The sequence below is a fragment of the Brevibacterium iodinum ATCC 49514 genome (genome assembly GCF_900169265.1).
Classification (GTDB): domain Bacteria; phylum Actinomycetota; class Actinomycetes; order Actinomycetales; family Brevibacteriaceae; genus Brevibacterium; species Brevibacterium iodinum.
The window spans coordinates 1-57671 of sequence record NZ_FXYX01000008.1; the positions used below are offsets into that span (position 1 = coordinate 1).

48 protein-coding genes and 1 tRNA gene (1 of these 49 running past the window's edge) are annotated in these 57671 nt (G+C 65.4%); 39 read left to right on the forward strand and 10 right to left on the reverse strand.

All coding sequences use genetic code 11. The features are described 5' to 3' along the window. The first annotated feature begins 144 nt into the window (after positions 1-144). The 6 genes from BI49514_RS07520 (at position 145) to BI49514_RS07540 (ending at position 6227) form a co-directional block, all read left to right on the forward strand. Complete coding sequence (locus BI49514_RS07520) at positions 145-1092, forward strand: metallophosphoesterase (RefSeq protein WP_101545690.1); 948 nt, start codon at positions 145-147, stop codon at positions 1090-1092. Positions 1093-1195: 103 nt separating this feature from the next. Next, on the forward strand, positions 1196-3547 hold the full coding sequence (locus BI49514_RS07525) for a transglycosylase domain-containing protein (protein ID WP_257904118.1): 2352 nt from the start codon (positions 1196-1198) through the stop codon (positions 3545-3547). A gap of 279 nt (positions 3548-3826) precedes the next feature. Next, positions 3827-3982, forward strand: coding sequence for a Sp36 family protein (locus BI49514_RS16535; protein WP_009883339.1), 156 nt, complete (start codon positions 3827-3829; stop codon positions 3980-3982). A 46-nt stretch (positions 3983-4028) separates the two neighbouring features. Further along, positions 4029-4502, forward strand: coding sequence for a RidA family protein (locus BI49514_RS07530; RefSeq protein ID WP_101545695.1), 474 nt, complete (start codon positions 4029-4031; stop codon positions 4500-4502). Continuing rightward, positions 4492-5463, forward strand: coding sequence for an NUDIX hydrolase (locus BI49514_RS07535; protein ID WP_101545699.1), 972 nt, complete (start codon positions 4492-4494; stop codon positions 5461-5463). Before BI49514_RS07530 ends, BI49514_RS07535 begins: the two co-directional genes overlap by 11 nt. After that, a complete protein-coding gene (locus BI49514_RS07540) occupies positions 5460-6227 on the forward strand; it encodes an MBL fold metallo-hydrolase (protein ID WP_101545700.1) in 768 nt (255 codons plus the stop codon). The genes BI49514_RS07535 and BI49514_RS07540 overlap by 4 nt, the downstream gene beginning before the upstream one ends. Before the next feature lie 298 nt (positions 6228-6525). Here the strand turns inward: BI49514_RS07540 and BI49514_RS07545 are convergent, their stop codons facing one another. Continuing rightward, positions 6526-7203: a Crp/Fnr family transcriptional regulator gene (locus tag BI49514_RS07545; protein WP_101545702.1), complete on the reverse strand. Its 678-nt coding sequence runs from the start codon at positions 7201-7203 to the stop codon at positions 6526-6528. A gap of 245 nt (positions 7204-7448) precedes the next feature. Between BI49514_RS07545 and nth the strand changes: the two genes are divergently transcribed. Together nth and BI49514_RS07555 are read left to right on the forward strand one after the other, a co-directional pair. Further along, positions 7449-8225, forward strand: coding sequence for an endonuclease III (gene nth / locus BI49514_RS07550; RefSeq protein WP_101545705.1), 777 nt, complete (start codon positions 7449-7451; stop codon positions 8223-8225). After that, positions 8222-8953 (forward strand): NUDIX hydrolase, encoded by a 732-nt coding sequence (locus BI49514_RS07555; RefSeq protein WP_101545707.1) that lies wholly within the window; start codon positions 8222-8224, stop codon positions 8951-8953. Before nth ends, BI49514_RS07555 begins: the two co-directional genes overlap by 4 nt. A 79-nt stretch (positions 8954-9032) precedes the next feature. On the opposite strand, the gene BI49514_RS07560 is transcribed toward BI49514_RS07555, so the two are convergent. After that, positions 9033-9440: a phage holin family protein gene (locus tag BI49514_RS07560; protein WP_101545709.1), complete on the reverse strand. Its 408-nt coding sequence runs from the start codon at positions 9438-9440 to the stop codon at positions 9033-9035. 179 nt (positions 9441-9619) lie between these two features. Beyond that, a complete protein-coding gene (gene acs, locus BI49514_RS07565) occupies positions 9620-11557 on the reverse strand; it encodes an acetate--CoA ligase (RefSeq protein ID WP_101545712.1) in 1938 nt (645 codons plus the stop codon). 337 nt (positions 11558-11894) lie between these two features. Here acs and BI49514_RS07570 point away from each other — a divergent pair, with 337 nt between their 5' ends. From BI49514_RS07570 to BI49514_RS07610, 9 genes are all read left to right on the forward strand, one after another. Further along, complete coding sequence (locus tag BI49514_RS07570; protein ID WP_101545715.1) at positions 11895-14429, forward strand: hypothetical protein; 2535 nt, start codon at positions 11895-11897, stop codon at positions 14427-14429. Between the two features lie 243 nt (positions 14430-14672). Beyond that, a complete protein-coding gene (gene ssd, locus BI49514_RS07575) occupies positions 14673-15680 on the forward strand; it encodes a septum site-determining protein Ssd (RefSeq protein ID WP_101545716.1) in 1008 nt (335 codons plus the stop codon). Further along, positions 15677-16849 (forward strand): TadA family conjugal transfer-associated ATPase, encoded by a 1173-nt coding sequence (locus tag BI49514_RS07580; RefSeq protein ID WP_101545719.1) that lies wholly within the window; start codon positions 15677-15679, stop codon positions 16847-16849. The genes ssd and BI49514_RS07580 overlap by 4 nt, the downstream gene beginning before the upstream one ends. Beyond that, positions 16846-17541 carry a type II secretion system F family protein gene (locus BI49514_RS07585; protein WP_101545722.1) on the forward strand — a complete coding sequence of 232 codons (696 nt, stop codon included), beginning with the start codon at positions 16846-16848 and terminating at the stop codon, positions 17539-17541. The genes BI49514_RS07580 and BI49514_RS07585 overlap by 4 nt, the downstream gene beginning before the upstream one ends. After that, complete coding sequence (locus BI49514_RS07590; RefSeq protein ID WP_244195025.1) at positions 17538-18134, forward strand: type II secretion system F family protein; 597 nt, start codon at positions 17538-17540, stop codon at positions 18132-18134. The genes BI49514_RS07585 and BI49514_RS07590 overlap by 4 nt, the downstream gene beginning before the upstream one ends. Before the next feature lie 42 nt (positions 18135-18176). Continuing rightward, complete coding sequence (locus BI49514_RS07595) at positions 18177-18779, forward strand: GNAT family N-acetyltransferase (protein WP_092016110.1); 603 nt, start codon at positions 18177-18179, stop codon at positions 18777-18779. Between the two features lie 187 nt (positions 18780-18966). Continuing rightward, positions 18967-19212: a DUF4244 domain-containing protein gene (locus BI49514_RS07600; RefSeq protein ID WP_101545723.1), complete on the forward strand. Its 246-nt coding sequence runs from the start codon at positions 18967-18969 to the stop codon at positions 19210-19212. Between the two features lie 6 nt (positions 19213-19218). Further along, positions 19219-19605 carry a TadE family protein gene (locus tag BI49514_RS07605; protein ID WP_101545726.1) on the forward strand — a complete coding sequence of 129 codons (387 nt, stop codon included), beginning with the start codon at positions 19219-19221 and terminating at the stop codon, positions 19603-19605. Next, entirely contained in the window at positions 19602-19919 is a 318-nt protein-coding gene (locus BI49514_RS07610) for an Rv3654c family TadE-like protein (protein ID WP_101545727.1), read from the forward strand. Before BI49514_RS07605 ends, BI49514_RS07610 begins: the two co-directional genes overlap by 4 nt. 21 nt (positions 19920-19940) lie before the next feature. Here BI49514_RS07610 and BI49514_RS07615 read toward each other — a convergent pair whose 3' ends face one another. Continuing rightward, a complete protein-coding gene (locus tag BI49514_RS07615) occupies positions 19941-22217 on the reverse strand; it encodes a DEAD/DEAH box helicase (RefSeq protein ID WP_101545729.1) in 2277 nt (758 codons plus the stop codon). Between the two features lie 34 nt (positions 22218-22251). On the opposite strand from BI49514_RS07615, the gene BI49514_RS07620 reads away from it, so the two are divergent. Together BI49514_RS07620 and topA are read left to right on the forward strand one after the other, a co-directional pair. Then, positions 22252-23913: a methyltransferase gene (locus tag BI49514_RS07620; RefSeq protein ID WP_244195026.1), complete on the forward strand. Its 1662-nt coding sequence runs from the start codon at positions 22252-22254 to the stop codon at positions 23911-23913. Positions 23914-24081: 168 nt separating this feature from the next. Then, positions 24082-26931, forward strand: a complete 2850-nt coding sequence (topA, locus tag BI49514_RS07625; RefSeq protein ID WP_101545731.1) for a type I DNA topoisomerase — start codon at positions 24082-24084, stop codon at positions 26929-26931. A gap of 251 nt (positions 26932-27182) precedes the next feature. Here topA and BI49514_RS07630 read toward each other — a convergent pair whose 3' ends face one another. Both BI49514_RS07630 and BI49514_RS07635 read right to left on the reverse strand, forming a co-directional pair. Continuing rightward, positions 27183-27677 (reverse strand): GNAT family N-acetyltransferase, encoded by a 495-nt coding sequence (locus BI49514_RS07630; RefSeq protein WP_101545733.1) that lies wholly within the window; start codon positions 27675-27677, stop codon positions 27183-27185. A gap of 93 nt (positions 27678-27770) precedes the next feature. Beyond that, positions 27771-28526, reverse strand: coding sequence for a lipoate--protein ligase family protein (locus BI49514_RS07635; RefSeq protein ID WP_244195027.1), 756 nt, complete (start codon positions 28524-28526; stop codon positions 27771-27773). A 109-nt stretch (positions 28527-28635) separates the two neighbouring features. Between BI49514_RS07635 and tmk the strand changes: the two genes are divergently transcribed. Both tmk and BI49514_RS07645 read left to right on the forward strand, forming a co-directional pair. Next, positions 28636-31554, forward strand: coding sequence for a dTMP kinase (tmk, locus tag BI49514_RS07640; protein ID WP_101545890.1), 2919 nt, complete (start codon positions 28636-28638; stop codon positions 31552-31554). Position 31555: 1 nt separating this feature from the next. Then, positions 31556-32713: a DNA polymerase III subunit delta' gene (locus BI49514_RS07645; RefSeq protein ID WP_101545736.1), complete on the forward strand. Its 1158-nt coding sequence runs from the start codon at positions 31556-31558 to the stop codon at positions 32711-32713. Between the two features lie 39 nt (positions 32714-32752). Here the strand turns inward: BI49514_RS07645 and BI49514_RS07650 are convergent, their stop codons facing one another. Further along, positions 32753-33871, reverse strand: coding sequence for a M20/M25/M40 family metallo-hydrolase (locus tag BI49514_RS07650; protein ID WP_101545737.1), 1119 nt, complete (start codon positions 33869-33871; stop codon positions 32753-32755). 208 nt (positions 33872-34079) lie between these two features. Here BI49514_RS07650 and BI49514_RS07655 point away from each other — a divergent pair. Continuing rightward, positions 34080-34152 (forward strand) — tRNA-Thr (locus BI49514_RS07655). Between the two features lie 92 nt (positions 34153-34244). On the opposite strand, the gene BI49514_RS07660 is transcribed toward BI49514_RS07655, so the two are convergent. After that, positions 34245-34649 carry a hypothetical protein gene (locus tag BI49514_RS07660; protein ID WP_101545740.1) on the reverse strand — a complete coding sequence of 135 codons (405 nt, stop codon included), beginning with the start codon at positions 34647-34649 and terminating at the stop codon, positions 34245-34247. 285 nt (positions 34650-34934) lie between these two features. Between BI49514_RS07660 and BI49514_RS07665 the strand changes: the two genes are divergently transcribed. From BI49514_RS07665 to BI49514_RS07675, 3 genes are all read left to right on the forward strand, one after another. Then, the gene (locus tag BI49514_RS07665) at positions 34935-36143 is read left to right on the forward strand and encodes an acetyl-CoA C-acetyltransferase (RefSeq protein ID WP_101545744.1); all 1209 of its coding nucleotides are present in this window, start codon (positions 34935-34937) and stop codon (positions 36141-36143) included. 1 nt (position 36144) lies between these two features. Further along, a complete protein-coding gene (locus tag BI49514_RS07670) occupies positions 36145-38322 on the forward strand; it encodes a 3-hydroxyacyl-CoA dehydrogenase NAD-binding domain-containing protein (protein WP_101545747.1) in 2178 nt (725 codons plus the stop codon). A gap of 93 nt (positions 38323-38415) precedes the next feature. Further along, positions 38416-39336, forward strand: a complete 921-nt coding sequence (locus BI49514_RS07675; protein WP_101545749.1) for an NADP-dependent oxidoreductase — start codon at positions 38416-38418, stop codon at positions 39334-39336. 64 nt (positions 39337-39400) lie between these two features. On the opposite strand, the gene BI49514_RS07680 is transcribed toward BI49514_RS07675, so the two are convergent. Next, complete coding sequence (locus BI49514_RS07680) at positions 39401-40027, reverse strand: TetR/AcrR family transcriptional regulator (RefSeq protein ID WP_101545752.1); 627 nt, start codon at positions 40025-40027, stop codon at positions 39401-39403. 134 nt (positions 40028-40161) lie between these two features. Here BI49514_RS07680 and BI49514_RS07685 point away from each other — a divergent pair, with 134 nt between their 5' ends. The 4 genes from BI49514_RS07685 (at position 40162) to cls (ending at position 46676) form a co-directional block, all read left to right on the forward strand. After that, on the forward strand, positions 40162-41775 hold the full coding sequence (locus BI49514_RS07685; protein WP_101545754.1) for a carboxyl transferase domain-containing protein: 1614 nt from the start codon (positions 40162-40164) through the stop codon (positions 41773-41775). A gap of 23 nt (positions 41776-41798) precedes the next feature. Next, positions 41799-43808, forward strand: a complete 2010-nt coding sequence (locus BI49514_RS07690; RefSeq protein WP_101545757.1) for an acetyl/propionyl/methylcrotonyl-CoA carboxylase subunit alpha — start codon at positions 41799-41801, stop codon at positions 43806-43808. A gap of 47 nt (positions 43809-43855) precedes the next feature. Next, complete coding sequence (locus BI49514_RS07695; protein ID WP_101545760.1) at positions 43856-45028, forward strand: acyl-CoA dehydrogenase family protein; 1173 nt, start codon at positions 43856-43858, stop codon at positions 45026-45028. A 175-nt stretch (positions 45029-45203) separates the two neighbouring features. Further along, a complete protein-coding gene (gene cls, locus BI49514_RS07700; RefSeq protein WP_101545763.1) occupies positions 45204-46676 on the forward strand; it encodes a cardiolipin synthase in 1473 nt (490 codons plus the stop codon). A gap of 135 nt (positions 46677-46811) precedes the next feature. Here the strand turns inward: cls and BI49514_RS07705 are convergent, their stop codons facing one another. Further along, positions 46812-47633, reverse strand: a complete 822-nt coding sequence (locus BI49514_RS07705; RefSeq protein WP_101545765.1) for an HAD-IIA family hydrolase — start codon at positions 47631-47633, stop codon at positions 46812-46814. A gap of 183 nt (positions 47634-47816) precedes the next feature. On the opposite strand from BI49514_RS07705, the gene BI49514_RS07710 reads away from it, so the two are divergent. From BI49514_RS07710 to BI49514_RS07755, 10 genes are all read left to right on the forward strand, one after another. Then, positions 47817-48179, forward strand: coding sequence for an ArsR/SmtB family transcription factor (locus tag BI49514_RS07710; RefSeq protein WP_101545768.1), 363 nt, complete (start codon positions 47817-47819; stop codon positions 48177-48179). Between the two features lie 83 nt (positions 48180-48262). Continuing rightward, positions 48263-48784: an SRPBCC family protein gene (locus BI49514_RS07715; RefSeq protein ID WP_101545770.1), complete on the forward strand. Its 522-nt coding sequence runs from the start codon at positions 48263-48265 to the stop codon at positions 48782-48784. 134 nt (positions 48785-48918) lie between these two features. Next, positions 48919-49449 carry a MaoC family dehydratase gene (locus BI49514_RS07720; RefSeq protein ID WP_101545772.1) on the forward strand — a complete coding sequence of 177 codons (531 nt, stop codon included), beginning with the start codon at positions 48919-48921 and terminating at the stop codon, positions 49447-49449. Between the two features lie 8 nt (positions 49450-49457). Further along, entirely contained in the window at positions 49458-50261 is an 804-nt protein-coding gene (locus tag BI49514_RS07725; protein ID WP_101545775.1) for an HpcH/HpaI aldolase/citrate lyase family protein, read from the forward strand. Positions 50262-50274: 13 nt separating this feature from the next. After that, entirely contained in the window at positions 50275-50940 is a 666-nt protein-coding gene (locus BI49514_RS07730; RefSeq protein WP_101545777.1) for a peptide deformylase, read from the forward strand. An 87-nt stretch (positions 50941-51027) separates the two neighbouring features. Further along, positions 51028-52242: a hypothetical protein gene (locus BI49514_RS07735; protein ID WP_101545780.1), complete on the forward strand. Its 1215-nt coding sequence runs from the start codon at positions 51028-51030 to the stop codon at positions 52240-52242. Between the two features lie 51 nt (positions 52243-52293). Beyond that, positions 52294-52824, forward strand: a complete 531-nt coding sequence (msrA, locus tag BI49514_RS07740) for a peptide-methionine (S)-S-oxide reductase MsrA (RefSeq protein WP_101545782.1) — start codon at positions 52294-52296, stop codon at positions 52822-52824. Next, complete coding sequence (locus tag BI49514_RS07745) at positions 52824-53687, forward strand: nitroreductase family protein (protein ID WP_101545784.1); 864 nt, start codon at positions 52824-52826, stop codon at positions 53685-53687. The genes msrA and BI49514_RS07745 overlap by 1 nt, the downstream gene beginning before the upstream one ends. Beyond that, complete coding sequence (locus BI49514_RS07750; RefSeq protein WP_101545785.1) at positions 53684-54937, forward strand: MFS transporter; 1254 nt, start codon at positions 53684-53686, stop codon at positions 54935-54937. The genes BI49514_RS07745 and BI49514_RS07750 overlap by 4 nt, the downstream gene beginning before the upstream one ends. Before the next feature lie 234 nt (positions 54938-55171). Then, on the forward strand, positions 55172-57671 hold the 5' portion of the coding sequence (locus tag BI49514_RS07755) for an efflux RND transporter permease subunit (protein WP_167443925.1). The gene runs 1307 nt beyond the window's last position; 2500 of the gene's 3807 nt are visible here — the first part of the coding sequence; the start codon lies at positions 55172-55174; the stop codon falls past the right edge of the window.

The following is a 57671-nucleotide window of genomic DNA, read 5'->3' on the forward strand; positions in this document are numbered from 1 at the left end:
GATCCCGACGAGGACATCGTTCGAGTCAGTAGTTCTGAGGGTCATGATGATCGATGGGACGGTCAGTTCCTACTCTGCCAGCCAGTCCCAGACCAGCCACCATCAATACTCACAGTAGTTCTGGGAGCGGATAGAGTTGGGGGAATGAAGAAGCGCGCTCTCCTCGCCGGTGCACTTGCCGCCCCCACAGCCGCCGGAATCTGGGGTGCGGTCATCGAACCGCACCTCTTCGCCATCCGCCGCCACACCCTGCCGATCCTGCCTGCCGGAGCCGAATCCATCCGGATCCTCCACGTCGCCGACCTGCACCTGGCGCCCTGGCAGAAGCACCGTGGCTCCTGGGTCAAAGCGCTCACCCGGCTCGAACCGGACGTCGTCGTCAACACCGGTGACAACCTCTCGGCCGATATCGTGCCCGACGTCATCGACGTCTTCTCCGGTCTGCTCGACACACCCGGTGTCTTCGTCCTGGGGTCAAATGACTTCTTCTCGCCGCAGGCGAAGAATCCCGCAAAATATCTGCGCTCGCCGTCCGAGGTCAAACACCGAGTGACCCCCGATCTCGACGTCAAGGCCCTCGTCCGCGGATTCGAAGAACCGACATCCCCGTCGGACTCGACGGCCGGCGGTCAGGGATGGCATTTCCTCGACAACACCGAGGCGACCCTGACGATCAAGGGCACCCGGATCCACTTCACCGGGCTCGGCGACGCCCATATCGACCGCGACCGGATCCGCTGGAGTGGGGGAGCACCCGGCAAGGGTGTGCTCGAGCATCCGCGGTTCGATCCCGAGGCTGGCCTCAAAGTGGGCGTGACACACGCCCCGTATTCGCGGACCTTGGAGGCGTTCGCCTCGGCGGGGGCGGACCTCATCATGGCCGGACACACTCACGGGGGACAGATCCGCGTGCCCTTCTGGGGCGCGCCGGTGACGAACTGCGACCTCGATCGGACACGCGCACGCGGAGTCTTTCCGTACCGGAAGAGCCTCGTCGCCATCTCCGCCGGTCTCGGATTCTCACCGTACTCACCAGTGCGTTTCGCCTGCCGACCCGAAGTCAGCGTCTTGGAACTCGTCGCAAAGGCCTAACCCGTTCAGCGGTTTCTGAAGATTTGCACAAGGCAAATTCGTTAAACTGGCTACCATGGTGTCTCCTGAGTCAAACGCCCCACCCACAAAAATGGGCGCGTTCATGCAGTTCGTGGCCGTCAGCGCAGTGGCGGGGATCGTTGCTGCCGGTCTGGCCATTCCCGGAGTCGGTGTCGCAACCGCCAGTGCGAACAGCGCTGTCGAGATCTTCGATTCACTCCCCGCGACCTTGGAGATCAAGGACCTCGGTGAGAAGTCGACGATGCTTGCCTCCGATGGGTCCGAGCTTGCGGAGTTCTACTGGCAGAACCGCCAGGAGGTCCCGCTGGATAAGATCTCGAAGGATATGCAGAATGCGACGATCGCCGTCGAGGACTACCGGTACTTCGAACACGGCGGCGTCGACATCGAGGGCATCGCCCGTGCAGCGGTGCACAATATGGTGTCCTCGACGACTCAGGGCGGATCGACGCTGACCCAGCAGTATGTGAAGAACGTGCTGGCAGAGAACGCGCATGCCGAGGAGGACTCCGAGGGTGTCGCTGCGGCGAAGGAGTCCGAAGGCACCGCCGGCTACGCGCGTAAGCTGCGCGAAGCCAAACTCGCTGTCGCGGTTGAGAAGAAGTACGATAAGAAGGAAATCCTCAACCGCTACATGAACATCAACAACTATTCGGGTTCACCGAACGTCTACGGCGTCGAAGCCGCCGCCTACAGGTACTGGGGCATCCACGCGAAGGATCTCAACATCCAGCAGTCGGCGATGCTCGCCGGAATCGTGCAGAACCCCTCGGCGTTCAACCCGCAGCGGTTCCCCGACCAGGTGCTCAAGCGTCGCAACACTGTGCTCGGGCAGATGCTCAAGTACGACCACATCACGCAGAAGGAATACGACAAGGCGGTCAAGACCGACCTCGACCTCGACCTGCATGAGACTCCGAACGGCTGTTCGGCAGCCAAGAGCAAGGCAGAATTCTTCTGCAACTATGTCCAGAACGTCATTATGAATGATGACACCTTCGGCGACACGGCTGATGAACGCCTGGCCTTCCTCCAACGTGGCGGTCTGAAGATCAAGACGAGCCTCAATCCCGATATCCAGAAGATCGCGGATAAGGAGATCAAGAAGCGCGTCCCCGTCGGCGACCCCTCCGGCGCCGGTCACGCCCTCGTGACGATCGAACCTGGAACCGGTGAAGTCATCGCCATGGCCGAGAACCGCGAATACACCGCGGGAGAGGTCAAGAAGAAGGACAAGAACAAGAAGACCTCGATCAACTACACCGTCGACAAGAAGCACAACGGAGGCGGTGGCTTCCAGGTCGGTTCGACGTGGAAGCCTTTCGTCCTGACGGCGTGGCTGAAGGAAGGAAAGAGCCTCAACACCACCGTCAATGCGACGAAGCGCAACTTCCCTGCCAGCTCCTGGAAGTACGAGGGCTGTCCGAATATGGGCGGAGACTGGGACCCGAACAACGCCGGCGACGGTGAAGGCAAGGGTTCGATGACCGCGCTGGAGGCGACGAAGAAGTCCGTCAACACGGGCTACGCGGCGATGGGCAACCAGCTGAACATGTGTGACGTCATGGACACCGCGATGGACCTGGGCATCCGCTATGGCAGCGGAGAGGCGCTCGACTTCGAGGACAAGTCCGGCTTCATCCAAGCCCTGTCACCGTCGTCGATTCTCGGTACGACGGAGACCACGCCGATCGCCATGGCTGCGGCGTTCGCGACCTTCGCGAACGAAGGCGAATTCTGCGGACCGAAGCCGATCACCGAGATCAAGGACCGCAAGGGCGAGAAGCTCGACCTGCCTGGCGAAGGCTGCAAGCGAGTGCTCGACAAGGAAGTGGCCAAGGGCGTCGCCTTCGCGCTGACTCAGACGTTCAACGGCGGTACGACGAGCTCGCTGAAGATCGGAGTGCCGGCAGGCGCCAAGACCGGTACGACGAACTTCGAGGTCGGTCACACCTGGCTGCTCGGGTTCACCAAGACGCTGTCGACTGCGGTCTGGACCGGTGATCCGGGGGGCACTCGCGACTGGCGCACCAACGGCGCCGGCGCCGTCAGAGGCCACATCTACGGTGCGACCATCTCCGGTAAGACCTGGCAGGCATACATGAGCCAAGCGGTCAGGGAAACCAAGGGCAATACCGGGTTCCCGAAGCCCAGCAGCAAGTACTTCTCCGGCGGCGGCTCCGGCGGTGGCGGCGGTTCGTCCACCGGCGGCCGCGGTGGAGGCGGCGGTGGCGGTGGCGGAAGCCACGGCAACGGCGGCGGCACCGGTGGCGGCGGCAACGGCGGCGGTGGAGGCAGCAACTCCGGAAACAACGGAGGCGGCGGCGGAAACGGCGGCGGAAACGGCGGCGGAAACGGCGGCGGTGACGGTGGTAACGGCGGCGGCGACGGTGGTGACGGCGGCGGCGAGGCTCCTGGCCTCGGCGGCAACTGAGCCGATGATATGCCGGTCGTGACCGGCCGATAGCACCTAGCCGTGACCGTTCCTGTGAGGGCGGGGAGGATCAGATCCTCCCCGCCTTCTCTGTCTGACTTTCACGGGTGTCGCGGCAGCGAAACAGCAGTGACCGCCGTCCGCGGAACACAGGTGCCCAGCGTGCCCTGTCTGGGCTAGTGTGGGGAACGGACCAGCGTCGTCGACCGCCCCAGGAAAACCTGGTCACACCGGATCACCCGGACCGCCTCGGCGACGCACCGACAACTGAGGAGAACCATGACCAAGTGGGAATACGTCACCGTGCCGCTCATCGTCCACGCGACGAAGCAGATCCTCGACCAGTGGGGCGAGGACGGATACGAACTCGTGCAGGTCGTTCCCGGCCCCGACAACAACGGACTCGTGGCCTACCTCAAACGCCCCAAAGAGTGAGCTGAGCCGCCCGGACCGCTGACACCCCGCCACCGAAAGAAGAATCATGTCGAAGACCCTTGAGCGCCTGTCCGAACTCGGCCTCGAACTGCCCGAGATCGCCACACCAGCCGGCGCCTACGTCCCCGCACTGCGCACCGGGAACTACGTCTATACCTCGGGCCAGCTGCCCGTCGTCGACGGCAAGCTGCCTGCGACCGGTCACCTCGGCACGGACGTCGACCTCGACACCGGCTACCAACTTGCACGCACCGCCGGGCTCAATGCTCTGGCCGCCATCGCCGGAGTCATCGGCGATCTCGACAAGATCGTGCGCGTCGTCAAGGTCACCGGCTTCGTCAACTCCGCCGACGACTTCACCCAACAGCCGGCCGTCATCAACGGCGTGTCCGAACTCTACGGTGAGATCTTCGGAGACCGCGGGCAGCACGCCCGCAGCGCGGTCGGCGTGAACACTCTGCCTCTGGGCACCCCCGTCGAGGTCGAAGTCATCGTCGAGGTCTCAGGCGATGCCGCTTAGCGGACGCACACTTCCCGTCTCGTCGGAGCTGCGGTGGCTGCTTGAACACTGGCAGTCCGACGGACGGTGGCCCGTGCCGGAGGCCCCGCGCCCCACCTCGGCGATCGTGCTGATCCGGGACTCCGCGGACCGGCTGGAACTCTTCATCACCCGGCAACTCGATGCCCGCGGCGTCGAGGACCGCAACCGGTGGGCATTTCCCACCAGCAGCCTGCGCCCGGGTGATGTGCGGAAGCTGCCTCTGGCCGGATGGAATTCGGCCCGGTGCGCTCGTGCGCTGAGCATCGAGAACAAATCCCGCGCCCTGCACCATTTCTCCGCTGCCGCCCGAATCACCTTCGCAGCCACCGGAATCATGCTCGCCGAGGATGTCGATCGGGAGATCGTTGCCACACCGCAGACGGACTGGCACTCCACCCGATCGAGGCTGTTCTCGAACGAAGCGTCCTGGTCGCAGGTTTTACTCGACCGTGATCTGCGGTTGCGTCCCGACCTGTGCAAACCGTGGCTGCGCTGGATCAACACCCCCACTCAGCTGCACCGGTTCGACACCACCTATTTCATCGCCACCGTGCCCTTCGGCCAGGATGTCGACTTCCTGTCGCCGAACGAGACCTCAGCAGGATGGAAACGCCCCGACCAGATACTTGACGAGGCGGGAGGAGACCCCGACCGCATCAGCGCGCCCGCCCGCATCATCGTCGAAAGCCTTGCCGAGGTCCCGACCGTGGGTGCGGCCATGGCGCAGATACGCAACGTCCACCCGCTGCGTCCCGAGATCGTCGATGACGACGGCGACTGGAAGGTCGTCATCCACACCGGCAAGGACCCTCACAGCAAGGGCAGCCTGCGCGATCGGGCCGTGGCCGTCGGCGAGACCGACACCGACCAGAGTCCCGGCTTCCTGACATTCAGCGGTGACGATGACGAAACGACAGACGAGGAGAACGACGACTCATGAGAATCCGTGCGAACAACCCCGGCCCGATGACCCTGACCGGTACGAACACCTACGTTCTCACCAGCCAGGATGACACGTCCGCGGTCGTCATCGACCCGGGCCCGGAGCTGGCCGATCACCGTGAAGCCTTCCTCGCCGAGGTGGCCGACCGTGATCTGGCAGCGATCGTTCTCACCCACCAGCACGCCGACCACTCCGAGATGCTCGGGAGCATCGAGCAGTGGGCCCCCGAGGTTGCCGTCTACGCTGGGCTCGAGCGATTCGCCCGTCACACGGAACCGGTCAGCGACGGCGACGAGATCGCCTTCGGTGACACTCCGGCCGACGTGCTGCGCGCCGTTGCCACCCCCGGACACACGAGCGACAGCATCAGCCTCATCCACTCCGGAGCCCTCTACAGCGGAGATACGATCCTGGGGGAGGGGACGACGATCGTCACTCACCCCGAAGGCTCCCTGGGCGACTATCTGAATTCCCTCGACCGGTTGAAGGAGCTGTTCGATGCCGGGGAGTTCGCCATCATCGAGCCGGCCCACGGTGAGCGCATCGACGCCCCCGCCGAGGTGATCGACTACTACCGTTCCCACCGACTCGAACGCATCGAGCAGGTCAAAGCGGCACTGGAGCAGGGGGCGAAGACGGCCTCAGAGGTATGCGACATCGTCTACCACGACGTCGACTCCAGCGTGCGTCCGGCGGCCGAACAGATCGTCAAGGCTCAGCTGGCCTACCTCGACGCCCTGCCCGCCGCCGACGACGCCTGAGTCCCACTGTTGACGCCGGAGCTGCAGGCGCATTGAGTGCCCCGACGCGGCGCCTCACGCGACGTCTTCGGTCTAGCTGGATGACACACCACTCACGACTCGGGTTCTGATTCAGTCATCGAGTTCAAACTCGATGACTGAATCAGAACCCGAGTCCGAAGGCTCCCACACCTGACGCGACAGCCCCTGAGACGGCGAGCACTGGCCACGTCTCACACCTGCCCGGCCAGGACGAACGCCCCAGCCGAATCGGCTGGGGCGTTTGTGCGCTGTGGCGGTTTGGAAGCCGTGAGGAGGATCAGCGGGCGCGGTTGCGCATACGGTCCATGTCGAGGATGACGACGGAGCGGGCCTCGAGACGGATGAAGCCGCGGGCGGCGAAGTCGGCCAGTGCCTTGTTCACGGTCTCACGAGAGGCACCGACGAGCTGAGCCAGCTCTTCTTGGGTGAGGTCGTGAGCGACGAGCACACCGTCGGGAGCCGGCTTCGAGAAGCGAGCGGCGAGGTCGAGCAGAGCCTTGGCGACACGGCCGGGCACATCGGAGAAGACGAGGTCGCCGACGGTCTCGTTGGTGCGACGCAGACGCTGGGCGAGGGCCTTGAGCAGGTTCATCGCGGCCTGCGGACGCTCGTTGAGCCAAGTGGTGAGGTCCTCGTGTTTGAGGCTGAGCAGCTCCGACTGGGAGACGGCAGTGACAGAGGTCGAACGCGGGCCCGGATCGAAGAGGCTGAGCTCGCCGATGATCTCGCCGGGGCCGACCACGGACAGCAGGTTCTCACGGCCGTCGGAGGACTCTCGGCCGATCTTGAGCTTGCCCGAGGAGACGATGTAGAGCTCGTCACCGGCATCGCCCTCGTGGAAGAGCACGGTTCCCCGACGGAGACTCCGCGGGTTCATGAACTTCATCAATGCACTGGTGGCTTCATCGTCCAGACCTGCGAAGAGCGTCGCGCCCCGCACCACTTCAATATCCACTGGTTCCTCCTTGTCGTGATAATCACACACAAATCTACCTGGTCATCTGCACCGATACCAGCAAAGACGCGGGAGTGTGGCCCATCAGTATGAAATCCTCTCCCGCACCGCCCAACACGGCTCCCGTCCACACCATTCCCGCAGACGGCCAGAACAAGGTGCGCAGATCAGGTCGCGTGAACATGTTCCGCGGGTGTGACCGGCATGACTGCGGAATGACAGGGCACGGATTAAGATGGTGAGTCGTGTTGACTGTGGCAGAGAAGAGCGCGCGGAAGTTCGCGAAGGAGACCCCGCTGGGCCGGACCCGCCGGGCGCGGAAGATCCATCGCATCCTCGCCGAGGTGTATCCGAACGCGAAATGCGAACTCGACTTCGAGACCCCGTTCCAGCTGCTCATCGCCACCGTCCTCTCCGCCCAGACCACCGATATCCGTGTCAACTCGGTCACCCCGAGCCTCTTCGCCGCCTTCCCCGATGCCCACGCCCTGGCCGTGGCCAATCTCATCGAGGTCGAGGAGCACATCCGCTCCACAGGGTTCTACCGGGCCAAGGCCCGCAACATCGTCAAGCTCGCGAACGAACTCGTCGATGAATACGATGGCGTGGTGCCGAATAGGCTGGACAAGCTCGTCAAGCTCGCCGGAGTCGGACGAAAGACCGCGAACGTCGTCCTCGGAAACGCCTTCGACACCCCCGGGCTGACCGTCGACACACACATGGGCCGGCTGGCCCGCCGCTTCGGCTGGACCGAGGAGACCGATCCGGTCAAGGCCGAGCACGAGATCGCGGCCCTGTTCCCGAAGAAGGACCTCACCATGCTCTCGCATCGGGTGATCTTCCACGGCCGCCGCATCTGCCATTCCCGAAAACCCGCCTGCGGAGCCTGCCCCGTGACCGCGCTGTGCCCATCGTTCGGGATCGGGGAACTCGACCCGGCTAAGGCACGTGCCATGCTCCGGTTCGAAATGGCGCCCTTGGCCACTCCCGCCGAGGAGGCTGTCCCCGAGGACGGACAGTGAGCGCCCGAATCCCCGACCTTCCACCCGAATCGGCGACGATCGCCGATGGGGCCCTGCGCGGGCAGCTCGAAGATCTAGCCGCCTCGCACGGGTCCCCGCTGTGGCTGCGCCGAAAGAAGGAAGCCGCAGAGCAGTCCGCCCGCGACGCCGCCGTTCTCATGCTTTTCGGGCGCGGGGGAGAGCCTCGCACCGAGGCGGGAGGAGCAGAAGCATCGCGCCTGGCCGAACTCGGCGTCGCCGATGTCGACATCGTTCTTCTCCAGCGGGCCGCGAGCCTGCGCCATCATCCCGGACAGGTCGCCTTCCCCGGAGGCGGTCGTGACCCCGAAGACGATTCCATGGCGGCCGCCGCGCTGCGTGAAGCGGAGGAAGAAGCCGGAATCCCACCGGACACCGTCGAAGTTCTCGGAGAGATGGACCCGCTCTATATCCCCGTCTCGAAGTTCGAGGTCACTCCGGTTATCGGCTATTGGCGTCAGCCGGGCCGAGTCCAGGTGATGGATCCGCGGGAGTCCTACTCCGTCTATCGGGTGGCCATCGCCGACCTCGTCGCCCCCGCCAACCGCGGAACCTTCGCCCGTCCCGATCTGAAGATCTCGACCCCGGCCTTCGACGTCGGAGTCCTCAAGGTGTGGGGCTTCACCGCCGGCATCCTCGACTTCGCTCTCGAACACCTCGGCTGGGCCGGCGAATGGGACAAGAAGGCTCCCATCGCCATCGACTTCTGAAGCAGATGCGAAGGCGGCGCCGGACTTCGTGTCCGGCGCCGCCTTCGTTCCTGCCGCGGTTCTCAGATTGGGAGAGGTGTCAGTACCTGGGTCCCGAGGGGTTCTTCACTGCGCGCTTGACCGAAGCCACCAGCGACTTGGCCGAGCTGATCGCGGTGCCGGGAACCGGGTTGCCCTTCTTGAACAGCGGGAGGGCCACAAGGACGAGGATGATCGCAATGACGGCGAGGATGCCGAACACGATGAGGAAGCTGCCCCACCATGGCCAGCCCAGACCCTCATGGAATGCGGCCGCACCGGCGAAGATCACCATGAACGAGGACAGGAAGAGCAGGAAGAGAGCGACGATGGCCAATCCGGCACCGATGCCCAGGTTCTTCGCACCGGCAGTGGCCTCGGCCTTGGCGAGGGCAATCTCTTCCTCGGCGATCGCTTTGGAATCGTCGCTGATGCCTTTGATCAGTTCGCTGATGGACCGTTCGGCCATGAGAGCTCCTAAATCGAGAACGAGGACAATCTAACTTAAGAGTAGTCTGAACGGGCTCTGCGGCCAAAGGCGAATCGGCGGGGAACCGGGAAAACCCGTCGGATTCGGACGACGGCCGTTCTGCGGCAGAGTCGTCTGTCATCGACGGGTCATCCGATTTCGGCCTCAGAGCGAGGGGTTCAGGCTCCTGTGACGGACTTTTCGATCTGATCCATCACCGAGGCATCGGCCAGGGTCGACGTATTGCCGACCTCGCGGTTCTCGGCAACGTCCTTGAGCAGGCGACGCATGATCTTGCCCGAGCGGGTCTTGGGTAGGTCCGTGACGATGTGGACTTTCTTCGGCTTCGCGATGGGGCCGATGTCCTTGCCCACATGCTGACGCAGCTCCTCAGACGTCTCGGGGGAGTCCTCGACGCCGTTGGAGACGATGACGAACGCGACGACGGCCTGACCGGAGGTGTCGTCTGCGGCGCCGACCACAGCCGCCTCGGCGACCTTGGGATGCGCGACGAGCGAGGACTCGATCTCCGCGGTGGACAGGCGGTGACCGGACACATTCATCACGTCGTCGACACGCCCGAGGAACCAGATGTCCCCGTCCTCATCGCGGCGGGCGCCGTCGCCGGCGAAGTACGTGTCTTCGAACCGCGACCAGTAGGTCTCCTTGAAGCGCTCCGGGTCTTTCCAGATTCCGCGCAGCATCGACGGCCATGGGCGGCGGATGACGAGCAGTCCGCCTTCGGGACCTGCAGGGTTCTCTCCCGAATCATCGACGACGTCGACGGAGATGCCGGGGATCGGACGCTGTGAGGAGCCGGGCTTGGTTGAGAGCACGCCGGGCAGAGGCGCGATCATATGGGCCCCGGTCTCGGTCTGCCACCATGTGTCCACGATCGGGCAGCGCTCACCGCCGATGACACGGTGGTACCAGCGCCAGGCCTCGGGGTTGATCGGTTCGCCGACGCTGCCGAGCAGGCGCAGACTGGACAGATCGTACTTCGCGGGGATCTCCTCGCCCCATTTCATGCAGGTGCGGATCGCCGTCGGAGCGGCGTAGAGGATCGTGGCTCTGTACTTCTCGATGATCTCCCACCAGCGGCCCTGATGCGGGGTGTCCGGAGTGCCTTCGTAGATGATCTGAGTGGTGCCGGCGGCCAGTGGGCCGTAGGTGACATAGGAGTGACCGGTGATCCAGCCGACGTCGGCGGTGCACCAGAAGACATCGGACTCGGGCTTGATGTCGAAGACGGCTTTCATCGAGTACAACACCTGAGTGAGGTAGCCGCCGGTGGTGTGGAGGATGCCCTTGGGCTTTCCTGTCGTACCGGAGGTGTAGAGGATGAACAGCGGGTGCTCCGAGTCGAAGAATTCGCACTCGTGTGTATCGCTGGCCTGGCCGACGGAGTCCTCCCACCACTGGTCCCGGCCTTCGACCCAGTCGACGTCCTGACCGGTGCGCTTGACGACGAGGACGTGCTCGACGGGAGTGTCGCCCTGGGCGATCGCTTCGTCGACGGCCGGCTTGAGACTCGTGGGTTTGGCGCGGCGGTAGCTGCCGTCGGCGGTGATGACGACGCGGGCTTCGGCGTCGATGATGCGCGAGTGCAGAGCATCGGCGGAGAATCCGCCGAAGACGACGGAATGCGCCGCACCGAGGCGGGCACAGGCGAGCATCGAGATCACCGCTTCGGGGATCATCGGCAGATAGATGGCCACCCGGTCGCCGGTCTTCACTCCGAGGTCGGTCAGCGTGTTCGCCGCCTTCGACACCTCGGCGAGGAGTTCGGCATAGGTGAAGGTGCGGGAGTCGCCCGGTTCGCCTTCGAAGTTGATGGCCACCCGGTCGCCGTTGCCTGCGAGGAGGTGACGGTCGAGGCAGTTATAGGCGACGTTGAGCTTTCCGCCGACGAACCACTTCGCGAACGGCGGGTTCGTCCAATCGAGGACCTCGTCGAAGTCTTCGTGCCAGTCGACGAGCTCACGGGATTGTTCGGCCCAGAAGCCCAAGTAGTCCGCCTCGGCGCGTTCGTATTCATCGGCCTTGACGTTGGCGGCGGCCGCGAACTGCTCAGGTGGGGCAAAAGTCTCGGTCTGCTCGGCAGCGGTATCGGTCATGCTTTCCCTCCGACTTCGTTGGTGGATCGAAAATGCTAGTTGCACTGTATACCTGTGGTCGGGGGCTGGGGAGAGCAGTTTCACTCGATGAACGGGGAAATCGGGGGTAGCCACCGCGTATTTGTCGTGGTATGGCTCACATGATTTCGATGGCTGCGCGGCGACGGAAGGGCCGCCTCGGCGGGGGACTGAGGAGCCTTCGACGTGCCTGAGAATGCGCATATGAGTGCACAGGTGGCCTGTGTTCTGCAAGGATGGGGTCAGAGTCTGTCGGGATCCGTCCCGCGCGGACACGGAAACACTGTTAGCTTTTCCCCGAGATCGACTGGAGTCAGCGATGAGTTCGCCGCAGCATCCAACCGGGTCCGGGCCACAGCCGTGGCAGGATCAGCCCCCGCAATACCCGGGCCAGAACGCGCAGCAGCCCGGTGGTCAGCCGCCGGCCTACGGTTCGGGACCGGGACAGTTCGGTTCGGCGCCCGGACCGGCCTATGGTTCCGCACCGGCACCCTACGGTTCGGCACCGGGACAGTCCGCCGCACAAGGTCCCTACGGTTCGGCCCGGGCCCAGTACGGTTCGGGACCTGGCCCGTACGGTTCAGCGCCCGGACAGTACGGATCGGCGCCGGGACCCTATGGTTCGGCTCCGGGACAGGGTCAGTTCGGTCAGGCGCCTGCACCGAAGCGGAAGACCGGCCCGGGAATCCTCGGCCCGCTGACTCTGCGCGACCTCTTCCTTCTGTTCGCTGGTCTGCTCGCCTTCATCGCGCTGTTCGTGCCTTACCGGGGTTACAGCTACGGCGTCGGCAGTGAGACGGTCACTCTGTGGCATTGGAACGTTGCGGATATGGGCGCGCTCGTATTCGGAGTGCTCACGATTCTGCTCATCGTGGCGGCCGTGCTCGTCAACAAGCTCGGCAACAGCCGACTGCGGGTCGGATCGCTCAGCCTCGACCAATTCATCTCCGTGCTCTCGGCAATCGCCTTCACCTATGTGTTCGTCGATCTGCTCACTTCGGCGGTCTACTGGCATGTGGGCTCGTACCTGACATTCTTCGCCGGCCTCATCGCGTTCTTCGCCGGAGTGTTCACGATGCTGCCGTTCTTCGCCAAGGAATTCGCTGGCCGCGAGGACATCGAAACCCATGCGAAGGCCCGCCCCGTCACCAAGCACACCCAACATCCGGCACCCGTGGCCAATGTGCCCGGTGCTGCCGGCCCGGGCGCCGGTGCACCCGGATTCGCACCTTACGGAGCCGATCCGGCCGGTGCGGGACAGGCGGGACCCGGTCAGCAGGACCAGTTCGGTCAGCCGCGTCCGTTCGGTGCTTCGGAACAGCAGGATCAGTTCGCCGCTCCCGCCCAGCAGGATCAGTCCGCCGACCAGCAGAACCAGCCCAGCCCCTACGCTCCGCCGCAGGAGCAGGATTCCGAGCGTTCGGCCAGCTCGTTCGCCGCACCCGCTGCTGCAGGCACCTCGGACGCGGGAGCTGCGCCCGCATCCGCAGACGTGGCATCTGATCAGGCCGACGGACCGGTGCACAGCACCGGTGACGGACAGACCTATCTGGGTCGTCACGATTCGGACGCCCTGCAGCATTCGCAGAGCGAACCGACTCAGGCATTCGGTGTCGGAGCCGGCCAGCCGCAGACCGATGCGACCGGATACCAGACCGCAGCTGCGGGAAGCCAGACTGCTGAGTCGGACAGCCAGCCTGCCGCGTCTGACGCCCGCTCCACGCAGTCAGATGACGAGTCCCACTCGGGTGCCGCGGCCGCTGCCGCAGGTGCCGGAGTGATCGGTGCCGGTGCTGCCGGTGTCGCCGCCGCGCATTCGGATTCCGAACGTCGTCGTGGCCGCCACGCCGCTCCCGAATCGGAGTCCGCAGCGGAACCGACGTCTGGTGCGGAATCGACTCCCGATGCGGAATCAACTGACACCGGGTCGGCGGCTCAGACGAATGAGGCGAAAGACGACACGTCCGCGGATGGGTCCACGGCCGCCTCGGCGACGTCGGACGAGACCCCCGCAGTGGTATCACCGGCCGAGAGCAGCGACCTGGTCTCCAAGGTCAACGCCAAATCGTCCGACACGAATGCCGCCGAAGGTGCGAACGTCACCGGCGCGAACTCGGCCGCACAGTCCTCGACCGATGCTGGTCAGGCCTCAACAGGGAACGGATCAGACGATGCGGCGTCGGCAGACGCGGCGTCGAACGCTTCGCCATCGGATTCCCCGGCATCGACCCACGGGACCACGGCGCAGGGTCAGGACGACGACGCCAACATCCGCTCCACCGAAGCCACCGTCGTCAGCACCCCGGCCGACGACAATGTCGTGCCAGACGGCGAAGCCGCGTCAGATGGCAAGACGCGCGCGGACGACGATGAACAGGCGACCGCTGTGATGGAGCCGGCAGTCAACTCGGAGCGGACCACCGCTCCCGAAAGCGAAGAACCGACTCAGTACGTCCCCGTGGCCGACTACGCCAACCGGCCGGAGACCGACGGTCGCGCTGACAGGTCGAACGACGAGACAATGGCACAGACGGCCGTCGACAACCAGCCGGTGCCCGCCGATGCGGGGCAGAACAGGTACGGTGATGCGCCGAACGACGGACGGAACGCCGATCAGGACAACGGTCAGGCTGAGAACCAGGGCGGTGGACGCCCCATCATCCAGGCCTTCTGGTTCGCCGTTCCCGAACCGCGCGAAGCCGTGGACGAGACCACCGGGATGCCGGTGTTCACGATCTACCCCGGCGACTGGTACCTCAGCCTCGAAGACAACGGATCCTGGTTCAAGGTCCGCGACTCCGACGGCAGCACCACTGGCATCCTGCGCAATATCGAAGGAATCCAGCGCGGCTGAGCCGACTGGAATCCACTCACGCGTCAACGCTGTGGACAGACCTCGGTCGAATCGGTGCCTACCGGCACCACATGATGTGATCGGCCGGTCGGACCACCGCGGCTGACGTGGACGGAGGCCGCCGACTGCTGCCAGGGGCGCCTCCTGTGACTCAACCTCACAGGAGGCGCCCCTTCGTCGTCCCATCCACAGGGTGGCACTCCGGTCTGGCAGGTGACAGCCGGGCCGATCCAGGCTCGGTGCATGCAGGTAGCCCTCATCACCGACCTCGGAGCGATCACCGAAGAATGCGCTCGAGTGGCCGAAAGCATCGGCATCTCACTGACCGTCCTGCCTCCCGACTCCGGAGGCTGGCAGTCCGCGTCGCTCATCCTCCTCGGCGAAGACGTCCGCGAAGCCCCCGCCACCGACCGGGCAGACACGATCCTCGTCGTCCTCGACGACGACGAGCCCTCCTCGACCTGGGCGAAGGCCGCCCACCTCGGCGTCGACCAGCTCGCCGTGCTGCCTGCTGCTGCGGAATGGCTGAGTGGGCGGATGATCGCTGCTGTCGAACCGCCGACGGCACCCGGGACCACGGTCGGCGTCGTCGCCGGGTGCGGGGGAGCCGGAGCCTCCGTGCTCGCCTGCGCACTCGCCCGGCGGGCCGGAGCCGATCACAGCACCGTCCTCGTCGACGCGGACCCGCTCGGCGGGGGACTCGACCTCGTCCTCGGTGCCGAGCAGGCGCCCGGTCCCCGGTGGACCGACCTCAGTGCTTCCCGCGGACAGCTGCGCCCCTCGACCCTGGCCGAAGCGCTGCCCCGCCACGACGGCCTCGCCCTTCTGTCCTGGGGGCGAGACGACACCGTCGACCTCGACCCGGACGTCTTCGACGACTTCCTCGCCGCGGCCGGTCAGGCCTTCGACCTCGTCATCGTCGATCTGCCCCGCCACGCCCCACCCCAGTGGACCCGGCGCTGCCATCATGTCCTCCTCGTCTCCCCGGCCCGGGTCAGATCCGCCGTCGCCTCCTCCCAAGTGGCCAAGCGGCTCTCCCAAGCCCACCCGGATGTGCGCCTCGTCGTCCGTGAAACCGGGGCCGGCGGGCTCGACGCCGACCTCCTCGCCGATTCCATCGGGCTGAGCCTCGCCGGAAGCATCCGCGACGATCGGGGCCTGTCCGCCGCCGTCGACCGCGGCGAGGGAATCCCGGGTGGCGCGCACCTCGGCCGCCTTGTCGAACGGTTGCTGGGGGAGTGGGTGGAATGAGCGAATGGCTCGACGCCTCGCTCGTCGCCGATGTCCGCAAAACGCTGCTCGACAATCCTGGACCGGTGACCACGGCCGCCGTCGCCGAGGCGGTCCAGCGCACCGGTCGCGTGCTCGGTTCCGCCGCCCTGCTCGAACTCGTCACCCGGCTGTCCGCGCAGCTGTCCGGGGCCGGGCCCCTGCAGTCCGTGCTCGAGGTGCCCGGCACCACGGACGTGTTCGTCAACGGGCCGCGTGGGATCTTCGCCGACACCGGAGACGGTCCCCGGCTGCTCGATCTGACCTTGGGGTCCGAAGAGGACGTGCGGTCCTTGGCGGTGCGGTTGGCCGCCCTCGGCGGGCGCCGCCTCGACGACTCTTCCCCCTATGTCGACGTGCGCCTGCCCGACGGGGTGCGGATGAACGCGATCGTCCCACCGATCTCCGGGGAGACGACGACGATCAGCTTCCGCGTACCCAAACGGGCCGGATTCCCCTATTCTCAGCTCTGCGCGGAAGGGTTCGTTCCCGATGAGATCAGCCCCCTCGTCTCCGAGGCGGTCACTTCACGAGCGAACATCCTCGTCTCCGGCGGAACGGGCACGGGAAAGACCGTCCTCCTCGGCGCTCTGCTGTCGCTGGTCGAACCGATCCACCGCATCGTCATCGTCGAGGACTCCCGTGAGCTCATCGTCACCCACCCGCACACCGTGCAGCTCGCCGCGCGTCAGGCCAACGTCGAAGGCGGCGGCGAAGTGACCCTGACCGACCTCGTGCGCAACGCCCTGCGGATGCGGCCCGATCGCCTCGTCGTCGGGGAATGCCGCGGTGCCGAGGTCCGGGACATGCTCACGGCCCTCAACACCGGGCACGAGGGTGGGTGTGCGACGATCCACGCGAACACCGCCGAGGCTGTGCCCAGCCGCGTGGCCGCGCTCGGTGCGCTGGCGCAGATGAGTCCGGACGCCGTCTATTCGCAGTTCTCCACCGCCATCGACCTCGTCATCCATCTGCGCCGCACGGGTTCCGAGCGGGGAGTCACGGAGCTGGCGATCCCGACGAGGACCGGGTCCGAGGGAGTGGTGATGGAACCGGTGTGGGGTCGCCCATCGCCGTCGACGGCCGGCACTGTCAATCGGCGTGCCCTGGCCCGGTTCGAAGCCGTGCTCGAACAGAAGTCCGCGCAATGATCGTCGTCACCGCCGTCCTCATCGCGGCCGGGATCATCCTCGCCGCGCCCCCGGATCCGGGCTCCAGGCTGCGCGAGCTCTTGCCCCGTGGCGAGGGCGGTGAATCGGTGCGGAAAGGGGTGCGTGCCTTCTTTCGCCGAGGCGGTCACATCACCGATGATCAGGCAGAACGGCTGTGGGCGATCGCCGCCGTGGAGAACTGCGCCCACCTGCTCAAGGTGGGGATGACCCCGCAGGCGGTGATGAGCACTCTGAGTCGCCGCAACGATGCCCTGACCCCGATCTCACGAGCCATCTCCCTGGGTGAGGAACCCGGACGCGCCATCGCCACCCGCAGCTCCGGACTGTCGGAGACCGCCGCTCACGTGCTGTCGGGAATGGCCGCTGTGTGGACGGTGTCCGAACGCTCCGGAGCACCTGCCGCGGAGATGATCCTCCGGTATGCGGCAGCGCAGAGAGACGCCCTCGATGCCGAACGCGAACGCCGCATCGCCATGGCCGGACCGAGGTCGACGGTGCGGGTGCTCAGCTGGCTGCCGCTCATCGGCGTCGGTCTCGGCCTGCTCATCGGCGTCCGCCCTTTGGAACTCATCACCGGACTGCCGGGACAGCTGAGCATCGGTGCCGGCCTCCTCCTGTACGGGGCCGGCCGGTGGTGGATGCGGACGATGATGCTCAGGGCACAGAGATGACCATGCTGATTGTGCTCATCGGTGTCTGCGTCGGACTCGGTGTGCTCCTGTGGTCCGGACCGACTCGCGGGAGACTGCAGAGCCTCCTCGGCGAGGGCCGAACCGTTCCCACCGACACCGAGGCGGCCGCTGGGGAAGCGGGAACGCCGGAGTCGGGGACAGCAGGAGCGGTGGCCGATGATCAGCTGGCGTTCGACCTCGACCTTGTGGCGATCTGCCTGACCTCCGGTCTGCCGATTTCCGCGGCGCTGACCCTGACCGCCGAGGCGACCGACGACCGGTCGGGCCTGCAGAGGATCGCTCGTGCGATGACGATCGGAGGGCGCAGGCTCGCCGACGACGATCGTCTGCTGCCGGTGCTCGAGGTCTTCGAGTTCTCCGAACACACCGGAGTCGGCCCGGCACCTCTCATCGAGTCAGTGGCCGAGGAGCTGCGGGCTTCGTCCCGTCGGCGTCGGCAGGAGGCGGCCGCCTCGCTGGGTGTGCAGCTGGTGCTGCCCTTGGGCGTGTGCATTCTGCCGGCGTTCCTGCTGCTGTCTGTCGTTCCGGTCGTCATCTCACTGCTGACCGACCTCACGACCGTGTTCTTCTGAAGTGGTGACCGGGTTTTCAGACTCGACCGATAGGCTCGGGACATGGCACCGGTCACACCTTTCAATCAGCTGTCCAATGTCGAACAAGCCGAGGACTACGCCGAGAATCTCTTCGTCGGTCGATCCGTGCGTCTGCGGCCGCTGAGGGAGGATGATCTGCCGTACCTCGAACAGTGGTGGTTCGATCCCTCGATCGTGGTCCTGCAGAATCACACGGTTCTGCCGCGGCCCGAAGGGGGTGTGTCCGAGCAGTTCTCGCAGTGGAGCGCGAACACCTCGAGCGAAGCAGTCGGCTTCAGCATCGAACTGACCGAAACCGAAGAGTTCGTCGGCCATGTCACCCTCTACGGACGCAATCCCATCAACCAGTCCGCCACTCTGGCGATCGTCCTCGGCCCTGAATTCCACGGCCGCGGATACGGCTCGGACGCCGTGCGACTGGCCGTGAAATACGGGTTCCTCCAATTGGGACTCAACCGCATCGAGCTGCAGACCTGGGCGTTCAACACCCGTGGAATCGCCTCCTATACGAAAGCCGGATTCGTCGAAGAAGGCCGTCGACGAGAAGCCGTATTCTTCAACGGCCGGCGCCACGACGAAGTCATCATGGCCATCCTCAGAGACGACTGGGCCGGCAACAGCTGAGGCGCCCCCGCCACTGACTCGCACGCCGTTTCCTGTGGGCGGCGCCTCCACTCACACAACTTGAGCCTGTGGATGCAGAACCCGTTTCCACAGGCGCGAATCCGGCCCTGGACACGGCAGCATGCCGACTCCCAGGCTGAAGGTCCGCTCGCAGAGTGCGAACGGGGTTTCAGCCAAGGAGGAGAGCATGGCCACCACATCACCGTCCCCGGAGATCGAGGACCCGCCCACCGGGCACGTAGAACCGCTCGAGGACCACAGCGAGATCGAACAGTTCTGGGAACCCGACGCCGGAGCGACCACAGCCGAATATGCGATCACCACTCTGGCTGCGTGCGGATTCGCCGCACTGCTCGTCGTGGTCCTCAAATCCGAACCGATCAAGGAACTCATCACGGGGGTCATCTCCTCGGCGCTCGGCCTGGGAAGCTGAACCGTCATGGCACGCGGACGCTCCCGTCAGCGGCAGCGAGGATGGGATCGGGATGCGGGAACGGCGACGGCGGAATTCGCCGTCGTCATGCCGGCGGTCGTTCTTCTCATCGTGCTGCTCGCGGGAGCCGCCGCTGTCGGGTTCTCCCAGCTGCGAGCCTTCGACGCGGCACGGTCCGCGGCCCGTGAGATCGCCCGCGGCGAACCACAGGCCGCCGTCGTGTCCGAAGCGAAGAGGCACGCCGGTGACTCATCCTCGGTCCGCGTTCGAGCCGACGGCGGATACTCGGTCGTCACGGTTACGATCGAACTGCCGGCCGCGATCTTCTTCCTCGACACCGTCGACGCGAATGCCACTGCTCGATTCGAAGGGGACAGAGGAGGACCGTCATGACGAACATCGTCGTGGGACTCTGCTCGATCGTGCTCGTCCTCGTCACCGCCATCGGCAGCCTCGGCCAGGCCTTCGTCGCCCACAGTCGGGCACAGAGCGCCGCGGATCTGGCGGCGCTCGCCGCCGCAGACGCCGTGCGCGGACTGGCCACAGGGGAACCGTGTGAGACGGCGAAGGAGGTCGCGATTCGCAACGGCGGTCACCTCAAGGACTGCCGTGCCTCATTGAGTGAGCAATCGGCCTATGTCGTCGTCGAAGTCGACATCCCGGGGCCTCTGCCGAAGGTCAGAGAGGAGGCCGTCGCCGGGAAATGAAACTCACCACCAGGGCAGCCGCTACCTGAGCACGGTGCGCAGCAGCCGCAGCGCAGCGTCCTTCTCCAACGGTTCGTTGCCGTTGCCGCACTTCGGCGACTGCACACACGACGGACAGCCGTCGACGCACTCACATGCGGCGATGGCGTCCCTGGTCGCCCCCAGCCAGTCTTCGATGACCTCGCTGCCGCGCTCGGCGAAACCGGCACCACCAGCCAGACCGTCATAGACGAACACCGTCGCCAGTCCGGTGTCGGCATGCAGCGCCGTCGACACTCCGCCGATATCCCAGCGGTCACAGCCGGCGAAGAGAGGCAGCAGACCGATCGAGGCATGCTCGGCGGCATGAACGGCTCCGGGCAGGTCTCCGGAGACGACTTCGGCCTCGTCGAGAACGCTCTGCGGAATCGTCCACCACACGGCCTTCGTTCGCAGCGTGCGCTCCGGCAGGTCGAGCTCGTGTTCGGCGATGATCGCTCCACCGCGCTTGGCCCGCATCCGATAGGCGACGACCTGATCCTTGACGTCGACGGTGCCGCTGCACACAGCCACCCCGGAGGGCAGAACCCGCTGCGCATCGGTGTCGACGATCGAGATCTCCGTCTGCGAGCGCGGTTGGGTCGTATAGTCGACCTGGGCGCGTTCGACGGCGACGATCCGGTCCTCGAGGTCGAGATCGAGGACGGTGAAGTCGATTCCCTGATGCGTGTACACAGCGCCCGGATGGGCTCCCGTATGTGCACCTGATTCGTCGACCGTGCCCAGCAGAGTGCCGGTGCTCGCTTCGACCAGGCTGAATTGACCGCCGCCGGAACCGCGGATATCGGACAGGTCGGTCGCCGGTTGGTCTTTTGCCCAGAACCATCCGGTCGGCCGTGCCCGCAGCATCTTCCGTTCCACGAGATCGTCGATGACTTCGGACGAATCGTCCGGGAAGTGCACGAGGTCGGCTGACTTCAGCGGCACCTCGGCGGCGGCCGCACACAGGTGACCGGAGAGCACGTGCGGATTGCCCGGATGGATGACGCCGGCGTCGACGGGGGAGTCGAAGATGACTTCGGGGTGATGGACGACGAAGGTATCGAGCGGATCATCGCGGGCGATGAACACCGCCATCCACCGCTGCCCGGCTCTGCCCGCGCGGCCTGCCTGCTGCCACAAGGAGGCCAGGGTTCCCGGCCAGCCGGAGATGATGACGAGGTCGAGTCCGGAGATGTCGATGCCCAACTCCAGAGCATTCGTCGACGCCACGGCCAGCAGCTGACCCGACCGCAGAGCCGTCTCGAGCATCCTGCGCTCTTCGGCCAGATACCCGCCCCGGTATGCCGCGACCTTGCCGGTCAGGGTCTCATCCACCTGACCCACCTGGTCTCGGACCGTCTGCGCCAGGGCTTCGGTGCCTCGGCGTGAGGCGATGAACGTGATCGATCGAAAACCTGCGCACATCGAATCGGTGATGACATCGGCGGCCTCGACCAGACCGCTGCGCCGGTCCCCGCCCGGTGACACAGGAGGCTCCCACAAGGCGAAGCTGCCGGCCGCGCGTGGGGACGAGTCCTCGGTCACCGCGTGTGCGGGCCGCCCGGTCAGCTTCGCAAAGGCCACGTCCGGGTCCGCCATCGTCGCCGAGGCTCCGATGACGACCGGGGCCGCTCCGTAGTGGGCGGCGATGCGCAGCAGGCGGCGCAGGATGAGTGCGACGTGGGAGCCGAACACTCCGCGGTAGCGGTGGGCCTCATCGATGACGATGAAGCGCAGGTTCTTGAACATTCGGGCGAAGCGCTCGTGCTGGGGCAGAATGCTGCGGTGGAGCATGTCCGGGTTGGTGAAGATGATGTTCGCATGCCGTCTCGCCCAGTCCTTCGAGACCTGCGAAGTGTCCCCGTCATAGCTGGCCGGGCGCATGCCCTGGATGACGAATCGTTCGAGTTTGGCCAGCTGATCGGCGGCCAGCGCCTTTGTCGGAGCGATGTAGATCGCCGAGGCGGTGCGCAGCTTTCCGCGAGTCGATTGGATCGCTTCGAGCACCGGCAGCCAGAATCCCAACGACTTGCCCGATGCGGTGGGGGTGGCGATGACGACATCGGAACCGTCCCTGGCCGTCTGCGCCGCCTCGAGCTGGTGCTGCCACAGAGCGTCGACGCCGATGGAATGACATGCGTGCTTGAGTTCCTCGTCGATCCAGTCCGGCCACTCGGCATCCCGTTCGAAACGCTGCGGGATATCGCGGACATGGACGATCCGCTCATCCCGGGCACCGAAACCGGTGACGATGTCGAGAAGAGCAGAGGAGGCCATGAGTCAATTATGGCGCAGTCGCTAGGATTCTTCTGTGACTGATCTGCCGTTGGCCCACCTGGGCGAGACCCTCTACCGTTCCGGATACACCGAACCACGGCTGCGCCAGTTCTGGGGTGGTCCGACCTCGGAGGCGCTGCTGCGCAACAACGCCGCACCCGCCATCCACCACTGCGCCCGGACGCTGGCGGACCAGTCGTCGTCGACGGCCGCCGACCGGGCCATGGCCAGCGCAGCGCTGCTCTTCCACTTCCACCGCACAGTCCCGGTCGCCCAGGCCCGAGCCCTGCTGGGGGAGTCCTTCGACACCGCCACCGATGCGGGGCTGATCACCGTGGACGACGACGAGGTGACCGCACCCTTCGCCCTGACCCCCTATGAACTTCCCGTCGGTGTTCCCCGCGGCTTCCGTCCCGGGGACGAGAACCTCTACCTCGTGGCCGACCACGGCACCCTGACCACACCGGATGTCCTCGACGGAGAGTTCGTGCTCGGACTCGGCGGAGCCGGCCGGACACTGGTGTCGATCACCCCGCGCGACCACGTCGGTGTGGCCGCCGACATCGGCACCGGCTGCGGAATCCAAGCATTGCTGCTGGCCCGTCACAGCGACCGAGTCATCGCCACCGACATCTCCCACCGAGCCCTGCGTCTGGCCGAACTCTCGGCCGGACTCAACGGCGTGACGACGATCGAATTCCGGCACGGCTCGCTTCTCGAACCATTGAACGAACCCGTGGATCTGCTCGTGTCGAATCCGCCGTTCGTCATCACCCCGCGCAGCACGGACACCACCTTCGAATACCGAGACGGCGGAATGACCGGGGACGGACTCGTTCGGGAGCTCTTCACCCGGATCCCCGAGAACCTCACCCCGGGCGGACGCAGCGTCTGCCTCGGAAACTGGGAAGCCGCCTCGGGGAAGGATGAAGGACCGGAGACCTGGGTCGACGATGACGACACGTCCGTATTCGTCATCGAACGGGAGGCTCTCGACCCCATCGCCTATGCGGAGACGTGGATCCGCGACGGCGGGATCGTTCGTGCCAGCACCGCCTGGAACGACGCAGTCGCCGCTTGGCTCGACGACTTCGCCACCAGAGCTGTGGACGAAGTCGTCTTCGGGTACGTGCTGATGGCGAAGTCCGATAACGATGTGCCAACGATTGATACCGGAGATGCCGCGGTCGGCGACGCCGCCTCGGACGTCGACCGCGGACCGTCGGGGACGGCCGAGGGAGTATTCAAGACCCGGGTCAGAGTCACCTCGGCGCCGGCGAACAATCCGCACGGACTCGCAGAGTTCCTCACCACGATCATCGCGATCCGGTCGTGGCTGGCAGCGGCGGGACCGGAGGAAATCGCCGCGACCGCTTTCACCCGCTCACCCGACCTCGTCGAACATCGCCACTACGTTCCCGGAGCGCCGGAACCCAATTCGATCACCTTGGAACAGGGGATCGGCTTCGGGCAGGTCTTCGACCTCGATACTGCACTGGCCGGATTCGTGTCCGTCGCGGATGGGTCGCTGACCCTGCGACAGACGGCCGGGGCCTTGGCCCAGCTTCTCGAGGTCGATCCCACGGCACTGGAAGACCAGCTCGTCGCGCAGGTCAGAGCCCTGTGCGCGGCGGGTGCACTGCTGCCCGACAGCGGTGATTTCGGGAGCTCGGCGACTGGGACGTCGGCGGAATAGGGATAGGATCGGAAACCGTTGACCCCGTGTCCGAGCCGAGATCGGACGAGATCCGGGCAGCATCCGGGCCGCAAGTGCCGATGAGGAACGTGTCCGTTCAACAGTGTTACATTGGGCCGGATCGTCCGTTGCAGCGGGCAGCTGATGCCGTGAGAGGAATGTGAAAGCGTGACCACAACCGAGAAGAAGCCCCGTCGCCTCGTCATCGTCGAGTCTCCGACGAAGGCGCGAACGATTGTGGGATACCTCGGCGACGGTTATGACGTCGAGGCCTCCGTCGGTCATATCCGCGACCTGCCCACCCCTTCGGAGCTGCCCGCCGACATGAAGAAGGGGCCGTACGGAAAGTTCGCTGTCGACGTCGACAACAACTTCGATCCCTACTATCGGATCGATCCGGGCAAGAAGAAGAAGGTCACCGAACTCAAGCGTCTGCTCAAGGACGCCGACGAGCTCTATCTGGCAACGGATGAGGACCGCGAGGGAGAGGCCATCGCCTGGCATCTGCTCGAAGTCCTCAAACCGAAGATTCCGGTCAAGCGCATGGTCTTCCACGAGATCACGCCTGAGGCGATCGAACGGGCCCTGGAGAACACGCGCGATATCGACGCTTCGCTCGTCGACGCGCAGGAGACCCGCCGCATCCTCGACCGTCTCTACGGCTACGAGGTCTCACCCGTGCTGTGGCGCAAGATCCGCGCCGGGCTCTCGGCCGGACGTGTCCAGTCGGTTGCCACCCGGCTCGTCGTCGAACGCGAACGCGAACGCATGGCCTTCGTGCCTGCAGACTACTGGGACCTCGACATCGATCTCGGTCTGCCGGACGGGACCAGCCCGTTCGCCGCGAACCTCACCACCCTCGACGGATCGCGGGTGGCCAGCGGCCGTGACTTCAACGACAAGGGCGAGCTGAAGAACACCTCGGCGACGATCGTCGACCAGGCACGAGCGGAGTCGTTGGCCACAGAGCTTAACGGCAGCGCCAAGGATGCGCTGACGGTGACCGCGGTGGAGTCGAAGCCCTACTCCCGCCGCCCGGCCGCACCGTTCACGACCTCGACCCTGCAACAGGAAGCCGGTCGCAAACTGCGCATGAGCGCTCGTCAGGCCATGCGCACCGCGCAGTCGCTGTACGAGCACGGCTACATCACCTATATGCGTACCGACTCCTCGGCGCTGTCGGGGCAGGCCATCGCCGCCGCCCGCAAGCAGGTGACCGAACTCTACGGTCCCGAATTCGTTCCGCAGTCGCCGCGCCAGTACGCGAGCAAGCAGAAATCGGCTCAGGAGGCCCACGAGGCGATCCGCCCCGCCGGTGACTCCTTCCGCACCCCGGCACAGGTGTCCAAGCAGCTGAACGGCGACGAGTTCCGTCTCTACGACCTCATCTGGAAGCGCACCGTCGCCAGCCAGATGGCCGACGCGAAGGGCAAGACCGCGACCATCAAGGTCAGCGCTGCCCTCGCCGACGGCCACGAGGCCGGTTTCAGCGCCAGCGGCACCGTCATCACCTTCCGCGGATTCCTCGCCGCCTATGAAGAAGGTCAGGACGCTTCGCGCTACGACACGAAGTCCGGAGAGTCGCGACTGCCGCAGGTCGAAGAGGGCCAGTCGCTGTCGGTCGTCAAGGCCGAAGCCGACGGCCACACCACCGCTCCGCCGCCGCGCTTCACCGAAGCCAGCCTGGTCAAGCAGCTCGAAGAGCTCGGCATCGGCCGACCCTCGACCTATGCTGCGACGATCTCCGTCATCCAGGACCGCGGCTATGTGACCACTCGCGGCAATGCGTTGGTGCCCAGCTGGTTGGCGTTCTCCGTCGTCCGCCTGCTCGAAGAGCACTTCACCGGTCTGGTCGACTATGCGTTCACCGCTGACCTCGAATCCGAACTCGACCGGATCGCGATGGGCGACGAGGATCGCAACGACTGGTTGGCCGGCTTCTACTTCGGTGACAAGGACCAGGGCCGTGAAGGTCTCAAGGCGATCGTCGACGACCTCGGCGATATCGATGCCCGCGAGGTCAACACCGTCGCCATCAGCGAGGGTGTGAACCTGCGAGTGGGCCGCTACGGCCCCTACCTCGAGGTTGCTGCGGAGAAGGACGGAGAGGACCCGAAGCGGGTCTCCGTCCCCGACGATCTGGCACCCGATGAACTGACCGCGGCGAAGGCGGCCGAACTCATCGAATCCCAGGGCGACGGCGACCGCGAGCTCGGCGTCGACCCGGAGACCGGACACACCATCGTGGCGAAGAACGGTCGTTTCGGACCGTATGTCTCCGAGGTGCTGCCCGAGCCCGAAGAGAAGCCGAAGCGGGGCGCGAAGAAGCCGAAGCCGCGCACCGGTTCCCTGTTCAAATCGATGGATCTGAACTCCATCGACCTCGAAACCGCGCTCAAGCTGCTCAGCTTGCCGCGCGTGGTCGGTCAGGACGAAGAGGGCACGGACATCACCGCACAGAACGGCCGCTACGGGCCGTACCTGAAGAAGGGAACCGACTCCCGCTCCCTGACCGATGAGGAGCAGATCTTCAACATCACCCTCGAGGAGGCGCTGAAGATCTACTCCGAGCCGAAGCAGCGCGGCGGCCGACGTGCCGCGGCACCGCTGAAGGAACTCGGCGAGGACCCGGAGACGAAGAAGCCCGTCGTCGTCAAGGACGGTCGCTTCGGCCCGTATGTCACCGACGGTGAGACGAACGCGACCCTGCGCAAGGACGACTCCGTCGAAGCCGTGACGCTCGAACGCGCCGCGACTCTGCTCGCTGAGAAGCGCGCGAAGGGACCGGCGAAGAAGAAAGCTCCGGCGAAGAAGGCCCCCGCCAAGAAGACGACTGCGAAGAAGACGACGGCAGCCAAGACGACAGCCGCGAAGAAGACCACCGCGTCGAAATCAACAGCGTCGAAGTCCACCGCAGCGAAGAAGACGACGGCAGCCAAGACGACTGCGTCGAAGTCCACGGCGTCCAAGACGACAGCGGCGAAGAAGACGAACACGGCCAAACCGAAGACTCCCTGAGTCGACGTCCGCCGAGTCCGCGGCGTTCACCTGTCACTGCTTTCGCCACCTGCCTGATGGTCCAGACAGGTGGCGGAAGACGCTTCTTGTCCTGTGGCCAGTGATACCCCGTGGCCCGTGATTGTTGGGTCGATCCACGGTGATCTCGACGTCGAAAACACCGGGGATCGACCCAACAATTGCCGATTGCCGATACCGGCCACGTACTCCAGTGCTTCTGGGTCGAGGCCAGCAGTGCCTCAGGGGCGAGGTCAGCCGCGCGACGAATCTGCGAAGTCGGTGAGCGCCTGACCGTCAAGACGGTAAGTCTCCCACTCGTCCTGCGGCTTCGCACCCAGCGATTCGTAGAACCCGATGGACGGGGTGTTCCATTTGAGCACGCACCATTCGAGCCGCGTCAGTCCGCGCTCCTGGCAGATCTGCGCCAACCGGCCGAGCAGCGCCTTTCCGGCTCCCGAGCCGCGATGTTCGGGCAAGACGAAGAGGTCCTCGAGCCAGATGCCGTTCCTGCCGGTCCAGGTCGAGAACGAATGGAACCAGATCGCGATGCCGATGACCTCGCCGCCCGCCTCGGCCACGAGACCGAACGTGTTCGCATGACCATCGTCGGGGAACATCACTGCCGCGAAATCCGCCTCGGTGGCCTCCACCGCATCCGGTTCCTTCTCATAGACAGCCAGCGCGCGGACAAGCCGCAGGATCTCGGGCAGATCAGAGCGTTCTGCTTCACGAATGGTGACGGTCAAGGTGTGTGCTCCCAAAGTCGTTCGGTCAAAGGAATTCAGTCTCCGCGGTTCGCGCGCTGTCCCGGCCTGTGGCGGCCACAGCTTTTGCCGACCTTACAGCCGGTGCTTGTCCGCGTGGGCGGCTACTTCGGCCAGCTCCTCGGCGGTGGGGGACAGGGGCGAATCCGGATTCGCGTCGGCGTAGTAGGCGGCGAACGCCTCGGCGACGGAATCGATCGTCACCGCCGGATGGACCTCGCTGATCGATCCGCCCGTGGACGGATCCCAGTCGATTCCGAGAGCGGCTTCGACATCGGTGAGTACCGCGCGGATCGGATCCGGGTCCTCGACGACGACGGACGACGAGAACAGCCAGGCACCGGAGACCACGCGCTGGGCGGTGCCGATCGCTTTGATCCGCCCGGCCACGTTGACACTGTGTTCGCCGGGACAGTATTCGCCGACAATCTCGCCGAGGCGGGCATCGATGCCCAGCCCGCGCAGCACCTCGACATAGTCCTGGCCGAAACCGGTGAACCGTGCGTTGGTGTTGGTGATGAATGAATCACTCGGTTCGATGTGATCGATGACCAGCGAACCCGGATGGTACGCGGCCGCACGCCCGCCGAGGCTGCGCAGCGCAGGTGTGAATCCGTGGTCCCGGGCCGCATCGATGGCGGCGGCGAACCCGGGCAGGAAACGATCCCTGGCACCGAACGCCAAGGTCGGGGCCGGTCGGTACATCCGCAGGGTCGCCCCGCGGCGTCCGGCCTTGACCGAATCGAGGAGGACGCGGGCGAATGCGAGTTCCTCCACGGGGCCCAAGCCTTCCGCCGCCACCGTGGTCATCGCCAGTGAGTCTGTGTGCACGAGTCCAAGGGTAGAGGATCGGCAGGCCCCGGTCGGGCTCGGGTTGTCGCAGATCGCACTCGTTTCCAAGAGATATGTCAGTTCGGCCAGATAGTGTAGGGCTGTGAGCATGTTGACGACTACAGGACACCGACTGCCCGGAGCCCCCGGCCGCCTGGTCACCGAGACCGCCGCCTGGGGTGCCCTGATCGTTCTTGTCGCGATCAGCTATGTCGTGGCAGGAACCAGCGGACTCGTCGCGACGGTGGGTGGTCGCGCCTTCACCGCCATGGGGGAATCTCTCAGCGCCGGAGGCTTCGACAATCAGATGGGCAGTCTGTCGCTGCTCATCGTCTTCGCCCTCTCCTGCGCCGGTCTCTTCATTCCCGCAAAGATCTTCGCCTCCCGACCGCCGGCGGTGCGCAAGACAGCTCTGAGCATCTCAGCGATCGTCGAAGCCGCACTTCTCGTCGTCCTCAGTCTGGCTCCCAGTGCCTGGCTGACGTGGGTCGCGGCCCTGTTCCTCGGCGCCGTGGTGGGTCTGCTCATGAGCATCAACCCGTTCAGACACGAGAAGCCGTGGCGCCGCGTCGGCATTCCCGCGGCCGTTCTCGTCTTCGTCTCCTGCGCCTTCCAGATCCTCGGCGGCTCCGCAGCCGGAACCCAAGCGCTCGGATGGGTGTCTCTGCTGGTGGGCATCGGCATGGCTGCCGGTTCCGTGATCATCTTCCTGACCCCCGAACGGGTTCTGCACGCGGAGTCCGCGACGACCGGGCAGTTCCCCGAACTCAAGGCCCGGGTCGCCCGTCCGGCAGAGTCGATTGCGAACCCGTGGGTGTGCATCGGCCTCTTCGCCGTCCTCGGCGCCACCTTCATGCTCGCTCAGCCGACGGCGATCGGCCACGGCTATGGTCAGGCCGGGTTCGCGGTCATCATCGCCTGCTGCCTCGTCGGATGGGCCATCGGATTCGAGATGGGGCCGACCTTCGCTCCCGGGATGTCCCGTCCGCGTGTGTCCACTTTCGCGCTGCTCGTCTCCGGTGTGCTGCTGCTGGCCACCGGCGCCATCAACGAACTCTCCGGCAAGGTCGTGCTCTCGGCCGCGATCGCGTTCCTCGTCGGCATCGGCGTGCGCGCTCAGCCCTATGACTTCTCCCGCCGCTACGGTGCCGTCGCCGGTGCCGGACTGGCGTTGGTGATCAACGCACTCGACCTCGGCGGCACGGTCGAAGTCGGCTCGAGCCCCGACTGGATCCTGGCTCCCAGCGACGTGGCGTTCCTCATCTTCGGCATCGCCGCCGTCATCGCCGGAGTCATTGGACTCTTCACCTTCGACCCGCACAGACTGCAGGGCCTGTCCGTCGACATCGTCCACGGATTCCGCCCGCCCACCCAGCCGGAGACTGCGGCCGGCGGACTCGGGAACTCGGCCGAGCGCCTCGGCGCCGGATTCTTCATCGCCATCGAAGGCGGAGATGGTTCCGGCAAGACCACACAGATCAAACGCATCTCCGCGGCTCTGGCCGATGACGGCTATCACGTGGAGGCCACTCGCGAACCCGGCGGCACCGAACTGGGCACGAAGATCCGTTCTGTTCTCTTCGACTCCGACCCGCCGAGCCCGCGCACCGAAGCCCTGCTCTTCGCCGCTGATCGTGCCCACCATGTGGCATCCCTGGTCGACCCCAGCCTCGATGCCGGAAACATCGTCATCACCGACCGGTACATCGATTCGACGATCGCCTACCAGGCAGCCGGTCGGAGCTTCGACGAGAAGACGATCCTCGCGCTGAGCCACTGGGCCACCCAGGGGCTCGTGCCCAACCTGACGATCGTCCTCGACATCGAACCCGAGGTCGCCGCCGAGCGGATGGGCAAACGCGGCGACAGCAACTACCTCGACGAGGAGAACCAGCAGTTCCACCAGCGAGTGCGCCAGACCTACTTGTCCCGTGCGCACAAGGAACTCGACCGCTACGTCGTCCTCGACGCCTCGGTCGACGCCGATGAGCTGACCGAGCAGATCCTCGCAGCAATCCGCGCTCGGCTTCCGCAGACCCTGGTCAAACGCGACACCGGCACCGAGGCGGCCCCCGCCGCAACGTCGAATGCTGAGTCCGGCAGCGGCCCGGAACGCAGCTCCGTACCGATCGCTGCCGTGGCCGCCGGAACCGTAGCGGACGACGGCGTGGTCGAGTCGGTGGAGTCAGACGACGACAAAGACGAAACACCCTCTTCCGACTCCTCCGCAGAAGTGGTCGGTGCCCGTGAGACCGAGGACGACTCTGTCGACAGCCGCAACACGGCAGACGGCTCCGCCGAGGATGACACAGACGCGGACGACACCGACGTAGGCGATACGAGCGGCGAAGACGAGATGCACGAACGTGGACCGCGTTTCGTCCCCGCCTCCGGCGATCGCTTCGTTCCCTCTGCCGTCACCGACGCCGAAGCCGAGATCTCCGGCGCCGTGCCCACCGAACGCGTCGACCTCGGAGCGGATCTGCGGGAGGACCCGACCGCCTCGGCGAGTGCGGAATCGACCGGTGCTTCCAATTCTCCGGCACCCACGGATGAGGCCGCGGATCGGGAATCGGAGAATGACGAGGAGGAACTCCCGTCGTTCCTTGAGCAGAAGGGCGCGCGCCGATCCGAAGAAGATGAGGCGACTACGGTGCTGCCGGCGCACGGGAGCACGTCCGAAGCGATCATCGATGACAGCGATGATGCCGATGGTGTGCCGACGGATCGAATCGTCGCAGATGAAGACGCGGAAACCCGGGTCGTCAATCGTGTCGATCCCGAAAATGCCGAAACCCGCGTCGTCCACCGCGCCGATTTGAGTTCCGAGGCCGGTGCGGATGACGCAATCGAGGACTTCGTCGATGCAGGGGACGCGGAGACCACGGTGCTGCCGGTCCGCAGTGCACGGGAGATGAGCCGTGAACGGCTGCAGGCTCAAGCTGAGATCGAACGGCAGGCTCGAGAGCGTCTGCGCAGGCAGCGCGAGCGCAGAACCCGTCGCTTCACCAACCCGGAGGATTCCTGAAGTGAGCGTCTTCGACGAACTCGTCGGCCAGGATGACGTCATCACCCAGCTCGGCTATGCCCTGGACAACCCGGCGGCGATGACCCATGCGTGGCTGTTCACCGGCCCTCCCGGTTCGGGGCGATCCAACGCGGCTCGGGCCTTCGCCGCGGCCCTGATCTCCGGGGGCACGGAATCGAACGACGTGACGGCCAGGGTGCGGTCGGGGCATCACGAGTCGCTGACGATCATGTCGACGCAGAAGTCGGTGATCTCGATCGAAGAGGTCCGCGAACTCGTGTCCAAGGCTCAGGCGTCGCCGGTGAACTCGAAATGGCGTGTCGTCATCATCGAAGATGCCGACCGGATGATGGAGCGCACGGCGAACGTGCTGCTCAAAGCGATCGAAGAGCCGCCTCCGGGAACCGTGTGGCTGCTGTGCGCACCGAGCCCGATCGACGTGCTCACCACCATCCGATCACGGTGCCGCCCGGTACGCCTGCGTATTCCTTCTCGAAAGGCCGTGGCACAGCTGCTGATGCAGCGTGACAACGTCTCCGAGGATCGTGCCCACTGGGCTGCGGCGGTGGCTCAAAACCACATCGGGCGCGCGAAATACCTGGCGCTCAACGAGTCGGCCGATGCCGAACGCAAACAGATCCTGGCCATCCCCGGCAAGCTCACCTCGGTGGGGGCGACGATCCGTTTGGCCGGTCGCATCGTCGATGCCGCGGCCGAGACCGCGAAGTCACGAGTCGAAGAGCGCAATGCCGCCGAGCGGACTCAGCTTCTGACCACGTTGGGGGTCGAGGGGGAGAAGACGATTCCGCCCTCGGCCAGGGCCCAGATAAGAAGGCTCGAGGAGGAGCAGAAGCGCCGTTCGGTGCGAGCCCGCAACGATGAGCTCGACCGGATATTCCTCGAACTCATGAGCCTCTACCGGGACATCCTCATGTACCAGCTGGGGATCCGAGACGGATGGATCAACGCCGGCGAAGTCGATCTCATCGCCGAACAGGCGAACCGGGACGGCCCCGACACCACTTTGCTGCGCATCGACGCGATCACCGAGGCCCGGCAGCGCCTGCAGACGAACATGTCGCCCGTGCTCATCGTCGAAGCAGCCTTCGTGCTGCTGTCGAACCCCTGGCTGCAAGAGGACCGCACGGGCGCACTCTGATCGCCGACGGTTGAGCGCGCCGGGGGAGTGGCCGAATGCTCAGGCGTCGCCGAGGAGTTCTGCGACGAGTGCCGCGGTGAGTTCGATGCGGCGGGGAATCCAGATCTGCAGAGCGTGTTCGGTCCGGGCGTGGGAACCTCCGCCGACGGTGCCGAGTCCGTCGAGGGTCGGCGTCCCGACTCCGGCGGTGAAGTTTCCGTCAGATCCGCCGCCGACGGCGACCGACCGCAGCGGGGGATGTCCGAGTCGTCCGGCCAGTCGCTGGGCACGAGCATAGAGGCCCATCGCCATGTCCTCTTCGAGCGGGGCACGGTTGATTCCGCCTTTGAGTTCGATCTTCGCACCGGCCACTGTGGGTGTCAGCGCGCGCAGAGCGTCATCGATGCGCACCTGTTCATCCGCCGATGCTGCTCTGGAGTCGATGCCGACGACGGCTTTGGCCGGCACGGTGTTCGTGGTCGATCCACTGGTCATCACGGTCGGGACGACGGAGGTTCCGACCGAGGGTCTGTGCAGTGCAGCGATCTCGATGACCTGGCTGGCCACTTCGATGGTGGCGTTGATGCCCTTCTCCGGTTCTACTCCGGCATGCGATGCCAGACCGGTGACTTCAAGCTGGTAGATCGCCACGCCTTTGCGAGCGATTTTGACGGCACCGTGCGCGGCACCGCTTTCGAACACGAGGGCGGCCTTCGCCCCGCGTGCTTCGTCTTCGATGATCTGCCGGGAACCAGGGGAGCCGAGTTCTTCATCGGCGGTGATGAGGAGGCTGACACCATCGAGGTGGCCGAGTTCGGCACGGACCTTCGCCAAGGCGTAGATCGCGATGAGCAGTCCGCCCTTCATATCGTCGGCACCGGGTCCGCGAACAACTCCGTCCTTGACCGAGTACGGAAAATCAGCGAGCGTGCCGGTGGGCCAGACAGTGTCGTGGTGGCCGATGAGCACGACCTTGCGCGGGCCGGTGCCGAAGCGCCACAGCACATGCGGGTGGCCGTCGGTCTCGATGATCTGAGGTGCGGCACCGAGCATCCCGGTGCCGATTCGCGAGACGAGTCGGGCGCTGCGGGCCAAAGATGAGAGGTCGTTGGAGAACGACTCGCATTCGATGAGCGCCTGGAAATCACTCATGAAGTCGTCGGAGTCGAACTCTGCCATGGATGTCTCACCCTCGTGTTTGTGCCAACTGTCCTTTCAAGGTTAGCGGGTGCGTGACTGTTGCTGTGCGGCACCCGTTCGACGGCGGGCCAGACGCCCGGATGTCGCCCGTCAGTAAGGGGGTGACGAAGCTCTCTGTCTTCACCGCCCAGCAGGGTGATCGCCGTTTTGACCGCTGGCAGAGAAGTTGGCTAAAGTTGGTTCGGTTGCCGCCTTAGCTCAGTCGGCAGAGCGATTCACTCGTAATGAATAGGTCGCGGGTTCGATTCCCGCAGGCGGCTCGGCAACAGCCCCTCTGATCAGCACAAATGATGATCAGAGGGGCATTTTGCATTCGTCGAGTCTGCGCCGAGGACGCGAGACCCTCAGACGCTCAGCGCTTTTTCACGGGCTTGAACGACGTCGAGCACTTCCATGTCGTCTTGCCCTTCTTTGCCGTCACTGTCACCTTGACAGCTTTGCCAGGGGTAGCGCCGGAGATGTAGTACTTCAGAGAGGCCTTGCCCTTCTTCGATGCGGTGGCCTTCTTCTTCGTCTTCGTCGTCTTGTAGTGGGCAAGGGTCTCGACCTTGGCCTTCGACCCGACCTTCGAGACGTTGACGTTGGTGTACGAGTACTGGCGAGGCTTCGAGATCGACATCTTCGCCGAGCACTTCTTCGTTGCCGCTTCGGCCGGCTGTGCATCGACGGCGATGGGGCCGGCGAGGAGGCCGACTGCAAGGGTCAGTGCCACGAGCTTCGAACCCGTCTTCGTGCGGGCAGGGGTGGTCAAGGACATGATTCTCCAGGGGGTCAGAAATGATGAGTCGAGCCATCTTAACCACCCCTGCTGTATTCCGGTGTTATCGAAATGACTCGGCCGGAGAACTGTTATCAGTTCGAGAGATCGGAGGAGACTGTCGGCTCAATCCGCCCCTCTCCCATCCGTCGTCGCGCCATGGTGCGAGCGGGACCAGCGTGTGTTGCTCGTCACCCGAAACCGGGGCACAATGGGACGTGCGAATGTTACTGAACGATCGATCAGATCTTGTGGTCGGTCTTCCATCCAGACTGTGAGGAACACATGAGCGAAGCGTTCATCTATGACGCAGTGCGCACCCCACGCGGTAAGAACCGCGGCGGGGCGCTGCACAGCGTCAAGCCCATCGATCTCGTCACCGGCCTCATCGACGCCGTACGCGAGCGCAATCCGGACCTCGACGACTCCCAGATCGACGACATCGTCCTCGGCGTCGTCTCTCCAGTCGGCGAACAGGGCAGCGACATCGCCCGTGTCGCCGCGATCGCCGCCGGCCTCGACGAGTCCGTCGCCGGCGTTCAGGTCAACCGCTTCTGCGCCTCCGGGCTCGAAGCCGTCAACATCGCCGCCCAGAAGGTCGGCTCCGGATTCGAGAACCTCGTCCTCGCCGGAGGCGTCGAATCGATGTCCCGTGTGCCGCTGGGATCCGACGGCGGAGCGTGGGCGCAGGACCCGACGACGAACTACGACACCTACTTCGTCCCGCAGGGAATCGGTGCCGACCTCATCGCCACCACAGAGGGCTTCACCCGTGCAGACGTGGACGCCTTCGCCGCCGAATCGCAGAAGCGCGCCGCTGCGGCCTGGGAGAACAGCCTCTTCGAAAATTCGATCATCCCGGTCAAGGACATCAACGGCATCACCGTGCTCGACCGCGATGAGCACATGCGTCCCGGCTCGACCGTCGAATCGCTGTCGCAGCTGCCCCCAGCCTTCGCCAAGCTCGCCGCACAGACCGGATTCGACGAGGTGGCTCTGCAGAAGTACCACTGGATCGAAGCCATCGACCACGTCCACACCGCCGCGAACTCCTCCGGAATCGTCGACGGCGCAGCGCTTGCCATCCTCGGCGATGAGGAGGTCGGCCAGAAGATGGGAATGAAGCCCCGTGCCCGCATCGTCTCCACCGCGGTCACCGGCTCGGAACCCACGATCATGCTCACCGGTCCGACTCCGGCGACGAAGAAGGCCCTCGACAAAGCCGGCATGACCGTCGATGACATCGATCTGTTCGAACTCAACGAGGCATTCGCCGCCGTCGTGCTCAAGTGGATGAAGGATCTCAACATCCCCCACGAGAAGGTCAACGTCAACGGCGGAGCCATCGCCATGGGCCACCCGCTGGGAGCCACCGGCGCCATGATTCTGGGCACTGTCCTCGACGAACTCGAGCGCCGCGACCTCAAGCGTGGACTCGTCACCCTGTGCATCGGCGCAGGCATGGGCATCGCGACGATCATCGAAAGGGTCTGACATGACGAACACTGGAACCACAGCTGCCGACTACCAGCGCAACACCGATGCCGATGGCATCGTCACCGTCGTCATCGACGAGCCCGGCGCCAAGGTCAACACCATGAACGACTACTTCGCGGCCGCCCTCGAGGCGACCGTGGAATGGCTCGAAGCCAATGTCGACGACATCACCGGTGTCGTCCTAACCTCCCCGAAGAAGACCTTCTTCGCCGGTGGCAACCTCAACAAGCTGCGTGAAGCCGACCCGGCCAATGCCGCAGAGGAATTCGAGGCTGTCGAACACCTCAAGAAGGTGCTGCGCCGACTCGAGACCTTCGGCAAACCCGTTGTCGCCGCCCTCGGCGGCGCGGCCCTGGGCGGCGGACTCGAACTCGCTCTGGCCACCCACCATCGGATCGCGGCCGACGACAACCCGAGCGCCCGCTTCGGCTTCCCCGAGGTCTCACTCGGCCTGCTGCCAGGAGGGGGCGGAGTCGCCCGGTCGGTGCGCATGCTCGGCATCCAGACCGCGCTGCAGAAGGCCATCCTGCCGTCGACGAAGTTCAAGGCCGCCGACGCCCAGGCGCTCGGCCTCATCGACGAACTCGCTCCTGCGGCCGAACTCGAGTCCAAGGCCAAGGCCTGGATCAAAGCCAACCCCGAGGCTGTGCAGCCGTGGGACGTCAAGGGCTTCAAGATCCCGGGTGGCTCGCCGTCCTCGCCGAAGATCGGCGCGATGCTTCCCGCTCTGCCGTCCCTGCTGCGCAAGCAGGGCAAGGGTGCACCGATGCCGGCTCCGCGAGCCGTGGTCGCCGCTGCGGTCGAAGGCTCACTGGTCGACATCGACACCGCGCTGACGGTCGAGTCCCGCTACTTCGTCAACGTCACCCATACTCCGGTGGCGAAGAATATGATCAAGGCGTTCTTCTTCGACCTCGGCCACATCAACTCCGGCGGCTCGCGCCCTGACGGCTTCGAACCCCGCCAGGTGAAGAAGCTCGGCGTGATCGGTGCCGGAATGATGGGTGCCGCGATCGCCTACAGCGCTGCGAAGTCGGGCATCGAGGTCGTCCTCAAGGACGTCGAGCTCGCCAATGCGGAAAAGGGCAAGGCCTACGCCGCCAAGCGTGAAGAATCGGCCCTGGCCAAGGGCAGGACCACCGAGGTGAAATCGCAGGCCGTCCTCGACCGGATCACACCGAGTGCCTCGGCCGAGGATTTCGCCGGTGTCGACTTCGTCATCGAGGCGGTCTTCGAATCCGTCGATCTCAAGCAGAAGGTGTTCCAGGAGATCCAGGACATCGTCGAGCCTGATGCAGTCCTCGGTTCGAACACCTCGACCCTGCCGATCACCGACCTGGCTAAGGGCGTCACCCGCGACAAGGACTTCATCGGCGTCCACTTCTTCTCGCCGGCCGACAAGATGCCGCTGGTCGAGATCATCTGCGGTGAGAACACCTCCGACGAGGTCCTCGCCCGCACCTTCGACCTCGTGCAGCAGATCCGGAAGACTCCGATCGTCGTCAACGACTCGCGCGGATTCTTCACCTCCCGCGTCATCGGCACCTTCATCGCCGAGGCGGTCGCCGCCGTCGGTGAAGGCGTGGAGCCGGCCAGCGTGGAACAGGCAGCACTGCAGGCCGGATACCCCACCGGTGCCCTGCAGCTGCTCGACGAACTGACGTTGACCCTGTCGCAGAAGATCAACGAGGAGACCCGCGACGCGGTCGAAGCCGCAGGCGGCACCTGGATCGCCCACCCCTCCGAAGCCGTCTTCGACTGGATGGTCGAGCAGGGACGGACCGGACGCAAGGACGGCGCCGGCTTCTACGACTACGACGAGAACGGCAAACGCACCACGCTGTGGCAGGGTGTGCGCGAGAAGTACGAGTCCGGGTCGAACGATCAGCCCTTCGCCGATCTGCAGGAGCGGATGCTCTTCGCCGAGGCGATCGAGACGATCAAATGCCTCGACGAGGGTGTGCTCACCTCGGTGCCGGACGCGAACATCGGTTCGATCTTCGGCATCGGATTCCCCGCCTGGACCGGCGGCGTGCTCCAGTACGTCAACCAGTACGAAGGCGGACTGGCCGGCTTCGTCGCTCGGGCGAATGATCTGGCTGCGAAGTACGGCGAACACTTCACACCGCCGGCCTCGCTGGTCGAACGTGCGAAGACGGGGGAGACCTACGAGTAAGCGCTCACCCCTGGAATAGCCTGATGGCCTTCCGGTGTTGTCCAATCACACTGAGACTTCAGTGTCACTGACATCTACCGGAAGGCCATTGCTATGCGCGCCGCCGTCTACGACGCCTACACCGAGAACTTCGACGACATCACCGTCCGCGAGCTGCCCGATCCGAAGCTGCCGCCCGCCTCGGTGCTCATCGAAGTCAGGGCCGCCGGAGTCAACCCGGTCGACTGGGCACTCGTCGGCGGACACCTCGACCCGGTCATGCCCACGCAGTTCCCCGTCACCCCGGGCTGGGACGTCGCCGGTGTCGTCATCGGACTCGGCTTCGACACCCCGGAATTCTCCATCGGCGATGAAGTTGTCGCCTATGCACGCAAGGACGTGCTCGGCGGCGGAACCTTTGCCGAGAAGGTCGCTGTCCCGGTCCATGCGGTGGCTCCGAAGCCGAAGAGCCTCAGCTGGGAACAGGCCGGCGGACTGCCGTTGGCCGGCGGCACCGCTCTGCGGACCCTCGAGTCCCTCGGCGACCTGGAGGGCAAGACCGTGCTCATCCACGGTGCATCCGGGGGAGTCGGCAGCTTCGCCGTGCAGATCGCCCGCGCCGCCGGCGCTCGAGTCATCGGCACCGCCTCTGAAGCCAATCATGAATACCTGCGCGGACTCGGCGCTGAACCCGTGACCTACGGCGACGGTCTGGTCGAGCGCGTTCTCGAGGCCGCCGACGGCAAGGTCGACGGGGTCGCGGACTTCGTCGGGGGAGTCCTCGAACACACCCTGGCCGTGCTCGCCGAGGGCGGGGCGCACGCCTCGGTGGCCGATCCCAGCGTCGCCGAGCACGGCGGACGCTACATCTGGGTACGTCCCGACGGCTCCGAGACCGCGCGCCTGGGACTCCTCGTCGACGAAGGGAAACTCACCGTCGCCGTCGCCGGCACCTACGGCCTCGACGATGTTCCCCAGGCCTTCAAGGACAGCGCCACCGGACACGTCCGCGGCAAGCTCGTCATCGTGCCCTGAATATCGGCTATACCGTCCTCGGTGATCGAAATATCGCCGAGGCGGGACTCGGCTGATCCGGTGATCAGCTGAGTCCCAGCGCCGCGGCCGCTGCGGCGCGCAATTCGACCCCGACCACCTCGGCGCTGGAGCGACGAGCCTGGTGCGGGGTCGAATTCATCATCCCGAACGCCGCATGCACGCGCACAGTGGCCGACTCCAGAGTCCACGCCGGATGGGCGGCCTCGACGACCTCCGCCCATCGACTGACATAGGCACGCTGGAGACGCCGCACGGTCCGTCGCGATTCGTCCGGCAGCGCCTCGAGGTCACGGTCCTGGATGCGGATGAGCTCGGGCTCGCTCATGGCGAAGTCGACATGGAAGTCGATGAGACGCCGCAGGGTTCGGGCCGCCTCGGTGGGGGAGATCCCCGACGCGGTGTCCCACGCCGCGGAGACGATCTCCTCGCCTCCGGACTGCAGATAGGCGGAGATGCCGACGAGGAGCTCCTCGAGCACGGCTTCCTTCGACGAGAAATGCCGGTAGACCGCCGGCGCCGAGATCCCCGCGCCCTTGCCCAGGTCGTCGAGGCGCACCCCATGGAAGCCGTGCCGGGCATAGAGCGTCTTCGCGACCTCGAGCAGCTGCTCGCGCCTGGCCGCTTTCGCCGCTGCTCGCGCCGTCGGCTTGGCCTCGTCCGAGATCGACATCCGGCCTCCTTCCCCGAGCCTGATGCCCACCGCCTGAGACGACGTGGGTGCGGTCTGGCTCGTGCGTTGTCAGTTCTGCCTGTGAGCAGTATCATAGCAGTCAGTTAAGAATCATTAACTGAAATGAGGATGGAATGAGAGCAGTGGGAACTGCGGTCAGTCCGGCGACGGGGCAGGTCAACTCCGAGGCCCACGCCGAACTCATCGCCGAACTCCGGGAGCGCATTGCGGCCACAGCCCGCGGCGGTTCCGAGAAGTCCAGGCAGCGCCATATCGATCGCGGAAAGCTGCTGCCGCGTGAGCGCGTCGAACATCTCCTCGACCCCGGCACGCCCTTCCTCGAACTCTCTCCGCTGGCCGCCAACGGCATGTACGACGACGCCAGCCCGGGCGCCGGAATCATCACCGGAATCGGGCGGGTCGCCGGCCGCGAATGCGTGATTGTTGCCAATGACGCCACCGTCAAGGGTGGAACCTACTATCCGGTGACCGTGAAGAAGCACCTCCGGGCTCAGGAAGTCGCCAAAGAGAACAGCCTTCCGTGCATCTACCTCGTCGACTCCGGTGGCGCCAACCTGCCGAATCAGGACGACGTCTTTCCCGACCGCGACCACTTCGGCCGCATCTTCTTCAACCAGGCCACCCTCTCAGCTGCCGGCATCCCGCAGCTGGCCGCCGTCATGGGTTCCTGCACCGCCGGCGGCGCCTACGTCCCGGCGATGGCCGACGAGTCGATCATCGTCTCCGAGCAGGGCACGATCTTCCTCGGGGGGCCACCTCTGGTCAAGGCCGCCACCGGCGAGGAAGTCACCGCCGAAGAGCTCGGCGGCGGAGCCCTGCACTCCCGGGTCTCGGGTGTCACCGACCACCTCGCAGCCAATGACCCTCACGCTCTGGAGATCATGCGCGACATCGTCTCCACCCTCGGACCGAAGGCCGCCCCGAACTGGGACGTCAGCGAATCGCGCGAGCCCGCTCACTCGCCGGAGGAGCTGACCTCCGTGGTACCCGTGGACTCGCGCACACCGTATGACGTCCGCGAGGTCATCGCCCGCCTCGTCGACGGATCCGAGTTCCATGAGTTCAAAGCCGAATACGGTACGAGCCTCGTCACCGGATTCGCTCACCTCGACGGACACCCCGTCGGCATCATCGCCAACAACGGCATCCTCTTCGGCGAATCCGCGCAGAAGGGCGCCCACTTCATCGAACTCTGCGACCAGCGCAGCGTTCCCCTGGTGTTCCTGCAGAACATCTCCGGGTTCATGGTCGGTCGCGATTACGAAGCCGGAGGCATCGCCAAGCACGGAGCGAAGATGGTCAACGCTGTCGCCACCGCCCGCGTCCCGAAGTTCACCGTCGTCATCGGCGGCTCCTTCGGCGCCGGCAACTACTCGATGTGCGGCCGCGCCTACTCCCCGCGCTTCCTGTGGATGTGGCCCAATGCCCGCATCTCCGTGATGGGCGGCGAGCAGGCAGCCAGCGTGCTCTCGACCGTCAGACGCGACCAGCTCGAAGCCCGCGGCGAGGAGTGGAGCGCTGCCGACGAAGACACCTTCAAACAGCCCATCCGCGACCAGTACGAAGCCCAGGGCAACCCGTACTACTCGACGGCACGGCTGTGGGATGACGGCATCATCGAACCCGGTGACACCCGCCAGGTGCTGGCACTGGCCCTCGAACTCGCCCGCTTCGGACCGATGGAACGCCCGCTGAATGCCAGCGGCTACGGCGTCTTCAGAATGTGAGCCCCTCCATGACTTCACGCAAAATGTTCACAACAGTCCTCATCGCCAACCGCGGCGAGATCGCCCTGCGCGTCATCCGCACGTGCCGTCGCCTAGGCATCCGCACCGTCGCCGTCTACTCCGACGCCGATGCCCAGGCCGCCCACGTGAAGGCCGCCGACACCGCGGTCCACCTGGGACCGGCGGCTGCCTCCGAATCCTATCTGCGCATCGACAAAGTCATCGCGGCCGCTCAGGCCACGGGTGCTGAAGCCGTCCACCCCGGCTACGGATTCCTGTCGGAGAACGCCGATTTCTCCGCCGCCTGCGCCGAGGCCGGCATCGTCTTCCTCGGTCCCGGTGCCGAGGCGATCAGGACGATGGGCGACAAGATCACGGCGAAGCAGGCCGTCTCCTCCCGCGGGGTGCCGCTCGTGCCCGGCACGAAGGACGCCGCGATGAGCGACGAAGCCCTCATCGCCGCCTCGACGGACATCGGCTTCCCCGTGCTCATCAAGCCCTCCGCCGGAGGGGGCGGCAAGGGCATGCACGCGGTCTTCGAGGCCGACAAACTCGCCGAGGCGCTGCAGACCGCCCGCCGCGAAGCCGCGAGCTCCTTCGGCGACGACACGCTGTTCCTCGAACGCCTCGTCGCCACCCCGCGCCATATCGAAGTCCAGATCATGGCCGACGCGCACGGCAACGTCATCCACCTCGGTGAACGCGAATGCTCTCTGCAGCGCCGTCACCAGAAGGTCATCGAGGAAGCTCCCTCGGCGCTGCTGGACGAAGAGACCCGCGCCCGAATCGGCCAGGCCGCCTGCGAGACCGCGAAATCCGTCGGCTACGTCGGTGCCGGCACTGTCGAGTTCATCGTCGGCGCCGACCGTCCCGATGAGTTCTTCTTCATGGAGATGAACACTCGACTGCAGGTCGAACACCCCGTCACCGAGGAGGTCACCGGAGTCGACCTCGTCGAACTCCAGCTGCGCGTCGGCGCGGGCGAAGAGCTGCCGCTGACCCAGGACGACATCACGCTGACCGGGCACTCGATCGAAGCGAGAATCTACGCCGAGGACCCCTCGCGCGGATTCCTGCCCACCGGCGGTCGCGCCCTCGACGTCGTCTTCCCGAAAGGAGAGGGCATCCGCGTCGACGCCGGGCTCGAAGCCGGGCAGACCATCGCTTCGGACTACGACCCGATGATCGCCAAGCTCATCGTCCGCGCCGATGACCGCGCCCAGGCCATCGCCCGCCTCGATTCCGCGCTCGCCGCCTCGGCGGTCCCGGGAATCGTGACGAACATCGACTTCCTGCGCACCCTCGTGAGCCTGCCCGAGGTGGTCGCCGGTGATCTCGACACCTCACTCATCGACAACCTCGGCGAGGATCAGCTGGCGCACAGCGCCGGTGAGACCCACGCGCAGCTGGCGGCCGCCGCTGTCACGGTCACCGGGGGAGCGGCAGGCACGACCCTGACCGGACCGGTCACGGACGCCGAGCTGACGGCGAATCGGTCGGCCGCCTCGGCGTGGGCAGGACCCAGCGCCTGGCGCACTTCACGTCCGGACTTCCGCGCCACGGTCACCCTGGCCACGGGCGGAGAGACGGTCGACGTCGAGGCTCGAGCGGGAGCCGTCGAGGTCGATGCCGACGGACTGTGGCATGTCACCCTCGACGGGATTCAGCACACGGCGCGGATCTTCTCCGATGCCCGTGAGCGCACCATCTGGGTGAGCACCGACACCGGGGTCCACGTCTTCACCCGGCCCTTGGCCGATGCGTCGCTGACACCTGGGTTGGAAGGCGCAGAGGTGCTCGCACCGATGCCCGGCTCCGTCGTCGATATCAAGGTCGAGACCGGTGATGCAGTCGAACAGGGAGATCCGATCGTCGTCGTCGAGGCGATGAAGATGGAGCACGTGCTCACCGCACCCGCAGCCGGAATCGTCACCGTCACCGCCGTCGAAGGCGCCCAAGTCGCCCTCGACGAAGTGCTCGCCACAGTCGTCGACGAAGCCGCCGCCGACGCCGTCGCAGAAGCCGCCGACTAGCCACCAGCCACTCACACCACAACCACGCCACAAGCGGAGAGGAAACAATGGAAACCTTTGTTCCGGGAATGCTGCCCGAAGAATACGAAGACCTGCGCCAAGGTGTCGCGAAATTCGCCGACGAAGAGGTCGCACCCGTCTCAGCCGAACTCGACGCCAAGCACGAGTTCCCCTACGACCTCGTTGCGAAGATGGGCGAGATGGGACTCTTCGGCCTGCCCTTCGACGAAGAGTACGGCGGCATGGGCGGCGACTACTTCGCCCTGTGCCTGGCCATCGAAGAACTCGGCCGGGTCAACCAGTCCCTGGCCATCACGCTCGAGGCCGGGGTCTCGCTCGGAGCGATGCCGATCTACCGCTTCGGCACCGAAGAGCAGAAGAAGGAATGGCTGCCGACGCTCACCGACGCATCGGGCCTGGCCGCCTTCGGACTGACCGAACCCGAGGCCGGATCCGATGCCGGCGGCACCCGGACCAAAGCCACTCTGGAGGGCGGTGCCTGGACGATCAACGGCAGCAAGTGCTTCATCACGAACTCCGGCACCGACATCACCCGCCTGGTCACCGCCACCGCCGTGACCGGAACCCGAACGTCGAAGTCGGGCCGCGAAGTGCCTGAGATCTCGACGATCATGATCCCGACCGGCACCCCCGGCTTCACCGCCGAACCGGCCTATGACAAGGTCGGCTGGAACTCCTCGGACACGCACCCGCTCACCTTCGACAATGTGCAGGTGCCCGAAGCGAACCTCCTCGGTGAACGCGGACGCGGCTACGCGAACTTCCTGCGCATCCTCGACGAGGGCCGCATCGCCGTCGGCGCCCTGTCCGTCGGCGCCGCCCAGGGCTGTGTCGACGAATCCGTGAAGTACGCGAAGGAGCGCCAGGCCTTCGGCAAGCCGATTGCCGACTTCCAGGGCATCTCCTTCAAGATCGCCCGTATGGAGGCCCGCGTCGTCGCCGCCCGGTCGGCGTACTACCTCGCGGCTTCGCGGATGCTCGCCGGACTGCCGTTCAAGAAGGAAGCCGCCATTGCGAAGATGATCGCCGGCGAAGCAGCCATGGACAATGCTCGCGACGCCACCCAGATCCACGGCGGCTACGGCTTCATGAACGAATACCTCGTCGCCCGCCACTACCGCGACTCGAAGATCCTCGAAGTCGGCGAAGGCACTACCGAGGTCCAGCTCATGCTCATCGCCCGCGAACTCGGACTCTGAGTTCCTGCTCCTGATCTGAGAGCAGGTGCCGACCTTCCGTCGGTCACCCATGCCGAATCGCCCGCCGAGGCGGCGCCGCACATCCGTACGGACGTGCGGGGCCGCCTCGGCGGGCGATATTCTGGTCCGATAACACCGTGAGGTGAGACGGCGACCGAAGGGGAAGTGGGAGCACATGGATCTCAGCATGGTGGCATCGGTGGCGACGACGACGTGGATCGTCATCGAATACATCGTGAAGATCATCGCGGTCGGTGTGGTGCCGGAGAACCGTCGCCCGTCATCGTCATCGGCATGGCTGCTGCTCATCCTGTTCGTGCCGATCGTCGGAATTCCCGCATTCCTGCTGCTCGGCAGCCCCTATATCAATCAGCGCCGCGCCCGGATACAGGCCGAAGCGAACGAACTCATGCACGAAGGTGCCGACGACCTGCCCGATGTGCCGCCGTCGATGGTCGCAAAGCCCGAATTCGTCTCCGTCGCCCAGCTGGGACGGGCACTGACCGCGCTGCCGATGGTCACCGGCGACAGCCATGGGGTGATCTCGGACTACGAGGACTCGATCGAACGGATGGCCGAACTCGTCGACGGGGCACACGAGTACGTCCACGTCGAGATCTACATCATGGCGTGGGACTCGACGACGGACGTCTTCTTCCAGGCGCTCGAGCGAGCGTCGGCACGCGGGGTCGAAGTCCGTGTCCTCTTCGACCACATCGGGTCGCGGAAGTATCCGGGATTCCACCGGCTCGGCAAACGACTGAACGCCGCCGGAATCGAATGGCACCTGATGCTGCCGTTCATTCCATGGCGCGGCAAGGCTCGACGCATCGACCTGCGCAACCACCGCAAGCTGCTCGTCATCGACGGCAAACGGGCGATGATGGGTTCGCAGAACATGATCGACTCAAGCTACCTCAACAGGAAGAACTCCCAGATCGGCCGGAACTGGCACGACATCATGGTCGAGCTCTCCGGCCCCATCGTCGCCGGAATCGAAGCGGTGTTCTCCACCGACTGGTATTCCGAATCGGGGCAGGCTCTGGGCATCCGCCCGTACGAGCGCGACGGCAACGAGCCCGAAGTCGGCGGGGCGACGAGTGCGATGCAGCTGGTTCCTTCGGGGCCCGGGTTCACGACCGCTCCGAACCTCAAGGTCTTCACCTCGATGATGTACCTGGCGCAGAAGCGTCTGGCCATCGTCAGCCCCTACTTCGTGCCCGACGAATCGCTGCTGGCCGCCGTGGAGACCGCGGCCAGGCGAGGGGTCGACGTCGAGCTCTACGTGAGTGAGCAGGCGGACCAGTACATGGTCGACCGGGCACAGTCGTCCTACTACCGGTCGCTGCTCGAAGCGGGAGTGCGGATCTTCCTGTATCCGAAACCCGCCGTGCTGCACACGAAGTGCTTCATCGTCGACGACCTCTATGCCGTGATGGGCTCATCGAACATGGACATGCGCTCGTTCGGCCTCAACTACGAGATCAGCCTGCTGACCACCGGCGGCGACCTGGTCGACGACATCATCGACGTCGTCGCCGTCTACCAGGACGTCAGCCGCGAACTCACCCTGGAGGAATGGGAGAAGCGGCCGTGGCCTCGTCGGTATATGGAGTCCGTCATGCGCCTGACCTCTTCGCTGCAGTAGATGGGAGCTCGACGCCGCTGGTTGAGGCTCCGCAGCCGTGCGCGTGTGCCCCAAATCTGACAGCGGTGTCTCCTGCGGGTGGATCCACCGTAATTTCGGAAGAAGAATCGTGGTGGATCCACCCGCAGGAGACAGTCAGGCGGAACCCGTGGGGTCGGGGCCGAGGTCGCCGCGGCTCTCCAGCGGCACGTCCAACAGACTGTGAACACCGTCGACGATCTCGTTGGGTCGGAACGGGAAGCGGCGGACATCCTCGGCGGTGGAGATCCCCGACAACACGAGCACGGTGTGCATGCCCGCTTCCATGCCGGCGATGATGTCGGTGTCCATGCGGTCGCCGATCATTGCGGTGCTCATCGAATGGGCGCCGATCCTGTTCAGGGCCGAGCGGAACATCATCGGGTTGGGCTTGCCCACGACGTAGGGTTCGCGGTTCGTCGCCTTCGTGATGAGGGCGGCGATGGCGCCGGTGGCGGGCAGGACACCCTCGGGGGAGGGGCCGGTGGCGTCGGGGTTCGTGACGATGAAGCGGGAGCCGGCATCGATGAGGCGGATCGCCTTCGTGATCGCCTCGAACGAATAGGAATGGGTCTCGCCGACCACGACGAAATCCGGGTCGCGCTCGGTCATGACGAACCCGGCCTCGTGGATCGCAGTGGTCAGCCCCGCCTCGCCGACGACGTAGGCCGTTCCGTGCTCGACCTGATTGGACAGGAAGTCCGCGGTGGCCATCGCCGAGGTCCAGATGTTCGACTCGGGGACGTCGAGCCCGTTCGAGCGCAGCCGGGCGGAGAGATCGCGAGCGGTGTAGATGGAGTTGTTCGTCAGCACCAGGTAGGGGATGTCGGCCTGGCGCCACTGGGCGAGCAGTTCTGCGGCTCCCGGCAGGGGATTGTTCTCCTTGACCAGGACGCCGTCCATATCGGTCAGCCAGCAGTCGATCGAATCGCGATCCATGTCTCTCCTCGAGCTCGGGGTGGGCCGAAGCGGCTGCTTCCAGCCTAGTCGGGTTGGGCGCAAGTGTGCTGAGAAGTCCGATCCGAGGTGGTGCCGTACCCCTTTGCGGATCGTCCCAGAGCCCCCTTGACGGGGCGGTCGAGGAGTGTATTGTAGTAACCACTTAATTAAGGGGATGCTTAAATGAGTATGGATCATGTCTTCGCGGCGCTTGCCGATCCGACGCGTCGGGCGATCATCGATCGTCTGCGCGGGGGAGACAAGACCGCCGGTGAGCTCGCGGAACCGCTGCCGATCAGTCGTTCCGCGGTCTCCCAGCACCTCAAGGTGCTCGAGACGGCGGGGCTGATCACCCGATCGAAATCCGCACAGCAGCGCATCGTCGCACTCAATCCCGATTCCCTCACCGTGGCGGCCGACTGGCTGCAGGCGGCCCACGACGAATGGCAGCAGCGCTTCGACAACCTCGACCGCATCCTCGCCGAGGAGGTGCCCGCCGATACATCGACGACCGACCCGTCGACCGCAGATCGAACTGCGGACTGACCATCGACATCAACCACGTACTGAACGACGCAGACACCACGTATGACGCAGACATCATGCACGACTCAAGGAGGAGAACAGCGATGAACGCCGAGAACACAGCCAACACAGACGCCACAGCCAACACAGACGCCACAGTGACCGAGCCGAACAGCGTACAGGCGGGAGAGCCCGGATTCACCATCGTCCGCGAATTCGCCGCCCCGCGCGCCCGCGTCTGGGAAGCTTGGACGAACCCGGACGTCATGGCCCGCTGGTTCCACCCCGAAACGCTGGTCACCCCACGCGAATCCGTATCCGTCGACCTGCGGGTCGGCGGCGAATACACCTATACGATGCGCATACCCGACACGGGACAGGAGTTCCCGACCGCCGGGAAGTACCTTCACATCGACGAGCCCGTCCGCCTCGACTTCACTTGGGGGAGTCCCGGCGAGGTCGACGATGCCCCGCGCGTCGGCGTCGCACTTGAGGAGATCGACGTCGACCGCGCCCGCATGACGTTCAGGCTGACCGGCCTGCCCGACGACTCGGGTGAAGACGCCAGTGCCTACGACGGCTGGCCCTCGGCCTTCAACGAACTCGGCGCAGAGCTCGGTTCCTGACTGCAGCCACGTCGAGGCGGCTCACGCGGATTCCGTCCGGGTGGGCCGCCTCAGCGTGCCATCGTGTGACCCCCGAGTCGCAGGGCTCCGGTGAATGGCGATAAACTCAAATCACGACGAGTGAGGAGCGTTACATGAGTGACAAGGTCATTGCACAACGAGGTCTGTGGCTGGACGAGATGGAAGTCGGCGCCACCTATAAGCACGCACCGGGCCGCACGGTCACCGAGGCGGACAACACCCTGTTCACGGCCGTGACCATGAACACCCAGGCTCTGCACCTCGACGCGGCATGGTCGGCCACCGAACCCTTCGGGGAGCGCCTCGTCAACTCGATGTTCACCCTGGCCACCCTCATCGGTCTGTCCGTGTCGCAGCTGACGCAGGGCACGACGGTCGGAAACCTCGGCTTCTCCGAGGTCAGCTTCCCGGCACCGATGTTCCACGGCGACACCCTCTACGCAGAGACGACGATCCTCGACAAACGCAATTCGAAGTCCCGTCCGGGCCAGGGAATCGTCACCTTCGAACATCGCGGCTACAACCAGGACGGCAAGCTCGTCGCGAAGGCCGTGCGCCAGGCGATGATGTTCGACTCCAGCCACGACTCGGCAATTACGACGTCCGCAGCCGGCACCGCCGATCAGACCGACACCGGAAAGTGAGCCCCCATATGTCGCTCGAGTTCAAACCCGCCTGGCTCTTCGTCCCCGGTGATCGTCCCGACCGGTACACGAAAGCAGCCGAACGCTCGGATATCGTCATCCTCGACCTCGAAGACGCCGTCAACGAGGCCGACAAAGTTGCCGCACGGGAGTCCATCGTCGACTTCCCGCTCGACCCGACCCGCACGGTCGTGCGGGTGAACTCCCACGATTCGGGCCACCTCGGCGAGGATCTGAAGATGCTCGCGCGCACCGAGTACACGGCCGTGATGCTGCCGAAGGCCGAGCTTGCATCCGATGTGTCGATCCTGTCCGGGTTCCAGGTCATCGCGCTCATCGAAACCGCGCTCGGAGCCGTCAACGTCGCCGAGATCGCCGCCGCACCGAACGTCTATGCGCTGATGTGGGGATCGGAGGATCTCATCGCCGACCTCGGCGGAGGCTCCTCCCGCAAGGCCGATGGTGGCTACCGGGAGGTGGCCAAGCATGTGCGCAGCCAGACCCTCCTCGCCGCTCGGGCCCACCGCAAGTTCGCGCTCGACTCGATCTGGGCGGACATCCCGAACCTCGAAGGACTGGCAGCCGAAGCCGAAGACGCCGTGCAGTCGGGGTTCTCCGGCAAGGTCTCCATCCACCCCAACCACGTGCCCGTCGTCCGCGACGCCTTCCGCCCCAGCGACGAACAGCTGACCTGGGCGCGGTCCATGCTCGACCTGGCGAAGACGGAGAAGGGCGCATTCTCCTTCGAGGGCAAGATGATCGACGCCCCGCTGCTCAAGCACGCCGAACTCATCGTCGCCCGCGCGAACTGAGGGACATCACCTCGTGAACGTCTCCGATGCGCTCATCGCCGAGCAGATCCGTGCCGTCCTCACCGCAGCCGAGGCGGGGGACGGGACCGCGCCCATCGTCGAGGCCGGGAACCCGGTCCTCCGGTCCCAGACCCGCCCTTTCGACGGGCAGGTCGACGATGCCGAGCTCGAGCAGCTCGCCGAGGTGATGCGAGCGACCATGCTCGCCGCCCCGGGAGTCGGCCTCGCCGCCCCGCAGTTGGGCATCGGCCTGTCGATGTTCGTCGCCGAAGATCCCGGCGCCCGCGATCCCGAGGTTGCGAGGGTCCGGCAGCGGGAGCCGATGCCGCTGCGGGTGGTCCTCAACGCGGGCTGCGAACGCGCCGGTGGTGAGGACGTCGCCTTCTTTGAAGGATGCCTGTCGATCCCCGGCTACCAAGCCGTCGTCGCCCGCCCCCGCAACATCGCGCTGACGGGAATCGACCTGCAGGGCGACCCCATCGCAGAGGAGGTCTCCGGCTGGTCGGCGCGCATCGTCGCCCACGAGACCGACCACCTGTCCGGGATCCTTTTCCTCGATAGAGCCGAGATGCGATCCCTGGCGACGAACGAATCCGTGGAGAAGTTCTGGCACCAGCCCTCGACACAGAAGGCCGCCGCCGAACTCGGCTTCTCCTTGCCTTCGGGCATGGTGATGTGAACCTCCGCCACGGTCGCCTGTCCGGATACCGCCGAGACTGTTGACCGCTCTCATCTGCGTCACAGGCGGGCATGCTTCGATGAGGACATGCGACTTCCCGACATCCCCCTTCGTCATCACCGAACCGTCCGCACCGCCGCCGCACTCGGCACCGGCGCCCTCGCGCTGGTGCGTCGCCGCGACGTCCCTGCCGAACGCCGGACCGGCCTGAGAGCGGGAACCGCCCTCGCCAATGCGGGCCTGACCTGGCTGACCGGGTCGAGCGCCTTCCTCGGACGAGTCGGTGGATCGAGCGGCCTCAACGAGTTCCTCGGAGCCATCTCCACCAGAGGGAGCGGTCCCGTCCGATATGCTTCCTCTCCTGCGCACATCGCTGACGTCGGAGCACTCGACGGCGATGCCGACGCAGATACCTGGTGGGACGAGCACGCGAGAGTGACCTCCCCGGCGTTCCTCAATCTTGTCACCGCAGCTGGAGCAGGAGCGGCTTCCTGGGCGCTCTGGCCGCTGACTGAGCGGTTGGCGGAGAAAGTCGATGAGAAGCTTCCGAGCGGAGTCGGTCGTGGTCTCAATGCCGTCGTCAACGGCGGGCTCGTCGCGCTGACAGCGGTCCTCATCGACAAGGTCGAGAACTGGGCCGACGACGGCGAGGAACTCAATTATGCTCCGCTCGAGATCGAGCTGCCCTCCCATATCCGGGAGTCGGTCGATACGCTGTTGTCTCTGCCGCACCCGAACTCGGAGGCCAGCGCCGAGGCGGTCCGAGAGCAGTTCGCTTCCGCGAAGTTCTTCGTGTGGGTCACCTATCCCGATTCCTTGAATTCAGGTGATGAGCCCGTCGTCCTCGACCCTGAACAGATCGAACAGCTGCTCAAGGACGAGGACATCGCTTCGATCGACGTCCGACCCGACGAATCGACCCCGAGCGCGGCACCGGCCCGGCATATCTACCCGGTCACCGGAATCACCGGCGGCGGCGCCGCCGAAGGCGGCACCGTCAGATCAGGCGACCACGCCGGCATATCGAGCGGACGCTTGGAACTCACCCTCGACATCGTCGACGGACGTCTCACCAGTGTGGATCTCAACGAGGTCGACGATGAACCATTCGCAGACCTGCTCTCCGCCGAGGCCCTTCGCGAATCCGTACCCGGCACCCTGCACCCGGGCAGCCTCGACGACGAAGACGGCGGATATTCCTCGAGCTTCGAGATCGCCGATGGCGATGTCGAGGATGCCGTCCGCACACTGGAGCGATGGCCGCGCCCGGACGAATACACCTTCCGTGCCGATGGCAGCTGATCGTACCGCTGGGGCCGGGAATAACCTGCGCGCGTCATCGTTATACGTTGCATGAGCGATCTTCGTACCCTCACCCTCGGCGCCGGCTGCTTCTGGTGCCTCGACGCCGTCTACCAGCGGACCACCGGCGTGAGAGAAGTGATCTCCGGCTACACCGGCGGACACACTGACAACCCCGGATACCGTGAGGTCTGCTCCGGGATGACCGGCCATGCCGAAGCCCTTCAGGTGACCTTCGACGCCGACATCGTCCCCGAAGACGTCATCCTCGGCCTGTTCTTCACCGGCCACGACCCCACGAGCCTCAACCGCCAGGGCTACGACGTCGGCACCCAGTACCGGTCGGCCATGTTCTATCGCGACGAGACCGAGAAGCAGCACTTCGCCGCGGCCATCGAATCCGCGCAGAGCCTCTTCGACGATCCGATCGTGACCACCCTCGAACCGCTGGGCACCTTCTATCCCGCCGAGGCGGTCCACCAGGACTTCTACACCGCGAACCCGGACAACGGCTACTGTCGTGTCATCATCGACCCGAAACTCAGCAAGGCCCGCACCGCCTTCGCCGAATGGGTGAGCTGATGGGCAGTCGCAAAAAAGACAGATGCAAGAAGTCCAAACACAAGAAGCACAAACGGTCGGGGGACGCGGGCGAGGCCTGCGAAGCGACCAAAGACCGCGCGCGTGCCCACTTCCTCGACGGCAACACCGGCCCGTGGGCGAAGAGCCTTGCCGCGCAGGATGCGCAGACCCCCCGTTCGGCGCAGAATGAGAACGGCGCAGACCCCGCCGAGGATGCCGCCGCCTTGCCGCAGGGCGGCACCGCAACCATCACGGCCACCCGTCGCGGACCCGACTACTCGGTGCCGTCATCGATCGACATCGTCGCCGATCCCGTTCTCCACGCTTTGAGCACCCGACGGTCGATCTCGAAGGTCGACCCGCAGACCCCGAACGACTCCGACCTGCTCGAGATCATCCGATCGATCTCCTCGGTCGCCGACCACAAGGCCCTGCGCCCCTGGCGCTTCCTCATCATCCGAGGAGACGACCGGCACCGCCTCGGCGACGCCCTCGACGAAGCCGCCGGAGTGGTCCGCAAACCTGGCGAGACCAATACGAAGCCGCTGCGGGCCGAACTGCTGCTCGCCCTCGTCTCCTCACCCGTCAAACATGACAAGGTGCCCGAATGGGAGCAGCACGCCACCGCCGCCGGGGCCGGGCACCTGCTCGAACTCGCCCTGTGGCAAGCCGGTTGGGGCGTCATGTGGCGCTCAGGCAACCTGACGAACACCGAACCGGTCCGCCGCCTCCATCGACTGGACGATCACGAACTGCTCATGGGCTGGTTCTACATCGGAGCCGTGCCCGAACGCTACCGACAGCGTCTGACCACGAGCACCCGCCCCCTGCCGAAGCCCGAACAGTTCCTCGATACCCTGTGAGCACGCCCGACACCGACGCATCGGAGACACGCCGCCTGCCCAAGGAGATCTATGTCCTCGTGGCAGCGGCCTTCATCGTCGCCCTGGGCTACGGAATCATCGCCCCCGTCCTGCCGCAGTTCGCGGCGAGCTTCGACTTCGGGGTCACCGCCGCAACCATCGTCGTCTCCTCGTTCGCGTTCTTCCGGTTCGTGTTCTCACCCTCGTCCGGCCGCCTAGTCGATGCCTTCGGCGAACGTCGCATCTACATCACCGGTCTCCTCATCGTCGCTGCCTCCACCGCGGCCGTCGCCTTTGCGCAGAACTACTGGCAGCTGCTGATCTTCCGCGGACTCGGCGGCATCGGCTCAACGATGTTCAGCGTCTCCGCGATGGCGCTCATCGTCCGGCTCGCCCCGATCGACGCTCGCGCGAAGGCATCGTCGACGTACGCGACTGCGTTCCTCGTCGGCAATATCGCCGGACCCGTCCTCGGCGGTGCCATGGCCGGATGGGGGATGCGCATCCCGTTCGTCATCTACGCCGTGGGTCTGCTGCTCGCCGCCATCGTCGTCCGCGTCTTCCTCGCCTCCACCGCGTCCTTCGGCTCCTCGACGAAGTCCGGACGTGCCCGGCTGGGAGCGGAGAAGGACAAAGAACAGCAGGAAGTCATGTCCTTCCGGGAAGCCTGGAGGGATTCGGCCTACCGGTCGGCGCTCATCTCCGCCTTCGTCCAAGGCTGGTCGGCGATGGGCATCCGCGTGGCCATCTACCCGCTCTTCGCCATCCAGGCTCTCAGAGCCGATACCGCGGTGGCCGGACTGGCCCTGACCATGTTCGCCATCGGCAACGCCTCGGCCGTGACGGTGGTCGGGCGCTTCGCCGACACCGTAGGGCGCAAACCCTTCATCCAATGGGGTCTGTTCGTCCTCGGCGTGACCACCGCGGCGCTGGCCTTCATCGACTCGATCTGGCTGTTCTTCGCCTTCTCCATCATCGCCGGGATCGGCTCCGGCCTGGCCAACCCCGCTCAGCAGGCCACCGTCGCCGACGTCATCGGCCGCGACCGCAAGGGCGGCCGAGTGCTCGCCCGCTACCAGATGGCCCTCGACGGCGGAGCCATCCTCGGCCCGATCATCGCCGGAGTCGTCGTCGATCACTTCGACTACTCGTGGGCGTTCCTGCTCACCGGCGTTCTCGGCATCGTCGCCGCAGGCCTGTGGTTCTTCGGCCGCGAGACCCGACCCCGCACAGCCACTCCGGCTGAGTGACGCGCCCAAACGCACCCGCACATGCGCTGCAGCTTGGTGAAACTGCACCAGCTCGGTGCAGGGACCAAGCTGCTGCAGTTTCACCGAGCTGGTGGTCGGGGCGCGGCGTGCTCAGCCGTTGATCAGAGAAGTCAGGTTTTCCTCATGTGCGGTTCAGGGGACACTCACTAGGATGGTTGGTTGAGTCGGCGTTCTGCGTCGTCGCCCTGCCTACGACAAAGAAAGTCCCCCCTCGTGAGTTTTCTGACCCGGCTGAGCCTGAAGAACCGGGCGCTCATCGCGCTCATCTCCGTCGTCGCCATCGTCTTCGGCATCATCGGTGCCGGCGCGCTCAAGCAAGAGCTCTTCCCGTCCCTCGACAACCCACAGGCCACGGTCACCGCCTCCTATGAGGGAGCCACCCCCGAGGCCGTCGAATCCGAAGTCACCGACCCACTCGAAGGGGCGCTGACCGCACTGCCCGAGGTCGAGGACATGACCTCGACCTCCTCGGCGGGCAGTTCGCAGATCACCGTGAGCACGAAGTACGGCGATGACTCCGATGACGTCGTCCGCGCCCTGCAGCGCGCCGTCTCCCAGGTGCAGCCGACCCTGCCGGACGGTGTCGAACCGAACGTCATGATGATGGGCACCGATGATATTCCGGTGCTCGCCCTGTCCGTGACCTCGGATGCCGATGAAGACGAGCTGGCGGCGAATCTCGAAGACTTAGTCGAACCGGAGCTGAATAAAGTCGACGGTGTCTCCCAGATCCAGATCGCCGGAGCGAAGACCAAACAGGTCGAGATCAGCATCCGCCGCGACGACCTCGAGGACGAAGGAGCCAACCTCGACGAGGTGGCCGGAATCCTCCAGTCCAACGGTGTGCCCACCTCGGCCGGTGAGCTCAAGGGCGACGACGGCTCGGCCCCAGTCGAGGTCGGCACCCGCATCCGCTCGATCGATGCGATCAAGGACCTCGCCATCTCCGGCAAGGACGGACCGATCCAGGTCTCCGACGTCGCCGACGTCAAACTCGTCGACGAGCCGATCGAGTCGATCTCGCGCACCAACGGCGAACCCTCGCTGTCCGTGTCGGTGATGAAGGAGTCCGACGCGAACACCGTCGACGTCTCTCACGCGGTGGCCGACAAGCTGCCCGAACTCGAGAAGATGATGGGTGACAATACGGAGTTCGTCTCCGCGTTCGACCAGGCCCCGTTCATCGAACAGTCCATCCACGACCTGCTCAACGAGGGTGGGCTGGGCCTGATCTTCGCGGTCCTCGTCATCCTCGTCTTCCTGCTCTCGGTGCGGGCGACGATCATCACCGCCATCTCCATCCCGCTCTCCCTCCTCATCGCCATGATCGGGCTGTGGATGGGCGGGGAGACCCTCAACATGCTCACACTCGGTGCGCTGACGATCTCCGTCGGCCGCGTCGTCGACGACTCCATCGTCGTCATCGAGGCGATCCGCAGACGCCACGCCTCCGGCGGCGACAAGTTCTCGAACATCCTCGCCGCCGTCTCCGAGGTGGCCGGTGCCATCACCGCATCGACCCTGACCACGGTGGCCGTGTTCCTGCCGCTGGCATTCGTGACCGGGCAGACCGGAGAGATGTTCCGGCCCTTCGCCCTGACCGCGACCATCGCCCTGCTCTCGTCCCTGTTCGTGGCACTGACGATCGTGCCCGTCCTCGCGTACTGGTTCCTGCGACAGCGTGAAGCGAAGGTCAAGCTCACCCGTGCGGAGAAGGCGGAGATCCGTCGCAGCCGCAAGTCGATGCTGTCGCAGTGGCGGGCAGAGAAGAAGGAAGCGAAGAAGGCCGACAGGAAGCGCGACCTCGCCGCCGCCGGTGCCGAAGCCGAGGACACCGGTCCTCGAGACAGTGTCGAATCGTCCCAGCGGGCCGGCGCTCCCGCACAGGCCGGTGCCACGACTCGAACCGATGCGACCGGAGTGGCCGCGGGTGGACCGCGCTACAGCGAATCCGAAGACGGAACGGAAGCGGTCGACGAGCTTGCCGGAATGCATTCTCCGGTGACGCGACTGCAGAAGACCTATATGCCGGCCATCGGGTTCTCGACGAAGCACCCGATCATCATGATCCTCATCGCCGTGCTCGTGCTCGCCGGCACCGGAGCGATGATCCCGCAGCTGAAGACCGAGCTCTTCGGCGACACCGGGCAGGACTCCCTGCAGATCTCGCAGACCTTCGACCCGGGCACCGACCTCGATGAGGCCTCGGAGCAGGCGAAGAAGGTCGAGGACATCCTCGCCGACGAATCCGATGTCGACAACTACCAGCTGTCGCTCGGCGGCACGTCGTTCGGCTTCACCGACGATTCGTCGCTGACGGGCACCTATATCGTCAACACGAAGTCCGGAGTCTCGGCGCAGTCGATCTCCGCGGATCTGCAGAAGCAGTTCGACGGCCTCAAGGGTGCCGGCGACGTCGAGGTGGCAAGCCAGAGCTCGACCCCGGGTGCGCAGACCATCGACGTCACACTCACAGCCACCGATCCCCAGGAACTCGAGGACGCGACGAACAAGGTCAGCGACAAGCTCGAGGGCGTGTCCTCGGCGCAGTCGGTGACGAGCGATACCGCCGCTGTCCAGCCCGTGATCGAAGTCAGGGTCGATCATGAGAAGGCCGCGGAGGAGAACCTCACCGAGGCGGCCATCGGTCAGTATGTGCAGCGTGCCATGCACGGTCAGCAGATCGGTGAGGTCGTTATCGACGATGTCTCCC

What these genes read in the sequence shown, in the direction of transcription:
- BI49514_RS07540 (WP_101545700.1), top strand. Translation starts at nt 5,460, where the DNA reads ATGAGAATCCGTGCGAACAACCCCGGCCCGATGACCCTGACCGGTACG.
- BI49514_RS07610 (WP_101545727.1), top strand. Translation starts at nt 19,602, where the DNA reads ATGACGAACATCGTCGTGGGACTCTGCTCGATCGTGCTCGTCCTCGTC.
- BI49514_RS07725 (WP_101545775.1), top strand. Translation starts at nt 49,458, where the DNA reads ATGTCGCTCGAGTTCAAACCCGCCTGGCTCTTCGTCCCCGGTGATCGT.
- BI49514_RS07560 (WP_101545709.1), bottom strand. Translation starts at nt 9,440, where the DNA reads ATGGCCGAACGGTCCATCAGCGAACTGATCAAAGGCATCAGCGACGAT.
- BI49514_RS07570 (WP_101545715.1), top strand. Translation starts at nt 11,895, where the DNA reads ATGAGTTCGCCGCAGCATCCAACCGGGTCCGGGCCACAGCCGTGGCAG.
- BI49514_RS07520 (WP_101545690.1), top strand. Translation starts at nt 145, where the DNA reads ATGAAGAAGCGCGCTCTCCTCGCCGGTGCACTTGCCGCCCCCACAGCC.
- BI49514_RS07535 (WP_101545699.1), top strand. Translation starts at nt 4,492, where the DNA reads ATGCCGCTTAGCGGACGCACACTTCCCGTCTCGTCGGAGCTGCGGTGG.
- BI49514_RS07670 (WP_101545747.1), top strand. Translation starts at nt 36,145, where the DNA reads ATGACGAACACTGGAACCACAGCTGCCGACTACCAGCGCAACACCGAT.
- acs (WP_101545712.1), bottom strand. Translation starts at nt 11,557, where the DNA reads ATGACCGATACCGCTGCCGAGCAGACCGAGACTTTTGCCCCACCTGAG.
- BI49514_RS07650 (WP_101545737.1), bottom strand. Translation starts at nt 33,871, where the DNA reads ATGGCAGAGTTCGACTCCGACGACTTCATGAGTGATTTCCAGGCGCTC.
- BI49514_RS07530 (WP_101545695.1), top strand. Translation starts at nt 4,029, where the DNA reads ATGTCGAAGACCCTTGAGCGCCTGTCCGAACTCGGCCTCGAACTGCCC.
- BI49514_RS07690 (WP_101545757.1), top strand. Translation starts at nt 41,799, where the DNA reads ATGTTCACAACAGTCCTCATCGCCAACCGCGGCGAGATCGCCCTGCGC.
- tmk (WP_101545890.1), top strand. Translation starts at nt 28,636, where the DNA reads ATGTTGACGACTACAGGACACCGACTGCCCGGAGCCCCCGGCCGCCTG.
- BI49514_RS07705 (WP_101545765.1), bottom strand. Translation starts at nt 47,633, where the DNA reads ATGGATCGCGATTCGATCGACTGCTGGCTGACCGATATGGACGGCGTC.
- BI49514_RS07590 (WP_244195025.1), top strand. Translation starts at nt 17,538, where the DNA reads ATGACCATGCTGATTGTGCTCATCGGTGTCTGCGTCGGACTCGGTGTG.
- BI49514_RS07695 (WP_101545760.1), top strand. Translation starts at nt 43,856, where the DNA reads ATGGAAACCTTTGTTCCGGGAATGCTGCCCGAAGAATACGAAGACCTG.
- BI49514_RS07605 (WP_101545726.1), top strand. Translation starts at nt 19,219, where the DNA reads ATGGCACGCGGACGCTCCCGTCAGCGGCAGCGAGGATGGGATCGGGAT.
- BI49514_RS07675 (WP_101545749.1), top strand. Translation starts at nt 38,416, where the DNA reads ATGCGCGCCGCCGTCTACGACGCCTACACCGAGAACTTCGACGACATC.
- BI49514_RS07615 (WP_101545729.1), bottom strand. Translation starts at nt 22,217, where the DNA reads ATGGCCTCCTCTGCTCTTCTCGACATCGTCACCGGTTTCGGTGCCCGG.
- BI49514_RS07680 (WP_101545752.1), bottom strand. Translation starts at nt 40,027, where the DNA reads ATGTCGATCTCGGACGAGGCCAAGCCGACGGCGCGAGCAGCGGCGAAA.
- BI49514_RS07665 (WP_101545744.1), top strand. Translation starts at nt 34,935, where the DNA reads ATGAGCGAAGCGTTCATCTATGACGCAGTGCGCACCCCACGCGGTAAG.
- BI49514_RS07745 (WP_101545784.1), top strand. Translation starts at nt 52,824, where the DNA reads ATGGGCAGTCGCAAAAAAGACAGATGCAAGAAGTCCAAACACAAGAAG.
- ssd (WP_101545716.1), top strand. Translation starts at nt 14,673, where the DNA reads ATGCAGGTAGCCCTCATCACCGACCTCGGAGCGATCACCGAAGAATGC.
- BI49514_RS07720 (WP_101545772.1), top strand. Translation starts at nt 48,919, where the DNA reads ATGAGTGACAAGGTCATTGCACAACGAGGTCTGTGGCTGGACGAGATG.
- BI49514_RS07715 (WP_101545770.1), top strand. Translation starts at nt 48,263, where the DNA reads ATGAACGCCGAGAACACAGCCAACACAGACGCCACAGCCAACACAGAC.
- BI49514_RS07710 (WP_101545768.1), top strand. Translation starts at nt 47,817, where the DNA reads ATGAGTATGGATCATGTCTTCGCGGCGCTTGCCGATCCGACGCGTCGG.
- cls (WP_101545763.1), top strand. Translation starts at nt 45,204, where the DNA reads ATGGATCTCAGCATGGTGGCATCGGTGGCGACGACGACGTGGATCGTC.
- BI49514_RS07660 (WP_101545740.1), bottom strand. Translation starts at nt 34,649, where the DNA reads ATGTCCTTGACCACCCCTGCCCGCACGAAGACGGGTTCGAAGCTCGTG.
- BI49514_RS07585 (WP_101545722.1), top strand. Translation starts at nt 16,846, where the DNA reads ATGATCGTCGTCACCGCCGTCCTCATCGCGGCCGGGATCATCCTCGCC.
- BI49514_RS07595 (WP_092016110.1), top strand. Translation starts at nt 18,177, where the DNA reads ATGGCACCGGTCACACCTTTCAATCAGCTGTCCAATGTCGAACAAGCC.
- BI49514_RS07600 (WP_101545723.1), top strand. Translation starts at nt 18,967, where the DNA reads ATGGCCACCACATCACCGTCCCCGGAGATCGAGGACCCGCCCACCGGG.
- BI49514_RS07580 (WP_101545719.1), top strand. Translation starts at nt 15,677, where the DNA reads ATGAGCGAATGGCTCGACGCCTCGCTCGTCGCCGATGTCCGCAAAACG.
- BI49514_RS07525 (WP_257904118.1), top strand. Translation starts at nt 1,196, where the DNA reads ATGCAGTTCGTGGCCGTCAGCGCAGTGGCGGGGATCGTTGCTGCCGGT.
- BI49514_RS07685 (WP_101545754.1), top strand. Translation starts at nt 40,162, where the DNA reads ATGAGAGCAGTGGGAACTGCGGTCAGTCCGGCGACGGGGCAGGTCAAC.
- msrA (WP_101545782.1), top strand. Translation starts at nt 52,294, where the DNA reads ATGAGCGATCTTCGTACCCTCACCCTCGGCGCCGGCTGCTTCTGGTGC.
- BI49514_RS16535 (WP_009883339.1), top strand. Translation starts at nt 3,827, where the DNA reads ATGACCAAGTGGGAATACGTCACCGTGCCGCTCATCGTCCACGCGACG.
- BI49514_RS07735 (WP_101545780.1), top strand. Translation starts at nt 51,028, where the DNA reads ATGCGACTTCCCGACATCCCCCTTCGTCATCACCGAACCGTCCGCACC.